The organism is Pseudomonas sp. TAE6080, from assembly GCF_018732265.1.
Lineage (GTDB): Bacteria > Pseudomonadota > Gammaproteobacteria > Pseudomonadales > Pseudomonadaceae > Aquipseudomonas > Aquipseudomonas brenneri.
Genome location: NZ_JAHIDY010000005.1, coordinates 57,152 through 114,822, shown reverse-complemented (window position 1 = coordinate 114,822; position 57,671 = coordinate 57,152). Strand labels below are relative to the sequence as shown.

The 57,671-nt window shown below is 60.3% G+C and carries 44 protein-coding genes and 1 pseudogene (2 of these 45 running past the window's edge); 12 read left to right on the top strand and 33 right to left on the bottom strand.

Annotation, left to right across the window (positions count from 1 at the left end; all coding sequences use genetic code 11):
- The 4 genes from KL786_RS06125 to KL786_RS06110 form a co-directional block, all read left to right on the top strand.
- Window positions 1-1,150, top strand: the 3' portion of a protein-coding gene (locus KL786_RS06125) for an alpha-1,4-glucan--maltose-1-phosphate maltosyltransferase (protein WP_215517013.1). It extends 824 nt beyond the left edge of the window; only the last 1,150 of its 1,974 coding nucleotides appear in the window; its start codon lies off the left edge, out of view; the stop codon is at window positions 1,148-1,150.
- Between the two features lie 105 nt (window positions 1,151-1,255).
- Window positions 1,256-4,564 carry a maltose alpha-D-glucosyltransferase gene (treS, locus tag KL786_RS06120; RefSeq protein WP_215517012.1) on the top strand — a complete coding sequence of 1,103 codons (3,309 nt, stop codon included), beginning with the start codon at window positions 1,256-1,258 and terminating at the stop codon, window positions 4,562-4,564.
- Between the two features lie 172 nt (window positions 4,565-4,736).
- Window positions 4,737-6,965: a 1,4-alpha-glucan branching protein GlgB gene (glgB, locus tag KL786_RS06115; protein WP_215517011.1), complete on the top strand. Its 2,229-nt coding sequence runs from the start codon at window positions 4,737-4,739 to the stop codon at window positions 6,963-6,965.
- 178 nt (window positions 6,966-7,143) lie between these two features.
- Window positions 7,144-11,322: a hypothetical protein gene (locus tag KL786_RS06110; RefSeq protein ID WP_215517010.1), complete on the top strand. Its 4,179-nt coding sequence runs from the start codon at window positions 7,144-7,146 to the stop codon at window positions 11,320-11,322.
- A gap of 131 nt (window positions 11,323-11,453) precedes the next feature.
- Here the strand turns inward: KL786_RS06110 and KL786_RS06105 are convergent, their stop codons facing one another.
- The 9 genes from KL786_RS06105 to KL786_RS06065 all read right to left on the bottom strand — a co-directional run bounded on the left by KL786_RS06105 (window position 11,454) and on the right by KL786_RS06065 (window position 25,609).
- Window positions 11,454-12,215, bottom strand: coding sequence for a PIG-L deacetylase family protein (locus KL786_RS06105; protein ID WP_215517060.1), 762 nt, complete (start codon window positions 12,213-12,215; stop codon window positions 11,454-11,456).
- Between the two features lie 183 nt (window positions 12,216-12,398).
- Window positions 12,399-14,534 carry a glycogen debranching protein GlgX gene (glgX, locus tag KL786_RS06100; RefSeq protein ID WP_215517009.1) on the bottom strand — a complete coding sequence of 712 codons (2,136 nt, stop codon included), beginning with the start codon at window positions 14,532-14,534 and terminating at the stop codon, window positions 12,399-12,401.
- Window positions 14,535-14,647: 113 nt separating this feature from the next.
- Entirely contained in the window at window positions 14,648-14,878 is a 231-nt protein-coding gene (locus tag KL786_RS06095; RefSeq protein WP_215517008.1) for a DUF2934 domain-containing protein, read from the bottom strand.
- Between the two features lie 23 nt (window positions 14,879-14,901).
- Complete coding sequence (locus KL786_RS06090; RefSeq protein ID WP_215517007.1) at window positions 14,902-17,655, bottom strand: malto-oligosyltrehalose synthase; 2,754 nt, start codon at window positions 17,653-17,655, stop codon at window positions 14,902-14,904.
- Window positions 17,652-19,736, bottom strand: a complete 2,085-nt coding sequence (gene malQ / locus KL786_RS06085; RefSeq protein ID WP_215517006.1) for a 4-alpha-glucanotransferase — start codon at window positions 19,734-19,736, stop codon at window positions 17,652-17,654. Before malQ ends, KL786_RS06090 begins: the two co-directional genes overlap by 4 nt.
- On the bottom strand, window positions 19,733-21,490 hold the full coding sequence (gene treZ / locus KL786_RS06080; protein WP_215517005.1) for a malto-oligosyltrehalose trehalohydrolase: 1,758 nt from the start codon (window positions 21,488-21,490) through the stop codon (window positions 19,733-19,735). Before treZ ends, malQ begins: the two co-directional genes overlap by 4 nt.
- 15 nt (window positions 21,491-21,505) lie before the next feature.
- Entirely contained in the window at window positions 21,506-23,065 is a 1,560-nt protein-coding gene (gene glgA, locus KL786_RS06075) for a glycogen synthase GlgA (protein ID WP_215517004.1), read from the bottom strand.
- A 550-nt stretch (window positions 23,066-23,615) separates the two neighbouring features.
- A complete protein-coding gene (locus tag KL786_RS06070; RefSeq protein WP_215517003.1) occupies window positions 23,616-24,569 on the bottom strand; it encodes a D-2-hydroxyacid dehydrogenase family protein in 954 nt (317 codons plus the stop codon).
- A gap of 26 nt (window positions 24,570-24,595) precedes the next feature.
- On the bottom strand, window positions 24,596-25,609 hold the full coding sequence (locus tag KL786_RS06065; RefSeq protein WP_215517002.1) for an alpha/beta fold hydrolase: 1,014 nt from the start codon (window positions 25,607-25,609) through the stop codon (window positions 24,596-24,598).
- A 151-nt stretch (window positions 25,610-25,760) separates the two neighbouring features.
- On the opposite strand from KL786_RS06065, the gene KL786_RS06060 reads away from it, so the two are divergent.
- Together KL786_RS06060 and KL786_RS06055 are read left to right on the top strand one after the other, a co-directional pair.
- Window positions 25,761-26,033: a CopG family ribbon-helix-helix protein gene (locus KL786_RS06060; protein ID WP_215517001.1), complete on the top strand. Its 273-nt coding sequence runs from the start codon at window positions 25,761-25,763 to the stop codon at window positions 26,031-26,033.
- Window positions 26,033-26,317, top strand: a complete 285-nt coding sequence (locus tag KL786_RS06055) for a type II toxin-antitoxin system RelE/ParE family toxin (protein ID WP_215517000.1) — start codon at window positions 26,033-26,035, stop codon at window positions 26,315-26,317. Before KL786_RS06060 ends, KL786_RS06055 begins: the two co-directional genes overlap by 1 nt.
- 18 nt (window positions 26,318-26,335) lie before the next feature.
- On the opposite strand, the gene KL786_RS06050 is transcribed toward KL786_RS06055, so the two are convergent.
- From KL786_RS06050 to arnC, 15 genes are all read right to left on the bottom strand, one after another.
- The gene (locus KL786_RS06050) at window positions 26,336-26,767 is read right to left on the bottom strand and encodes a YqaA family protein (RefSeq protein WP_215516999.1); all 432 of its coding nucleotides are present in this window, start codon (window positions 26,765-26,767) and stop codon (window positions 26,336-26,338) included.
- A gap of 3 nt (window positions 26,768-26,770) precedes the next feature.
- The gene (locus KL786_RS06045) at window positions 26,771-27,217 is read right to left on the bottom strand and encodes a DUF411 domain-containing protein (protein WP_032860347.1); all 447 of its coding nucleotides are present in this window, start codon (window positions 27,215-27,217) and stop codon (window positions 26,771-26,773) included.
- A 166-nt stretch (window positions 27,218-27,383) separates the two neighbouring features.
- Window positions 27,384-27,833, bottom strand: a complete 450-nt coding sequence (locus KL786_RS06040; protein WP_215516998.1) for an SRPBCC family protein — start codon at window positions 27,831-27,833, stop codon at window positions 27,384-27,386.
- 98 nt (window positions 27,834-27,931) lie between these two features.
- Window positions 27,932-29,083, bottom strand: a complete 1,152-nt coding sequence (locus KL786_RS06035; protein ID WP_032860344.1) for an acyl-CoA dehydrogenase family protein — start codon at window positions 29,081-29,083, stop codon at window positions 27,932-27,934.
- A gap of 3 nt (window positions 29,084-29,086) precedes the next feature.
- Window positions 29,087-30,190, bottom strand: a complete 1,104-nt coding sequence (locus tag KL786_RS06030; RefSeq protein WP_215516997.1) for an enoyl-CoA hydratase/isomerase family protein — start codon at window positions 30,188-30,190, stop codon at window positions 29,087-29,089.
- Window positions 30,191-30,348: 158 nt separating this feature from the next.
- On the bottom strand, window positions 30,349-31,053 hold the full coding sequence (locus tag KL786_RS06025) for an HPP family protein (RefSeq protein WP_090291132.1): 705 nt from the start codon (window positions 31,051-31,053) through the stop codon (window positions 30,349-30,351).
- A 168-nt stretch (window positions 31,054-31,221) separates the two neighbouring features.
- On the bottom strand, window positions 31,222-31,452 hold the full coding sequence (locus KL786_RS06020) for a type VI secretion system contractile sheath small subunit (protein WP_458729636.1): 231 nt from the start codon (window positions 31,450-31,452) through the stop codon (window positions 31,222-31,224).
- A gap of 139 nt (window positions 31,453-31,591) precedes the next feature.
- A complete protein-coding gene (locus tag KL786_RS06015) occupies window positions 31,592-33,190 on the bottom strand; it encodes an ArnT family glycosyltransferase (protein WP_215516996.1) in 1,599 nt (532 codons plus the stop codon).
- Between the two features lie 3 nt (window positions 33,191-33,193).
- On the bottom strand, window positions 33,194-34,567 hold the full coding sequence (locus tag KL786_RS06010) for a UDP-glucose dehydrogenase family protein (RefSeq protein WP_215516995.1): 1,374 nt from the start codon (window positions 34,565-34,567) through the stop codon (window positions 33,194-33,196).
- Window positions 34,564-34,977 (bottom strand): 4-amino-4-deoxy-L-arabinose-phosphoundecaprenol flippase subunit ArnF, encoded by a 414-nt coding sequence (gene arnF / locus KL786_RS06005; RefSeq protein WP_215516994.1) that lies wholly within the window; start codon window positions 34,975-34,977, stop codon window positions 34,564-34,566. Before arnF ends, KL786_RS06010 begins: the two co-directional genes overlap by 4 nt.
- Window positions 34,974-35,321 carry a 4-amino-4-deoxy-L-arabinose-phosphoundecaprenol flippase subunit ArnE gene (arnE, locus tag KL786_RS06000; RefSeq protein ID WP_215516993.1) on the bottom strand — a complete coding sequence of 116 codons (348 nt, stop codon included), beginning with the start codon at window positions 35,319-35,321 and terminating at the stop codon, window positions 34,974-34,976. Before arnE ends, arnF begins: the two co-directional genes overlap by 4 nt.
- Window positions 35,318-36,973, bottom strand: coding sequence for a lipid IV(A) 4-amino-4-deoxy-L-arabinosyltransferase (gene arnT, locus KL786_RS05995; protein WP_215516992.1), 1,656 nt, complete (start codon window positions 36,971-36,973; stop codon window positions 35,318-35,320). Before arnT ends, arnE begins: the two co-directional genes overlap by 4 nt.
- Window positions 36,970-37,857, bottom strand: a complete 888-nt coding sequence (arnD, locus tag KL786_RS05990; protein WP_458730131.1) for a 4-deoxy-4-formamido-L-arabinose-phosphoundecaprenol deformylase — start codon at window positions 37,855-37,857, stop codon at window positions 36,970-36,972. The genes arnT and arnD overlap by 4 nt, the downstream gene beginning before the upstream one ends.
- Window positions 37,854-39,857 carry a bifunctional UDP-4-amino-4-deoxy-L-arabinose formyltransferase/UDP-glucuronic acid oxidase ArnA gene (arnA, locus tag KL786_RS05985; protein ID WP_215516990.1) on the bottom strand — a complete coding sequence of 668 codons (2,004 nt, stop codon included), beginning with the start codon at window positions 39,855-39,857 and terminating at the stop codon, window positions 37,854-37,856. Before arnA ends, arnD begins: the two co-directional genes overlap by 4 nt.
- Window positions 39,854-40,888 carry an undecaprenyl-phosphate 4-deoxy-4-formamido-L-arabinose transferase gene (gene arnC, locus KL786_RS05980; RefSeq protein WP_215516989.1) on the bottom strand — a complete coding sequence of 345 codons (1,035 nt, stop codon included), beginning with the start codon at window positions 40,886-40,888 and terminating at the stop codon, window positions 39,854-39,856. The genes arnA and arnC overlap by 4 nt, the downstream gene beginning before the upstream one ends.
- 536 nt (window positions 40,889-41,424) lie before the next feature.
- Between arnC and KL786_RS05975 the strand changes: the two genes are divergently transcribed.
- Window positions 41,425-42,339: a site-specific integrase gene (locus tag KL786_RS05975; protein WP_215516988.1), complete on the top strand. Its 915-nt coding sequence runs from the start codon at window positions 41,425-41,427 to the stop codon at window positions 42,337-42,339.
- Between the two features lie 9 nt (window positions 42,340-42,348).
- Here the strand turns inward: KL786_RS05975 and KL786_RS05970 are convergent, their stop codons facing one another.
- Both KL786_RS05970 and KL786_RS05965 read right to left on the bottom strand, forming a co-directional pair.
- The gene (locus KL786_RS05970; RefSeq protein ID WP_215516987.1) at window positions 42,349-42,603 is read right to left on the bottom strand and encodes a DUF2790 domain-containing protein; all 255 of its coding nucleotides are present in this window, start codon (window positions 42,601-42,603) and stop codon (window positions 42,349-42,351) included.
- A 214-nt stretch (window positions 42,604-42,817) separates the two neighbouring features.
- On the bottom strand, window positions 42,818-43,303 hold the full coding sequence (locus KL786_RS05965) for a DUF4019 domain-containing protein (RefSeq protein ID WP_215516986.1): 486 nt from the start codon (window positions 43,301-43,303) through the stop codon (window positions 42,818-42,820).
- 482 nt (window positions 43,304-43,785) lie between these two features.
- Here KL786_RS05965 and KL786_RS05960 point away from each other — a divergent pair, with 482 nt between their 5' ends.
- Window positions 43,786-44,913 (top strand): site-specific integrase, encoded by a 1,128-nt coding sequence (locus KL786_RS05960; protein ID WP_073663301.1) that lies wholly within the window; start codon window positions 43,786-43,788, stop codon window positions 44,911-44,913.
- A 277-nt stretch (window positions 44,914-45,190) separates the two neighbouring features.
- Complete coding sequence (locus KL786_RS05955; RefSeq protein WP_028688854.1) at window positions 45,191-46,483, top strand: tyrosine-type recombinase/integrase; 1,293 nt, start codon at window positions 45,191-45,193, stop codon at window positions 46,481-46,483.
- A 778-nt stretch (window positions 46,484-47,261) separates the two neighbouring features.
- On the opposite strand, the gene KL786_RS05950 is transcribed toward KL786_RS05955, so the two are convergent.
- Complete coding sequence (locus KL786_RS05950; protein WP_023629719.1) at window positions 47,262-48,608, bottom strand: MFS transporter; 1,347 nt, start codon at window positions 48,606-48,608, stop codon at window positions 47,262-47,264.
- A 73-nt stretch (window positions 48,609-48,681) separates the two neighbouring features.
- A complete protein-coding gene (gene salA / locus KL786_RS05945) occupies window positions 48,682-49,983 on the bottom strand; it encodes a salicylate 1-monooxygenase (protein WP_028688853.1) in 1,302 nt (433 codons plus the stop codon).
- A 115-nt stretch (window positions 49,984-50,098) separates the two neighbouring features.
- Here salA and KL786_RS05940 point away from each other — a divergent pair, with 115 nt between their 5' ends.
- Entirely contained in the window at window positions 50,099-51,001 is a 903-nt protein-coding gene (locus KL786_RS05940) for a LysR family transcriptional regulator (protein WP_023629248.1), read from the top strand.
- Window positions 51,002-51,074: 73 nt separating this feature from the next.
- Here KL786_RS05940 and KL786_RS05935 read toward each other — a convergent pair whose 3' ends face one another.
- Both KL786_RS05935 and KL786_RS05930 read right to left on the bottom strand, forming a co-directional pair.
- Entirely contained in the window at window positions 51,075-51,302 is a 228-nt protein-coding gene (locus tag KL786_RS05935) for a DUF2790 domain-containing protein (protein WP_023629249.1), read from the bottom strand.
- A gap of 156 nt (window positions 51,303-51,458) precedes the next feature.
- Window positions 51,459-52,394 (bottom strand): LysR family transcriptional regulator, encoded by a 936-nt coding sequence (locus tag KL786_RS05930; protein ID WP_023629250.1) that lies wholly within the window; start codon window positions 52,392-52,394, stop codon window positions 51,459-51,461.
- Between the two features lie 147 nt (window positions 52,395-52,541).
- Here KL786_RS05930 and KL786_RS05925 point away from each other — a divergent pair, with 147 nt between their 5' ends.
- Window positions 52,542-53,603: an HlyD family secretion protein gene (locus KL786_RS05925; protein ID WP_023663266.1), complete on the top strand. Its 1,062-nt coding sequence runs from the start codon at window positions 52,542-52,544 to the stop codon at window positions 53,601-53,603.
- Window positions 53,593-54,669 carry a DUF2955 domain-containing protein gene (locus KL786_RS05920; protein ID WP_078451698.1) on the top strand — a complete coding sequence of 359 codons (1,077 nt, stop codon included), beginning with the start codon at window positions 53,593-53,595 and terminating at the stop codon, window positions 54,667-54,669. Before KL786_RS05925 ends, KL786_RS05920 begins: the two co-directional genes overlap by 11 nt.
- A gap of 222 nt (window positions 54,670-54,891) precedes the next feature.
- Here the strand turns inward: KL786_RS05920 and KL786_RS05915 are convergent, their stop codons facing one another.
- From KL786_RS05915 to KL786_RS05905, 3 genes and pseudogenes are all read right to left on the bottom strand, one after another.
- The gene (locus tag KL786_RS05915; RefSeq protein WP_023630205.1) at window positions 54,892-56,343 is read right to left on the bottom strand and encodes an aldehyde dehydrogenase; all 1,452 of its coding nucleotides are present in this window, start codon (window positions 56,341-56,343) and stop codon (window positions 54,892-54,894) included.
- A gap of 368 nt (window positions 56,344-56,711) precedes the next feature.
- Window positions 56,712-57,104, bottom strand: a pseudogene (locus KL786_RS30060) (methyl-accepting chemotaxis protein); the annotation flags it as partial.
- Window positions 57,105-57,643: 539 nt separating this feature from the next.
- Window positions 57,644-57,671: the 3' end of an ABC transporter ATP-binding protein gene (locus KL786_RS05905; protein WP_024075421.1), read on the bottom strand. 689 nt of this gene lie beyond the right edge of the window; 28 of the gene's 717 nt are visible here — the last part of the coding sequence; the start codon falls outside the window, past its right edge; the stop codon is at window positions 57,644-57,646.

The window sequence follows — 57,671 nt, the reverse complement described above, 5'->3', positions numbered from 1 at the left end:
CATCGGCAGCGAGGAGGGCGGTCACGACGCAATCCATTCGCAGTTGGGCACCCGCGAAGACTTCCGCCGCCTGGTGGCCGCCGCCGCCGAGTACGGCCTGGAGATTGCCCTGGACTTTGCCATCCAGTGCTCCCAGGACCATCCGTGGCTCAAGCAACACCCCGGCTGGTTCAACTGGCGCCCGGACGGCACGATCAAATACGCGGAGAACCCGCCGAAGAAATACCAGGATATCGTCAACGTCGACTTCTATGCCGCCGATGCGATCCCCAGCCTGTGGCTGGAGTTGCGCGACATTGTGCTGGGTTGGGTCGAGGAGGGCGTGAAGACGTTTCGCGTCGACAACCCGCACACCAAGCCGCTGCCGTTCTGGCAATGGTTGATCAGCGATGTACGCGCACAACACCCGGACGTGATCTTCCTCGCCGAGGCCTTCACCACGCCGGCCATGATGGCACGCCTGGGCAAGGTCGGTTACTCCCAGAGCTACACCTATTTCACCTGGCGCAACACCAAGGCCGAATTAAGCGAGTACTTCACCCAGTTGAACCAATCGCCCTGGCGTGAATGCTACCGGCCGAACTTTTTCGTCAATACACCGGACATCAACCCCGGTTTCCTGCATGAGTCCGGCCGCGCCGGCTTTCTCATCCGCGCTGCGCTGGCCACCATGGGCTCGGGCCTGTGGGGCATGTATTCGGGCTTTGAACTGTGCGAGAGCGCGCCGGTACCGGGCAAGGAAGAGTACCTGGACTCGGAAAAGTACGAGATTCGCCCCCGAGACTTCAGCGCACCCGGCAACATCATTGCCGAGATCGCCCAACTCAACCGTATCCGGCGGCAGAACCCGGCGCTGCAGACGCACCTGGGCTTGAGGCTCTACAACGCCTTTAACGACAACATCCTGTATTTCGGCAAACGCAGCGAGGACGCCAGCAACTTCATCCTGATTGCCGTCAGTCTCGACCCGTTCAACGCCCAGGAGGCTCATTTCGAGTTGCCGCTGTGGGAAATGGGCTTGGCGGACGATGCCCAGGCCCAGGGCGAAGACCTGATGAGTGGCCATCGCTGGACCTGGTACGGCAAGACTCAATGGATGCGCATCGAGCCGCAAATGCCGTTTGGCATCTGGCGCATCACCCAGTCTTGAATGGGATGCAGATCAAATGTGGGAGCGGGCTTGCTCCCACACAGGCCCGATCTCACATAGACCGAGTCCCGTCGTAAGTTTTTTTGAATTCTCCAGGAGTTTCCAATGGCGAAGAAAACCAAGGCAGCCACCTTCATCAAAGACCCGCTCTGGTACAAGGACGCGGTGATTTATCAGGTTCACGTCAAATCCTATTTCGACGCCAACAACGACGGTATCGGTGACTTCCCCGGGCTGATCGCCAAACTCGACTACATCGCCGACCTGGGCGTGAACACTATCTGGCTGCTGCCGTTCTATCCCTCGCCACGTCGGGACGACGGCTATGACATCGCTGAATACCGTGGTGTACACAGCGACTACGGGACCATGGCCGACGCCAAGCGCTTTATCGCCGAGGCGCACAAGCGCGGCCTGCGGGTGATCACTGAGCTTGTGATCAACCACACCTCCGACCAGCATCCGTGGTTCCAGCGCGCACGCAAGGCCAAGCCTGGCTCCAGCGCCCGGGATTTCTACGTGTGGTCCGACGACGATCAGAAATACGATGGCACGCGCATCATTTTTCTCGACACCGAAAAGTCCAACTGGACCTGGGACCCGGTGGCCGGCCAATACTTCTGGCACCGCTTCTACTCCCACCAGCCGGACCTCAACTTCGACAACCCGCAAGTCATGAAGGCGGTGCTGTCAGTGATGCGCTACTGGCTGGACATGGGCATCGACGGCCTGCGCCTGGATGCCATCCCTTACCTGATCGAGCGCGACGGCACCAACAACGAAAACCTCCCCGAAACCCATGAGGTGCTCAAGCAGATCCGCGCCGAGATCGACGCCAATTACCCGGACCGCATGCTGCTGGCCGAAGCCAACCAGTGGCCGGAAGACACCCAACTGTACTTTGGCGACCAAAAGGGCGACGACGCTGACGAATGCCATATGGCCTTCCACTTCCCACTGATGCCGCGCATGTACATGGCCCTGGCCCAGGAAGATCGCTTCCCGATCACCGATATCCTGCGCCAGACCCCGGAAATCCCGGCCAATTGCCAATGGGCAATCTTCCTGCGCAACCACGATGAGCTGACCCTGGAAATGGTCACCGACAAAGAGCGCGACTACCTGTGGAACTACTACGCCGCGGACCGCCGTGCGCGTATCAACCTGGGGATTCGCCGGCGCTTGGCGCCGCTGATGGAACGCGACCGCCGGCGCATCGAGTTGCTCAACAGCCTGTTGCTGTCCATGCCTGGCACACCGACCCTGTATTACGGTGATGAAATCGGGATGGGCGACAATATCTACCTGGGTGACCGTGACGGCGTGCGTACGCCGATGCAATGGTCCATCGACCGCAACGGCGGTTTTTCCCGCGCCGACCCAGCCAGCCTGGTGTTGCCGCCGATCATGGACCCGCTTTACGGTTATCAGTCGGTCAACGTCGAAACCCAGGCCCAGGACCCGCATTCATTGCTGCACTGGACCCGACGCATGCTGGCAATCCGCAAACAGTCCAAGGCGTTCGGGCGCGGCAGCCTGAAAATGCTTTCACCGAGCAATCGCCGAATCCTCGCCTACACCCGCGAATACACTGGCGCCGACGGCAAGCACGAAATCATCCTGTGCGTGGCCAACGTCTCGCGCACGGCCCAGGCGGCGGAGTTGGACCTGTCGGCCTTCGCGGGGATGGTTCCAGTGGAGATGCTCGGCGGCAACGCATTCCCGCCCATTGGCCAGCTGAATTTCCTGCTGACCCTGGCCCCTTATGGCTTCTACTGGTTCGTCCTCGCAGCAGAAAACCAGATGCCCAGTTGGCATGTGGAGCCGGCCCAGAGTCTGCCGGACTTCACCACCCTGGTCCTGAAAAAACGCCTCGAAGAATTGCTCGAAGTGCCATGCCGCACCATCCTGGAGCAAACCTCGTTGCCCACCTGGCTGCCCAAGCGGCGCTGGTTCGCCAATAAGGAGTCAACCATCGAGCACGTGCATATCGCCTATGGCGTGCGCTTTGGCGATGCCCAGCATCCGGTGCTGCTCAGTGAGATAGAAGTGACCAGCGCTGGGCAGACCAGTCGTTATCAATTGCCATTCGGCCTGTTGGGTGAAGACCAGTTCACCAGCGCCTTGCCGCAACAACTGGCCCTGGCGCGGGTGCGACGGGTGCGGCAGGTGGGCTTGATCACCGATGCCTTCAGCCTCGATAGCTATATCCGCGCGGTCATCGAGGGCCTGCGCGCGCAGACCGTGCTCAGCAGCAGCGATGGCGAGATTCGTTTCGAGTCGACCCCACACTTGGCCAACTTGCCGGTGGGCGACGAGTTGCAAGTGCGCTACCTGGCCGCCGAGCAATCCAACAGTTCAGTGGTGGTCGGCGAAAGCCTGGTGCTGAAGTTGATTCGCAAAGTCAGCGCCGGGGTTCACCCGGAACTGGAAATGGGCGCCTACCTGACCGCCGCTGGCTACGCTCATATCTCGCCGCTGCTGGGCTCGGTGATCCGCCGCGATAACGAGGGCCAGGCCAGCCTGCTGATGATCGCCCAGGGTTACCTGAGTAACCAGGGCGATGCCTGGGGCTGGACCCAGAACAACCTGGAACGGGCCATTCGTGATGAACTGGCCGAAGCCATTTCCGAGCAGGAGCAGCACTACAACGCCCTCGGCGAACTGGCGGATTTCGCCGGGTTGCTCGGGCAACGGCTGGGGGAGATGCACAACGTCCTGGCCGCGCCTACGGCCAATCCGGACTTCCAGCCACAAGTGACGTCGATCAAGGACAGCCAGGGCTGGGCCAAACAGGTGGGCGCGCAGATCGAGCGCGCCTTGCAGTTGCTCAAACAGCACCAAAGCCAATTGAACCCCGCCGACCAGGCGTTGGTCACTCAACTGCTGGCGCAGAAAAAGGCGATTGCCAGCCATGTGCAGAATCTGGCGAAAGCTACGGTGGGCGGCTTGCGCATTCGGGTCCATGGTGATTTGCACCTGGGCCAGGTGCTGGTGGTCAAGGGCGATGCCTATCTGATCGACTTCGAAGGCGAGCCCGCGCGGCCCCTGCACGAACGGCGAGGTAAGCACAGCCCGTACAAGGACGTCAGCGGCGTACTGCGTTCATTCGACTATGCCGCCGCCATGGCCCTGAATGTGCAAGGGCAAGGCCTGGACCACTCGGCCGATGCCGAGGCTGCCCGCCAGCGCGTGGCTGATCGTTACCTGAGCGAAGCACGGCAGGCATTTATCCAAGCGTATCAACAGGCTACGTCTACACTGGCGCATGACTGGCAGGATGCCAACGGCGCGCAGGCGGCACTGGCTTTGTTTAGCCTGGAGAAGGCTGCGTATGAAGTGGCCTACGAGGCGCAGAACCGCCCCGCGTGGCTGGCGGTGCCATTGCGCGGATTGCATGGGTTGTTGGACTGAGGATGTAGCACGTACCTCACAATGAAAGCAGAACGAATGTAGGAGTTGTCGAGCTTCAGCGAAGCTACGATGGCGGTGTGTCATCCAGCATTGATGTTGGCTGACACGACGCCATCGCTGGCAAGCCAGCTCCTACATTTGATCTCCGGTGTCACAAGCAGTGGGAGAAATCATGAGCTTTACACACAAAGAACCGCTGCAATCGAAATTTGCTGTCATGCCTTCGCCCAAGGATATCGAAGCTCTGGTGCGGGCCGAACACCCGGATCCCTTTGCGATCCTCGGGCCTCATGAGGACGAGGCGGGCGGTCAGGTGATCCGCGCGTTTTTGCCCGAAGCCTTGAGCGTGCAAGTGCTGGCCCGTGACAGCGGTGATGTGCTGGGTGGCCTGGACTCCACGCCAATCCCGGGGCTGTTTGTCGGGCATTTCGCCACGCGCCAGGGCTACCTGCTGAAGATCCAGTGGGCCGGCGGCGAACAGATCACCGAAGACCCCTATAGCTTCGGCCAGTTGCTCGGGGAAATGGACCTGTACCTGTTCGCCGAAGGCAATCACCGTGACCTGAGCAACTGCCTGGGCGCCCAGGTGACGAGCGTCGACGGCATCCAGGGCGTGCGCTTTGCGGTATGGGCGCCGAATGCGCGGCGGGTCTCGGTGGTGGGCGACTTCAATATCTGGGACGGGCGCCGCCACCCCATGCGCCTGCGTCACCCGGCCGGGGTCTGGGAGATCTTTATCCCGCGCCTGCAACCGGGGGCCGCCTACAAATACGAAATCCTCGGCGCTGCCGGCATCCTGCCACTCAAGGCCGACCCCATGGCCCTGGCCACACAGTTGCCGCCCGATACCGCCTCGAAAGTCGCCGCACCGTTGCAAGTGGACTGGTCGGATGAGGCCTGGATGCAAGCCCGTGGCGCACGGCAGGCGGCCAGTGCGCCGCTGTCGATCTATGAACTGCACGTCGGCTCCTGGCAATGCGAGCTCGACGAGTTGGGCGAAGTGTCGCGCCAATACGGCTGGCGCGAGCTGGGCGAACGGCTGATTCCCTATGTGCAGCAACTGGGGTTTACCCATATCGAACTGATGCCGATCATGGAGCATCCCTTCGGTGGTTCCTGGGGCTACCAGCCGCTGTCGCAATTCGCGCCCAGTGCGCGTTTCGGTTCACCGGATGAGTTTGGCGCCTTCGTCAACGCCTGCCACCAGGCGGATATCGGCATCATTCTCGACTGGGTCCCAGCACATTTCCCCACCGACACCCATGGCCTGGCGCAGTTCGATGGCACCGCGCTGTACGAATACGGCAACCCGCTGGAAGGTTTTCACCAGGATTGGGACACGCTGATCTACAACCTGGGGCGCACCGAAGTCCACGGTTTCATGCTGGCGTCGGCGTTGCACTGGCTCAAGCATTTCCATATTGATGGCCTGCGCGTGGATGCTGTGGCCTCGATGTTGTATCGCGACTATTCACGCAAGGCCGGTGAGTGGGTACCCAACCGCCACGGTGGGCGCGAGAACCTTGAAGCCATCGAGTTCCTGCGCCACTTGAATGATGTGGTTGCACTGGAGGCTCCCGGCGCCCTGGTGATCGCCGAGGAATCCACGGCCTGGCCGGGCGTCAGCCAGCCGACCCAGCAGGGCGGCCTGGGCTTCAACTACAAGTGGAACATGGGCTGGATGCACGATTCGCTGCATTACATCCAGCAAGACCCGGTGTACCGCGCTCATCATCACAATGAACTGAGTTTCGGCCTGGTGTATGCCTGGTCCGAACGTTTTGTGCTGCCGATCTCCCATGATGAAGTGGTGCATGGCAAACACTCGTTGATCGACAAAATGCCCGGCGATCGCTGGCAGAAATTCGCCAACCTGCGGGCCTACCTGAGCTTCATGTGGATGCATCCGGGCAAAAAGTTGCTGTTCATGGGCTGTGAGTTCGGCCAATGGCGCGAATGGAACCACGACCAGCAACTGGACTGGTACCTGCTGCAATATCCGGAACACCGGGGCGTGCAGAAACTGGTGGGCGACCTCAACCGCCTGTACCGCGAAGAACCGGCACTGCATGAGCAGGACGCTGCACCGCAAGGTTTCCAGTGGTTGATTGGCGACGATGCAATCAACAGCGTCTATGCCTGGCTGCGCTGGAGCAAGGACGGCAAGGCGGTACTGGTAGTGGCCAACTTCACTCCGGTGCCCCGTGAGGCGTACAAAGTGGGCGTACCCTTTGCCGGCAGTTGGAAAGAGGTGATCAACAGTGATGCCGACACCTATTCCGGTTCCAACTACGGTAATGGCGGCGCAGCCTTTACCCTGGAAGAACCGCAGCATGGGCAGCCGGTGTCTCTGGCGCTGAATCTGCCGCCGCTCGGGGTGCTGATTTTGCGCCAGGAGTAAAACTGTAGAAGCCGTCAAGCCAGCGCCTACACGCTGGCTTGACGAACGCTGTTACCAATCCCTCTGGAACATTTTCTTACGTGTGATCCACACAAGACTGTCAGCGATCAGGCGCAGCATTTGGGTTTTCCTCGTTTCGTCGCTGAACTTGTGTATCACTGCCAGAGACGAAAACACCATGACGCTTGTCCATTTGAATACGCGACACGCAGCTCTTTCCCCTCTTGTAGCGCCCCCAGTTGATGCACCTCCCACAATCCAGGGCAAATCCAGCCTGAGGCGGGTGGAAACTGCGGCGCAATCCGTCAGTTCGCAACAAGCCGAGGTGCGGGGAAAGCTGGGGGATCTGGACGAAATGCTCAGGGTGTTGCGCGAACCTAATGCCTTGACGCCTCCCGGCGCTGTCGTGAACAAAAGTTTGTTTCTCAATAAAGACTCACCGCTGATACCGCCGAACGGCTCAACCCAGCCGGGTACGAACCGGCTGGGTAATATGCTCACATTTTATGGCATCGTGCCATCCGCCCCCAACACACCTGCGCAACAGCAAGCGGCGATCAACGCGGTAGAAGATGCCCGTAGTGAAGTAGCCCTGGGCCTGGATAATGCCTCCAGCGATGTGGATAGCTTGTTGCAAAAGAGCAATGACCCAGCCATCTCTGCATGGGTCGCCGCGCAGGAGACCAAGCATAAGAAACCCTTGCTCAGCCTGTTAACCGAAGGGCTTTCCCCGCAGACCCTTGAAAAAGCCCAGAACACACCGGCGGCGGTGCTGGAACTGATACTCAAATCGCCCAAAGCCAATGAACTGATTCAACAACTGTTGAGAACCCTGGGCGGAGCCGAATTCCCGTTGGATGGCATCATTACGCCTGGGGTCAAGGTCAAATTGTTGCTCAAGGCCCTGACCCTGAGCCTGGACCCGTTGCAAGGGCGCAAACCTGGGCATATTGCCGGCTTTGACCCGGCGTCGAGTGAGCATTGGAACCAAGGCTACCCGGCCATCAAGTCCGAGTTCAGGCAGCACCTGGTTGGTTCAAGGCAGTTGTCCAACGACCAGGCGTATCTGGCGGCCTATATCCTGCAGCCCCAGTTCCCGGCCGACTTTGCCGTCCGTGATGTACCGCCAGACCTGCGTTACCAGGGATCGGCGGTGTGGGTGAACTTCAAGCACGGTGTCAGACTGGCCGAAGCGATTGAGCGAGGCTCTGCGCAGCGCATGAGCTTTCAGGCGCTGGTTGACCTGCCAGGCAAGTTCAGCGGGCAAGCGACCACAGACGAACAGTGGGCGCTTATTGCGTCAACCCGTATCCCGGCGACGTTGGATTGGGCGGTGGCGCAAGGATTGCTCCCACAAAAACAGGATTACTCGCAGGAGGAGATCAATTTTGCAGTAACCGCACTTGATGCGCACGTCGAGACGGTGGTGTCGGCAACCCAGCAATTAGCAACCGATGTACCACTGCGCAAGGATTTTTTCGAGCGCATGCAGAAGGGCACTTCACGCACTGAAGTGCTGAGCCTGTTCAGCCCGCTTTTCCTTCTGTACAGGCATCTCAATGGCGAGAAAATCACACCGGCCGAGATCAGCTATCAATACCCTGTCTATGATGAGGCCACGTTCAAAAAGACGTTCGACCAGTACCTGACGGATACAAAAACAGCCTACGGGAAGCTGATCACCGGCCATTTGTCCCAACTCCCGCTAAAAGACCGCAGAGCCATCGAGCAGGGTGATGTCACGGTATATGCACTCAGGACAAGATCCAACTCCGCCAAGGAGACCGATGACGAGAAAAAGGCAGCCGTCACACGTCCAGCGTTTATTCTCAAGGCGGTGCATGAGGGTGAGACAAACTACTACGAAATGAATCCGGTCAAGGGTATTGCCCGGCGCCGTGACGACTTGAAACCGATTCTGGAGTCCTATAACCCAGCCGATAAAAGCTATGGCAAAGACTTCATTTCGATTGAGCACTCCGATGACGGTGTACCTTCCGAAGAATTGGTTGTCCGCGACACTCGCGCAGATAGCAGGGCAGAGTTCAAGAAAAGGTGGACGGCCTATAAATCAGGCAAAGGTCCCAGACCTCCCAATTTCTCTATCGTTGTCCCACAACAGCTCGCTCACTTTTCGGCATCTGCCACCGCCTCTAAAAGCGCCGTGCCACACACCATCACTTCCGAACGCTCTGCGGCCATTGCAAAGACCGCTACTGATGACCTGTTCTATGTCGATACAGACAGATTGAAAGAATGGGCCGAGTCCGACCCTGAGCGAGAAAGTGCAGCACAGAAAAACGATGAGGCGTTCTGGGACCGTGTCAAAGGTACTGCGCAGATGGTCATTCCGTTCTGGAGTGGCATTGAAAGCCTCGTCAAGGGGGATACCAAACAGGGTATTTTGGATCTCGTTGGCGATGGGCTGTCTACGTTTACCGGCCCTGTGGGAAAATTCGCTGCAGGCTCGGTGCGCTTGTTTTCTACCGCAGGCAAGATCGGAGTGCGCGCACTGCTGCCTAAGTTTGGCTCGCTGGTAAAGAAATTTGCGGTTTCTACGGTTCGCAATCTCAACCCCCTTGATCCCGTGATGCCTGCACTGAGTAGCAGTGGGAACAGGCTGCTGAAGTTCGGGGGCGCGCACCTGCAAAATGTTCAGGCTGGCATTGCCCAGTTCAAAAAAAACGCCGTGCTTAAATTGCCCGGACGAGGGCGTTACGACATATCCCCAAAAATCCCCCTGACCCCCAGGCCTGTTGCCCAGGGACAGACCCTGCGAGTGCCCGAAGGTATTTCCAGTGACCAGACACGCGTGTTGAACCGGCGCAAGCATAGCGATGTGGTGGTCGGCGATGATGTCTACCGCTACAACCCGGACAAACCCGAAAGCCTGGTCAAACTAGGCGGATCTGAGGATACAGGGCCGTTTGAAGGGTTTGTGCTGACCTGTGGCGCCGGGGGGCGCCGCCACAAGCGCGACCTCAACGACCTGTGTTACACCAAGCAGATCGATCCTGGCGGCACGCCGGTGTTCCAGGACGCTCAGGCCCTGGAGCATCGCCGCCTGATTCCGGGGGCAGGGCAGGCGAAAGGTCCGCGCACGGTCATTCACGAGCATCGTCGTTACCGCGTCAATGAAGCGGGCAATCAAGAACTGCTGCCGATGGCGAGCACACAACCTGTGACCTACAAGGACCGTACCACTGGCGCCGTGCTCAATGAGCCGGATTTTGGTTATGACGATTTTGGTGTGCCTCGGACGATCAACCAGGAAACGCTCGTGATCAAAATGGATGCGATCAGCGATTTGAGCAATGACCAGCGTGTTATCAGGGGTTTTAAGATCAGCCACAACAATCGGCAATACGTGGTGGTCGAGGCTGATACCGGCGTTCATTACTATGCCGAACTGAACGGCAACGGCCAGCTCGATTTTCACCGCATGACCCGTAGTGATCCGCTGGACGTTCAATTCATCAAGCAGTACGACCAATACAAGGATGTCTATGGCTTTGTGGCGCAAGGTCTTCCAGACAATCAGTTGGTGGTACTGCCTAGCCTTGACAGCCTGGTCAAGAAGATCGTTGCTGATGAGCCCATGTCGCCTGCGGAAATGGACCATCTTGCCAACGTATTGAAGGGGCTTTCCCCCGAGAAACAGCGCGAAGTCCTGATGGGGGTGTATGCGACTGGGAATAATCCCGGGCATGTGGTGGTCGCGGCAAAACCGGTGCGGCTCGCGCCGATCAAGAAACAGGCTGACTTTGCCCAACTACCGGCTGAACAGCAGAACCGTTTATATGCTGAGGGGGGCAGGAAAGCGGTTGACGAGCAGTTCCAGGCGACGGGCATCAGATCTGCCAATCAACAGGTCCTAGGTCTTGCGGGGGAGGTCACGCGCAGCCAGACTGCGTCGGAAATGGTGGGTTGGCTTTATACGCGCACGGGCGCGTCCAACTATTCCGAAACGGTCCTGAAGACCGGGGCCGGCAACTGTGACCAAATGGCCAAGGTGGCTGTTGATACGATCAATACCAGTGGTGGCCATGCGCGGATCGCACAGGTCAAGGGCCATACGTTCGCGGTCATCGGCGGGCCTCCAGGCCAGCCTCGGAGCAAAGGCTTCGTCGGGCCGGAGTGGGATGAGGCATGGGTCGTCGACCCTTGGGCCGGTATCACCTGCCGAGCGGTGGATTATCCGGCCCAGTTCAAGGCGCGGATGCAGGAGTGGAGTCTGTCGGGCCGGCGCATCATGATCGGCGATGGTGGGACACCGCCACAGTCGGTATGGAGCGACCCCATGGAGCCACACTGGATCAATGCCACCGTCTACGGCGAGGCCCAAGTGTTCCAATAATCAGTCGGCGGCCATCCTGGCGCCCAGGTACAGCAGGGGACATCGCTGCATCAGATCCGCTGCTGTGCTTGTACCTCGTTAGCAACAGCCGCAAAGGGCTGCCACTGTCAGAACTCACAGGTATGAACCCGTTACAGGAACACAATCTCGTACGGCTCCCGCATCCGCTCCAGCAGCACCGCAGGCATCATCGGCGCCAGGCCGATCAGCGGATCGCCGAGCAACTGGGTGGCGTAGGCATGGGCCGCGTGGCGTTTGCGCGCCACGCTCCAGGTGTCGAGGCGTACCTTGCGCGCGCACTGCCAGGGCATCCGGCCGGCGTCGCGGGCGGGCCAGTGCCAGGCCCAGATCGGCAACTCCAGCAGGCGCGCCCCTGTTAGCGCACAGGCGATGGCAGTGGCGCGGCCAACGGCATCGTGGTCGTCATTGCCATCATTGCGCCAGGTGGTAAACACGGCATCGCCGGGTTGCAGGTAACGCGCGATAAATTGGCTCAAGAGCTGTTCGCGGCCCGCCAGGGCATTGTCACAAAAGCCACCGCGAATCCACTTCAGGCTGTGCAAGGGCAAGCCGAGGCGGCGCAGGGCCTCGACACTTTCCTGGGGGCGAAACACGCTCAGGCGCTGGGCTGACCACTGGTTGGAACCCGGATGGCTGGCACTGCCGTCGGTAACGGAGATCAACTTCAAGGGATAATCCAGGGTACTGAGCAGTTGCAGCAAGCCGCCGCAGGCCAACACTTCGTCACCTGGATGAGGGGCGACCACCACCACCCGCGAGCCGGGAGGTACCAGTAGGGAAGGGCTAATGGTGGGGATTTGCGCCAATTGCGGCGCACTGTTCCAGATCTGCGCCGACGTGCGGCGACCGTCGTTTAAAGTGGCGGGTTTGATCAATGTCACGTCCTTGTCCTGATGATGCAGGTCGTATCCCGTTGACGGGTCGACTCTCCTTTTTGTCGCACTGGCGCAAGGCTCGTGCGGCACGCTGGCGTTCCGAATCCTGGATTGCCAAGCATGAGTATTGTTCATAGCCCGGGATTCGTCGCGCCGTCTGCGGGCAAAATCGTATTTTTTTCAGGGGGCCTGCTGCAGCTCGAACAACAGCAGCGAGCGCCCGGTCACTGCATATTCGTGATCAAACTCGAAACGCTCCTGGCCGTGTACCGCTGGCTGGTTGGTGTCGACCATGCAGGTCCAGAAGCCACCATCCGGCACCTGGGGCAAGCGAAAACTCACCAGGTCATGGTGCGCATTCACTACCAGCAACAGGGTAGCATCGGCTCCTGGCCGGCGAATTCCGGTTTCCTGAGCTCGGCCATCCATCAGCATCCCCAGGCAACGGCCCTGGCTGTCTTGCCACTGTTCAATGGTCATTTCGTTGCCATCGGGGGCCAGCCATGTCACGTCCTTGACCCCGATGTCTTCGTTGTAGTCGCCCACCAGGAAGCGCCCGCGACGCAGGATCGGGTAGGCCAGGCGCAGTTTGATCAGGCGCTTGACGAAGGTGAGCAGGGACTTGCCATCTTCATCCAGGTCCCAATTGACCCAGCCGATTTCGCTGTCCTGGCAGTAGGCATTGTTGTTGCCGTGCTGGGTGCGGGCGAACTCGTCACCGGCCACCAGCATCGGCGTGCCCTGGGCCAGCAGCAGGGTGGCGAAGAAATTACGCATCTGGCGCAGGCGCAACGCGTTGATCTCGGGATCGTCGGTGGGGCCTTCGACACCATGGTTCCATGACAGGTTGTTGTTGCTGCCGTCCTGATTGTTTTCGTCGTTGGCTTCGTTGTGCTTGTCGTTGTAGGACACCAGGTCGTGCAGCGTGAAGCCATCGTGGGCGGTAATGAAGTTCACCGAGCTGTAGGGGCGGCGCCCGCGCTGGTTGAACATCTCGCCAGAGGCGGTCATACGCCCGGCAAAATCGGCCAGTTGGCCGTCATCGCCTTTCCAGAAGGCGCGCACGGTGTCGCGAAAACGGTCATTCCATTCCACCCAGCCGGGCGGGAAGTTGCCCACCTGATAACCGCCGGGGCCCACATCCCAGGGCTCGGCGATCATTTTCACCTGGCGCAGCACCGGGTCCTGGCGGCAGGCCACAAGGAAACTGTGACGCTCGTCGAAACCATCGTGATAACGCCCCAGAATCGTCGCCAGGTCAAAGCGAAAACCGTCGACATGCATCTCCGTGGCCCAGTAACGCAGGGAGTCCGTGACCATTTGCAGCACACAAGGATGGCTCAGGTCCAGGGTGTTGCCGGTGCCGGAGTCGTTGATATAGAAGCGCTTGTCGTCGGGCATCAAGCGGTAGTACGAGGCATTGTCGATGCCACGCATGGACAGGGTCGGGCCTTGCTCGTTGCCTTCGGCGGTGTGGTTGTAGACCACATCGAGGATCACCTCCAGCCCGGCTTCGTGCAGGTGCGCGACCATTTCCTTGAACTCGGCGATCTTGCCGCTGGCCAGGTAGCGTGGATCCGGGGCAAAGAAAGCGATGCTGTTGTAGCCCCAATAGTTAGTCATGCCTTTGTGCAACAGGTGCTGGTCATTGACGAAAGCATGGACCGGCAGCAACTCCACCGACGACACGCCCAGTTGGCGAATGTGCTTGAGCACATCGTCGACCATCAACCCGGCGCAGGTACCGCGTACGATCTCTGGGACAGAGGGGTGGCGCATGCTGATGCCGCGCAGATGGGTCTCGTAGATGATGGTGCGATCCCAGGGCGTACGCACTGGTTGGTCGTTGCCCCAGGTATGGGCCGGGTCGATGACCTTGCATTTGGGCACGAAGGGCGCACTGTCGCGCTCATCAAAACTCAGGTCGGCATCCGGGTGGCCGATGGTGTAGCCAAACAACGCTTCGGACCATTTGAGTTCGCCGACCAACTGCTTGGCATAGGGGTCGATCAGCAATTTATGGGGGTTGAAACGATGGCCGTTGCCAGGGTCGTACGCACCGTACACGCGGTAGCCATAGATCAGCCCCGGGTGGGCGTCGGGCAAGTAGCCGTGGAAGGTCTCGTCGGTGTATTCCGGCAGTTCGATCCGCTCCAGCTCGACTTCGCCGGTATCGTCGAACAGACACAGCTCGACCTTGGTGGCATTGGCCGAGAACAGCGCGAAGTTGACCCCCAGACCGTCCCAGGTCGCGCCGAGGGGGAAGGGCAGACCTTCACGAATCCGCGACGGCTCGGTAATGGGTGTCTTGCTCATAGCGTTGCTCCTGCAAGGTTTTTTCAGGCCGAATGGGGCCGTGCTGACATCGGCTCAGGTAAACAGTTGAGCTTTTTGTAGACGCCGGCTGGCCGGCGTCTACAGGAGAGTGCTCAGCCGGCTGGCTTGCGCGGGGCTCGTGGCTTTTTGGCGACGGCGGGTTTTTCTGCGACCGGTTTTGGCTTGGCCTTGGTAGCTGCCTTGGGCTTGCTGGGGGTCAACGCTTCGGCTTCGGCCAATTTGCGGGCCATTTCCCAATGGCGCGCTTCCTGGCCTTCGGGCTTACCTTCGGACTCCCAGATCTGATACGCAAATTCACGAACGCGTTTGTCTTCGGTGCTCATCGCAATGCTCCTCACAGAAAATTTCAGCTTTCTTGATCGTCAGAATGGATAAAGACATTCACCGGGACATCCCCCAGGGCAGCGCTGACCATTAGCTCCTTGTTGGGTGTGACTGCGCCTGTCTGCAAAAGTCCCTTCCAGTTTTGCAGCGTGGCGTCGAACGGTAATGTGACCCGGGTATCGCCCCAAACTTGCGCATCCACCCGGGGTTTGGCGCTGCTTTCAAGCAGGGCGTGGGCCCAGCGTGGCACCACCACCAACAGCCACTGGCCCTGATACTCACGACTGAAGGCAACAACCCGTTGGGCATGTCGGCCCAACACCTCCAGCGGTTCATAGCGGCCCCTGGCAAACAGCAGCGGGTGGGCCTTGCGCAGGTTCAACACCTGGGCAATCAGCGCCTGCTTCAAGTGCCCATCACGCCAGCGCTCAAGCAAGGCCTGTGGCTCTGCCGCAAGTGCCCGTTGGCGGACGCTGAAATCCACTGCCTGCCGGTTGTCCGGGTCCACCAGGCTCAAGTCCCAGAATTCATCGCCCTGGTACAGGTCCGGCACGCCTGGCACGGTGATACGCAGCAAGGATTGCGCCAGCCCGTTCAAGGCGCCGGCGGGGGCGATGGCCTCGGCTGCGGCGTGGATCGCCGTACGCAAGGCTAAACCGGACGGTTCGAGCAACAAACGGGAGAGGAAGGCTTCGACACCCTGCTCATAGATCTCGTTGGGTGCGCTCCAACTGCTGTGCAGTTTGGCTTCACGCAGGGCTTTTTGCTGCCACTGCCAGAGGCGCTGTTGATAGCCACGGGGGGCCTGAAGATCCAGGTCCAGGGGCCAACTGCCCAGCAGCACCTGATAGAGGATCAGTTCATCGCCTGCCGAAGGAACAGCCGGATCATCGCGCAAGAGCAACGCCAGCCTACGCCACTGTTGCACCTGCTCGGCATACCACGGCGCACACTCACTAAGCACCGCCAGCCGCGCGCGGCTGTCTTCGCCGCGTTTGTGGTCGTGGGTGGCGGTGGCCAGCAAGTTGTCGGGAGAGGTTGCCAGGCGCTGGCGGTTGGCGGCATGGAAGTCGGCCAGGGGCGCGCTGAACTGTTCGGTATTGAAGCCCACATCGTTGCGCGAGAGCAGTACCGCCGAGCGATAGAGGGCGGTGTCTTCCACGGCCTTGGCGGCCGCCGGCGAGGTCAGTTGCTGGAAACGCACACAGGCATGCTTGAGGATCTTGCGCGGCTGCCCCACAGGGCGATCACGCCAGGGTTGGCCGCCGAGCCACTGTTGCAGGTAGTCGAGTACCGGCCAGTCGGCTTCGCTCAAGGTCACGCGGGCGCCGGCCAGGGCTTGCTGGAACACGGCCTCGTCTGTGGCGCTACGGCCGCAGGCGCTGATATAGGTGCGGTAGACCGGGAAGTGCACGACCAGTGCCTGCAAGGCGCGACGGATCGCGCCCAGGGTCAGGTCACGGCTCATCACGTCCGCACGGGCCACTTGCAGCAGGGCCTGGGCCACGCTTTCAAAATCCCCGGCCAGGGAGCCGTTGAGGATTTGCTGGCGGGCCAGCCAGGCTTCTTCGATAAAGGCCGAGGGCCGTTCGCTGACCCCGCTCCAGAGTTGGCTCAACGCCTCGAAGCCCTGGGGATCATGCTGCAGCAGCGACACCTGGTTCATGAATTCATAGCCGGTGGTGCCGTCTACCCGCCAGTCTGCGGGTAGGGTTTCGCCGGCGCCGAGGATCTTTTCGACAAAGATCGGCAAATGCCGGCCTGGCGACAATGCATCCACGCGCCGGCGCAACTTGCGGCAGTAGCCACGCGGGTCGGCCAGGCCATCGATGTGGTCGATGCGCAGGCCATCCACCAGGCCCTCGCTGATCAGCTGGAAAATCTTGTGGTGAGTGGCCTCGAAGACCGTAGCCCGCTCCACCCGCAGGCCACCCAGCTCGTTGACGTCGAAAAAACGTCGCCAATTGATGTCATCTGCCGCCGTGCGCCAACTGGCCAGGCGATAGGCTTGCTGTTCCAGTAATTGATGCAGGCGCGAAAAACCTTCGGGCTGGCGCGCATCAAACCCGCCCAGGGCGTGTTCGATGGCCGCCAGGATCAGTGGGTCGCAAGCCTGCTGCATCAGTTCTTGTTTCAGGCTGGCCGCCAAGGGCCAGGCATCGGCCTGATAGGCCAGGGCACTGAAGCGATCGGCCAGGTCTTTGAGGGCAGGATGGGCGCGCAGGATATCGCCGTAGTCGCTGGGGCAGATCGGGAAGCGGTGTTCGTAGTGCTCGACAAAAAAACGGCCTTGGGCCTGGTCAAAACGCAGGGGCAGGGTGCCGTTTTGCAGGGCCTCGCCGTAGTCGCTGCCGAGGAAGGGCATCAACAATTGGCCCTTGAGCAGCGGGTCCGGGGAGTGCCACTGGATATCAAAGAATTCGCTGTAGGGGCTCAGGCGCCCCCATTCCAGCAGGTCCAGCCACCAGGGGTTGTCGCTGCCGCCGACGGCCATATGGTTGGACACGATATCGAGAATCAGGCCCATGTCGTGGGCACGCAGGGTCGCCACCAGGCGGCGCAGCGCCGGTTCGCCACCCAGTTGCGGGTTGACGGTGGTCGGGTCGACCACGTCGTAGCCATGCATGGAACCGGCGCGGGCCTTGAGCAGGGGCGAGGCATACAGGTGGCTGATGCCCAGGCTGGCGAAATACGGCACCAGCGGCACTGCATCATCCAGGGTAAAACCCTGGTGAAACTGCAGGCGCTGGGTGGCCCGTAACGCGATGCTGTTCACTGGTCACGTTCCAGGGCTTGATTGCGCGCCACCGCCAGCAGCTCCAGGCGCCGGGCTGCGTTGTCGTCATCGAGCAGGCCGGCGGCATCCCCCGGCAGGCGCCGCCGCCAATTGGGATGGGTATCGAGGGTGCCGGGCAGGTTGGCTTGCTCTAGGATGCCCAGGGCATCCTCCAGGGGCAGCAACACCAGCGGCGCACGGGTGTGGCCGAGGTAGCGCACGCTGGCATCGAGCATCTGGTCGGTTTCGTTGCGCAGTTCATCGCGAAAGTTCTGCGGGTCCTGGGCCAGGGCCTGGCGCAGTGCCTGGCGTTCACGCTGACGGTGTTCACTCCAGTGCTCTAGCGTCGGTGTGTCGATCAGCCCCAGTTGCACATTCCAGTCGATATCGCGACTGTGCCACCAACCGTTAAGCGTCGGCAGGTCGTGAGTGCTGGTGGTGGCCAGGGCGTTATCCGGCCAGTCGAGGATCGGTGTAAATCGCCCGCCATGGTCCTGTTCGAACAACAGCACACGCATGCCGAGCATCGCGCGGGCGCTGAGTTTTTCCCGCAGGCCCTCGGGTACTGTGCCCAAGTCTTCGCCCAGTACAATCGCCTGGTGCCGGCTGGATTCCAGGGCCAATAGCCGCAGCAGGTCATCCACCGGGTAATACAGGTACGCACCGTCTTTGGGCGAAGCGTTCCGGGGAATCACCCACAGCCGTTGCAGGCCCATCACATGATCGATACGCAGGCCGCCGGCATGGGCGAAATTGGCCCGCAGCATTTCGATAAACGCCCGAAAGCCATTGCGCTTGAGACCCTCGGGGGAGAACGCGGAGATGCCCCAGCCCTGGCCGGCACGGTTGAGGATATCCGGTGGCGCGCCCACGGTGAGGTCGGCCAGCAGTTCATCCTGGCGACTCCAGGCCTGGCTGCCGGCGCCATCGGCGCCCACGGCCAGGTCGGCAATCAGGCCGATACCCATGCCACTGCCACGCGCAGCGTGTTGCGCGCGCGCAAGGCAACGGGCAATCAGCCATTGGCTGAAGGCGTAGAAGCCAATGGCATCGCCTTGCTCGACAGCAAATTGTGCCAGCGCGGCACTGCCAGGATCACGCCAGTCCTCGGGCCACTGGCGCCAGTCAAGGCTTTCACCATTGGCGGCGCGCTCGGCTTGCACGGCTTCGAAGCGGCAATGGTTTTCCAAGGCCTCGCCACCGGCCTGGCGGAAACTCAGGAAGTCAGCCTGCTGCGGGTGTTCGCCCTGCCGAAAATCTTCATACAGGGCACGCAGCAGGCGCTGCTTGGCCTTGGCGGCGGCCGGCCAGTCGATCAGGCTTTGTTGCTCAAGCGCTTGCAGCTCATCGGCCAGTCCGCTGGATTCGATGGCACTGAGCGACGCCCGTTCACCGAGGATGCAACCGGGGGAGGCATACAGGCTATTGAGGAACAGGCGACTGGACGGTGAATAGGGGCTATAGCGCTCGGTATCGGCACTGAACATCGCGTGCAACGGGCTGATTGCCAGGGCGTCGACACCTCGTTCTGCGGCAGCGCGGGCCAATTGCTCCAGGGCCTGGGTGTCGCCAAACCCGCCATCGCCGCTGCGGCGCAAGGCATACAACTGGACACTCAGGCCCCAGGCACGGGCGGGTTGGCTGTCCACCGCCTCGGCGACGCTGAAACACTGATGGGGGGCAACGGCCAGGGTGAAGGACTGGTCGGCGATCTGCACCCGGTGGTAGCCCACGGGCAGGGCGCCGGGCAGGACGGCCTCGGTATCCAGCTCAAGATTGAGGCTGCTGCCGTCCTCCAGATGAGCCTGGCACGGCGTGCCGGGGGCGAAGTAAGCAGCCAGGTCCAGGCCGGCGCCTACGTCCACGGTCAACAGCGGCGCCAGGTGCCTGTCTTGCTGCTCGCGCTCCAGGGCTTGCAGGCTGGAGGCGATGGCGGCGTCGGTGTCGGCGGGGTGGCCTAGGCCTTGGAGCACGGCGCGCAACGCGTCGGCACTGACATGCTGCGGGCGGCCGTTGGCGTCGATCCAATCGACCGCCAGGCCCGCACGGCTGGCGAGTATTTCCAGTTGCGCTTCGCTCAAGAGTGCTCTCCAACAGAGGATGAGGTGTCACCCGGCGCCAGGCTGACGCGGGCAGAGAAGGGTGTGAGTAACGCCGGGTCGTTGCTGGTACTGAACAGCTCGCTGATGCCTGCCGGATGCAGCAGGACGGTCGGACCCAGGTTGAGGTCGATCTGTAATACGCAGCCATTGCCCAAGCGCCAGCGCGCAGACACTGCGCCCTGGCCCAGGACTTGCGCACCAAGGGCGATGCTGCCGGGCAAGTGGGGCACGATGCGCTGCTGGCGCAGGCCCAGCAATTGGCGATACAACGCAACAGGCGCCTGGCTAAACAGTGGTATGGAGCGGCGAAAGGTCTGCACTGCGTTGGGGTCGGGAATCCGCGCGCGGCGCTCGGGATCGCTGAAGGCGGTGAAGTCGGCAAATTCATTGCGCCGGCCTTCGCGCACGGCCTCGGCCAATTCGCCGTGATGGTCGGTAAAAAACAGGAAGGGTTGTTCGGCATTGACTTCATCGCCCATGAACAGCAGCGGGATCATCGGCGACATCAACAATAGGGTGGTCGCTGCCTGCAACGCCTGGGGCGAACACAGTTGGTGCAGGCGCTCTCCCAGGGCGCGGTTGCCGATCTGGTCGTGATTCTGCAAAAACAGCACAAAGGCACTGGGCGACAAATGCCCGCTGGGCTCGCCACGCTGGATGCCGTGGCGGGTAGTGTCGCCTTGGTAGACAAACCCTTCGCCCAGGCAGCGGGCCAATTTGGCCGTGGGATCGTCGGCGAAATCGGCGTAGTAGGCGTCGGTCTCGCCGGTCAACAGCACATGCAGGGCGTTATGCCCATCATCGTTCCATTGCGCATCGAAGCCTTGCTGCAACAGGCGGGCCTGGTTGAATTCGTTTTCCAGCACCAACCATACGTGGCGGCCTGGATCTACTTGCTCACGTACCCGTTGGGCTAGCTCCTTCAGGAACGCCGGGTCGTTGATGGCATGCACCGCATCCAGGCGCAGGCCGTCGAAACGGTATTCGACAAGCCACATCAGGGCGTTGTCGATAAAAAAGTCGCGCACTTGGCGGCGGCGAAAATCGATCCCGGCGCCCCAGGGGGTGTGGCGGTCTTCGCGAAAAAAGCCTTTGGCATAGCGGCCCAGGTAATTGCCGTCGGGGCCGAAGTGGTTGTAGACCACATCAAGGATCACCGCGAGGCCATGCCCATGGGCACTGTCGATCAAGTGCTTCAACTGATCGGGAGTGCCCAGGGATGCTTGCGGCGCATAGGGCAAGACTCCGTCGTAGCCCCAGTTGCGTTCACCGGGGCATTGGGCCAGGGGCATCAGCTCAATGGCGGTGACGCCCAGCTCTGCCAGGCGCGGCAGGTGCTGCTCCACAGCGGCATAACCACCGAGTATGCCCACATGCAGCTCGTAGATCACCGCTTCATGCCAGGGCCGACCTTGCCAGGAGCCGTGACGCCAGGGGTAGGCCAAGGGATCGACCACCACACTGTCGCCGTGCACGTCCCCGTGCTGCAGGCGTGACGCCGGGTCGGGCACATCCTGCTCGCCATCAATGGTGTAGTGATAGCGGGTGCCGGCCCCGCAGCGCACATGTGCGACAAACCAGCCCTCTGCCTGGGGCTGCATGGGTACTGACTGAGCATTGTGCAGCTCAACGCTGGCATGAGACGCATCAGGCGCCCACAGGGCGAAGCGGGTGTGTTGCGCATCCTGCAGGATCGCGCCGTGGGGCCATGTTGCCAGAGTCCGTAACGGCATCTATCCCGACCTCTTTTAGGCTTTCCCCGACTTGCCCAACGCTTTCGCTACCAGTTGTTCATACAGCTCGGCATAGGGTTCTACCGCCTGGCACCAGTTGAATGGCGCAGCCATGGCCCTGCAGCGCATCGCATTGAGCAGGCCGGGGAAGGCAAACACCTTGAAGGCGCGGGCGAGGGCGGCTTCGTAGCTTTGCACGGTGGATTCATCGAACAGGAAACCGGTCACGCCATCTTCAATGGTGTCAGCCAGGCCACCGGTATTACGCGCCACCGGCAGCGAGCCGAAGCGCTGGGCGTACATCTGGCTCAGGCCGCACGGCTCATAGCGCGAGGGCATTAACAGAAAGTCGCTGCCAGCAAACATGCGGCGGGCGTCGGTTTCGTTAAAACCGATGCGCACGCCGATGCGGCCTGGGAAACGCAGGGCCAGGGCGCGCATGGCCTGTTCTTCCTCCGGTTCGCCACGGCCGATGATCGCAATCTGCCCGCCGTTTTCCACGATAAACGCGGCGACGGCCTCGGTCAGGTCCAGACCTTTTTGGTACACCAGGCGTGACACCACGGCAAACAGCGGGCCGGTGGACGCCTCCAGGCCGAACAACGTGCGGACGTGGCCGGCATTGATGGCCTTGCCTTGCCAGTCACCGATATTGAATGGGTGATCCAGGTGCGGGTCAGTGGAGGACTCCCAGCTTTCATCAATACCATTGGGGATGCCACTGAGCAGGCCTTGCTGGGTCTTGCTGGCGAGGAACCCATCCAGGCCGCAGCCGAATTCGGGCGTGGTGATTTCCCGGGCGTAGGTGGCGCTGACTGTAGTGATATGGCTGGAATAGGCCATACCGGCCTTGAGGAACGACATCTTGCCGTAGAACTCCATGCCTTCCTGTTGCAAGGCATGCTCGGGAATCCCCAGTTCCGGGCACGAGGCCAGGCTGACGACACCCTGGTAGGCCAGGTTATGGATGGTAAACAGCGTGGGGGTGCGTGAACCACGCCAGTGCATGTATGCCGGGGCCAGGCCAGCAGGCCAGTCATGGGCGTGCACCAGGTCCGGGCACCAGTGGATTTGCGCGAGGTTGGCGGCAATGTCGGCGGCCGCCAGGCCCAGGCGGGCAAACCGGATATGGTTGTCGGGCCAGTCGCGACCATTGTTGGCGCCATAGGGTGTGCCTTCGCGCTCGTACAGCTCGGGGCAGATCAACACATAGATGACCAGGCCGTCCTTGAGGTCCATGCGCCCGATCTTGCAGGGCGGCAGCGCCGCATGACCACCGAGCTCGCCGATGATATGGATCGGGTTGTCGCTGTCCAGCACCTGGCGGTAGCCCGGAATCAGCACCCGTACATCGTGCAGGTGCGCCATGGCACGGGGCAGGGCCGCGGACACGTCCCCCAGGCCACCGGTTTTCACCAGATCGGCCAGTTCCGAGGTCACAAACAGGACTTTCTTGCGATTGGGGTTTGGAGACGAGACCGGCCGCACCGTGCCGGGAAGGTCAACCATGCTGGTTGGCCCATCGACCGACTGACTAAAACGCTGTCCCTGAACTCCCGAGGCGGCACTGATCATAATTCTCTCCCATGTGTTGGTCAGCTGAGAGCCAGGCGCCCTCAGCGAAAGTCAACCGCGTCCTGCGGTCACGCGCACTAGCACTGCACAGACTGGCAAGGCTTATGCCAATTGCACCGAACTGATAAATAGATTGGATGGGCGGACGTCCGGCGGGAGCCGGTAGCGTGCGTCCTACCTTAAACCTGACCTGCGGCAGAGTTGGAAAGTTTCGATTTATTGCGGGGGCTTTTGTTCTGATCGTGACCCATCGGTCATCAGTCTAGGACAGACCCCAGAGCCTGCACGGGTTGTCGGAAGGTTTTGTAGGACAATATTTTTTGTAACGTCACCACCCTGTGGCCGGCTTACCGGAGATGAGGTCCTTGGCATCGGCACATGACTCAAGGTCGCTATCGCCGGCAAGCCGACTCCTACAGGGGAATTGCCTCTTGATGGGGCATTGGGTTTGGGTTGCTCGATAGTAGTGCGAGCGGCTACTTAAAGTGATTTATCAGGATGATATATCCATATAAATCAATTAATTAGGAGATATTTATTAGGTTTGACATTAAGTAAGACTGCGCAAACTCTGCCCCGCCGCCCACGCCTGGATATCCTCAATCATCTGCCCGTAGAACTGCCTATAGTTCTGCTCGCTGACATAGCCCACATGGGGCGTAGCCAGAACATTGGGCAAATGGCGAAATGGATGATCTACAGGTAATGGCTCCTGTCCAAACACATCCAGCGCGGCGCCCGCCAAGCGCCCATGGCTGAGCGCGTCGATCAACGCCGCCTCATCGACGATCGGCCCGCGTGCGGTATTGACCAGCCGCGCAGTGGGTTTCATCCAGCCCAGGGCCTGGGCATCCACCAGGCCACGGCTGCGCTCACTGAGCACCAGGTGAATCGACAGCACATCGGCCTGTTCGAACAATTCACGCTTGCTGACCCTGGTCACGCCGGATGCTGCGGCACGCTCGGCAGTGAGGTTCTCGCTCCAGGCAATCACCCGCATGCCGAACACCTGGCCAAACTGCGCCACCCGCTGACCAATGCTGCCCAGCCCGAGGATGCCCAGGGTCTTGCCATGCAGATCGCCGCCCAACCCTTGCTGCCACTGGCCGGCACGCAAGGAGGACGCCTCGGCCAGTAAGTTGCGGGTGGACGCCATGACCAAGGCCCAGGTCAGCTCCGGCGCCGCGTGTTTGTAGCTGTCGGTGCCACAGACCTGAATGCCCAGGGCCCTGGCAGCAGCAAGGTCGATGGCGGCATTGCGCATCCCACCGGTGACCAGCAGCTTGAGGCTCGGCAGTCCTTGCAGCAGCGCCTGGTCGAAGACCGTGCGTTCGCGCATCACGCAAATCACCTCAAAGCCCTGCAAGCGTTCGACCATCGTGGCGGTGTCGGCAGGATAGTCGTGCAAAAAATGCACCTGGCCGATAGCCTCCAGGGTGGACCAATCCACCGCGCCCCGCGCCACGTCTTGCCAATCATCAATGACTGCGATCTGTACCGACATACACCCATGCCTCGCGTTTAGTGGGATTAGAACGTCTTCAACCCTTGCAACAGCGCCTGGTGAAAGCGCGCGGGCTCTTCCATTTGCGGCGCATGCCCCAGGCCCGGGAACTCCACAAGAGTCGAGCGGGGGATGAGCTTGGCTACCTGTTTGCCCAGTTCGTTGTAGTGGCCGATCCTGGCCTTGACCTCGGGTGGTGCGCTATCGCTGCCAATGGCGGTGATATCAGACGTGCCAATCAGCAGCAAGGTCGGCACCTGCAAGTCCTTGAACTCGTAGTACACCGGCTGGGTGAAGATCATGTCGTAAATCAACGCCGAGTTCCACGCCACCTGTTTATGGCCGGGCCCTTTGTTCAGTCCGACGAGCATCTCCACCCAGCGTTCGTACTCGGGCTTCCAGCGCCCGACGTAGTAGGTCTTGCGCTCGTACTCGCGTACGCCTTCGGCGCTCAGTTGCAACTCGCGTGCATACCATTGATCGACCGTGCGATAGGGCACACCCAGGGCTTTCCAGTCTTCCAGGCCGATAGGATTGACCAGTGCCAGTTGTTCGGTTTGTGTGGGGTAGAGCAGGGCATAGCGGGTAGCCAGCATGCCGCCAGTGGAGTGGCCGAGAAGGGTGGCCTTCTGGATCCCGAGCTTTTGCAGGAGCTGATGGGTGTTGATTGCCAACTGCTGGAAGCTGTACTGATAGTGCTCAGGCTTGGTGGAGGTACAGAAACCGATCTGGTCCGGGGCGATCACTCGGTAGCCGGCCTCGCTCAAGGCCTTGATCGACGCCTCCCAGGTCGCGCCGCAGAAGTTCTTGCCATGCATCAGCACTACGCTGCGACCATTGGCGGGAGCTTTGGCCGGCACGTCCATATAGCCCATTTGCACTGATTGGCCCTGGGACTGGAAATCGAAATGTTCGACCGGATAGGGGTATTGGAAACCTTGCAACTGCGAGCCATAGCTTGGGTCTTGCGTGGCTGCCACGGCAGGAAGAGCGCAAGTGGCCAGCAGACCGGTAAGAAGAAACGAACGTGTCAGCGCCATGGGAAAGCTCCAGGGACGATGCATCCCGGATGCTGTGGCGGGTGGATTAAGCGGGGATTAACCGGTTACAGCAACCTGACAGTACGCTTGACGGTGTAGAATTATTTACTACGATTAACTTTGAATCGATTAACTATCAGGAGCCTCCATCATGGCAACCCCAGGGAAAACCCGATCTGTCACGGCCCACGTCCCTGAGCAACTAGCCCAAAAAGTCGATTTGATGGCAGAGCGCCTGGAGCGCTCCAAAAACTGGATCGTCAAACAGGCCCTGTCCGCTTGGATCGAGCAGGAAGAAGAACGTAGCCGCCTGACACGCGAAGCCTTGGCTGATGTTGACGCTGGACGCGTCATTGACCACCAAGCGGTTCAGGCTTGGGCAGATAGCCTCAGCACCGACGCCCCGTTGCCGGTACCGCGCTAATGGAATTGATGTGGACAAGCAAGGCGCTTTCCGACATTAGCCGGCTTTATGAGTTTCTGGCAGCAGTGAATCAACCCGCCGCCGCACGTACAGTGCAACAACTCACTGGTGCACCCACTACGCTGTTGGTCAACCCGCGCATCGGCGAACGCCTGGAAGAGTTCGAGCCAAGGGAAGTGCGCCGAATTCAGATCGGCCATTATGAGATGCGTTACGAAATAGTGGATTCCACTCTCTATTTACTGCGCCTGTGGCACACCCGCGAGGATCGTCAGCCTATTTAAAGCACTTGCAACTGGCTGTTACATCCAATGCAGCGTGAGCATCGCCACCACAGCATAACGGGCCGCCTTGGCAATGCTGACGATCAACACAAAACGCCACAGCGGTTCTTTCATCACACCGGCCACCAGGGTCAGCGGGTCGCCGATGATCGGCACCCAACTGAGCAGCAGTGACCAATGCCCCCAGCGTCGATAATGGCCGCGGGACTTTTCCAGCTGCGTTGCACTGACCGGGAACCAGCGCCGGTCCTTGAACAGATCGACCGAGCGTCCCAGCAGCCAGTTGACCAACGAACCCAACACGTTGCCCAGTGTCGCAATGCCGAGCAGCAGCCACAGTGAGTAGCTGCCATTGAGCAGCAGCGCGACCAGCACCGCTTCCGATTGCAGCGGCAACAGCGTGGCCGCGCCAAAGGCGCTGAAAAACAGCCCTGCATACCCTGCAAACATTGATCAGTGGGCCGGGTAGTCGGCTACCACCACATCTTTGCCTTCGCGGGTCAGGCCAATCACTTGATACGCGTCGCTCATGCCGTCCATCTCCATGCCCGGAGAGCCCATGGGCATGCCCGGTGCCGCGATACCCAACAGATCGCTGCGCTTGCGCAGGGCCAACACCTGCTCGGCGGGCACATGGCCTTCGACGAATTTGCCGTCGATCACGGCGGTATGGCAGGACGCCAGGCGCGGAGCCACGCCCAGGCGTTGCTTGACCGCGCTCATGTCGGTTTCAACATGGTCGTTGACCTTGAAGCCATTGGTTTCCAGATGGCTGATCCATTTCTTGCAGCAGCCGCAATTGGCATCGCGGTGCACGTCAATCGGGATCAGTTCGGCCGCCTGGGCCAGGGTGGTCATGAACAGGGCGGACAGCAAAGTCAGGCGCAGGGTGGTTTTCATAGACAGGTCCCATCGGTTACGGAGTGCGCAAAGAGGGTGCATTCTCCGCGCTTTTACGCGCCAGGTGAGGTGGTTATGTTTCGAAATTATACGAGCATGCGACAACCACGGAATTTAGTGTCCGCTGCTGTCAGCAAACTGAGAGAGAGATGACAAAATTGTCAGCTCAGGACGACTCCAGGCGCTGCTTGAGTTGGTCCATGGCCTGGTTCGACAGCTCTACCATGCGCGTTTTCAGCGTGGTGAGCTGTAATTCGGTTTCATAGCTGAGCACACGCTTGAACAGGGTGCCGCTGCCATGGGGCTGAAGCAGGTAGTGAATGCAGCCATCGACGGCCAGGGAAGTGAAAACCGTCTTGAACTCCCGGGGCGGCACGGCAATCTGCACGCGGTAGCTCATGGGTACGCGCACCCCAAGCAGGTCGATCATCTCGGTGAAGCGCTGGCCGGCCGGCAGTGAACCGCTGGTGCCGGTGTCCGCGCTCAAGGATGTGGGGTGCCATTCGTGCCAGCGATCCGGCTGGGTCACGTAGTCGTAGACGGCTTCAATGGGGGCTTGGATATAGCGTTCCTGGCTGATTCGTTCGACACGAACCGGGTGTTCAACTGCATTCATGACACACCTCCTGTGTGGCTAGGAACTGTCAGAATAGTCGCACTCCCGCACAACGCACGGGAGTCACCAGGCTTTTTTCGACGCTTTTTCAGCAGCCGCTATAGCTGATAGTTCTTCAGCTCCCGGGCAATCACCATGCGCTGGATCTCGCTGGTCCCCTCATAGATCTGGGTGATCCGTGCATCGCGGTAGTAACGCTCCACCGGGTAGTCCTCCAGGTAACCGTAGCCACCATGGATCTGCATCGCCGATGAACAGACCTTCTCGGCCATTTCCGACGCAAACAGCTTGGCCTGGGAGGCTTCGGACAGGCACGGTTTGCCAGCACTGCGCAAACGCGCGGCATGCAGGATCAGCAGGCGCGCGGCATTGAGCCGGGTCTGCATGTCTGCCAGCAGGTTGGCCACGCTCTGGTGTTCGATGATGGCCTTGTCAAACTGCACCCGATCACGGGCGTAGGCCAACGCCGCTTCAAAGGCCGCCCGAGCGATCCCCAGGGCCTGGGCGGCAATGCCAATGCGCCCACCCTCCAGGTTGGACAGGGCGATAGCCAGGCCCTTGCCGCGCTCGCCCAGCAGATTGGCCTCGGGCACGGTGCATTGGCTGAGGGTCACGGCGCAGGTGTCCGAGGCGCGGATGCCCATCTTGTGTTCGGTACGGTCCACGGTAAAGCCTGGGGTGTCGGTGGGCACCAGGAACGCAGAGATTCCTTTCTTGCCCAAGTCCGGGTCGGTCACGGCAAACACTATCGCCAGTTTGGCGCGCTTGCCGTTGCTGACAAACTGTTTGGCGCCGTTGATCACCCACTGGCCATCGCGCAGTTCGGCGCGGGTGCGCAGATTGTGAGCTTCGGAGCCGGCCTGGGGTTCAGTCAGGCAGAAGCAGCCGATGGCCTGGCCACTGGCGAGTTCGGCCAGCCAGGTCTCTTTCTGCGCGGGTGTGCCGTAGTTGAGGATCGGACCGCAACCCACTGAATTATGGATACTCATCAGTGCGCCGACCGCACCGTCACCCGCAGAAATTTCCTCGACAGCCAGCGCGTACGCTACGTAGTCCACATAGGTACCGCCCCATTCTTCCGGCACCACCATGCCCAGTAGGCCCAATTCGCCCATTTTGGCCACGAGGCCATCATCGATCCAGCCGGCTTTTTCCCAGGCCTGTGCATGGGGAGCGATTTCGCCACGGGCAAAGTCGCGTGCCATGTCGCGAATCATTACTTGTTCTTCTGTAAATTCAATATCTTGCATGGCTTAGTTCCCGTGCTTCACGAAGTCTTGAAAGAAGCTGTCGACATGGTTCTGATCCAATGTCGCTAACGTTGGCGGGTTCCAGCGCGGGGATTTGTCCTTGTCGATCAGCAGCGCACGCACCCCTTCGATCAGGTCGCCACGGGCGAACCACTGGCGGTCCAGGTGCAACTCCAGGGCAAAGCAGTTTTCCAGTGCCAGGTGCCGCCCGCGTCGCAACATCTGCAGGGTGACGGCCATGGCCAATGGGGAACGGGTCTGCATCAGTTGCGCCGTACTCACGGCCCACTCATGGCTGTCGGCGACCGTCACTTGCAGCAGTTGCTCGACAATGCTTGGCACGTCCGGCAGGGCAAAGAAGTGGTCGATGGCCGGGCGTAGGGCCGCTAACGGTGCATCCGGCAATTGTTGTACCGCGAGCTTGGCCAGCAGGCCTTGCAGGTCCTTGAGTGGCGAATCGTGCCATTGCAGGTGGTCGAGCTTCTGGTCCAGCTCCGCCAGCCTGGCGCTGTCCAGGTACCAGTCGGCGAGCCCGCAATACAGGGCGTCGGCGGCGCGGATCTGCACCCCGGTCACGCCCAGGTAAATCCCCAGTTCGCCAGGAATGCGCGGTAGGAAGTAGCTGCCGCCCACATCAGGGAAGTAACCGATGGCCACTTCCGGCATAGCCAAGCGACTGCGTTCGGTCACCACCCGCAGGTCGGCACCCTGGACCAGGCCCATGCCACCGCCCAGGACAAAGCCGTCCATCAGCGCGAGGACCGGCTTGCGGTAGTGATGAATGGCCAGGTCGAGGGCGTACTCTTCAACGAAGAAGTCTTCATGCAGCGTGTCGCCGCTCTTGAAGCTGTCGTACAGCGAGCGGATATCGCCCCCCGCGCAGAAGGCCTTTTCACCGGCGCCGCGCAAGACCACGGCGTGCACTTGGGCATCATCGGCCCAGGCGCGCAAATGCGTAGAGAGGCTGCGGACCATGTCCAGGGTGATGGCATTGAGACCGGCGGGGCGGTTGAGGGTCAGGTGGCCGATGTGGTTGCGTACTTCGGCCAGGACACTGTTCTGGGGGGACTCGGTGCTTGTCGCCTGGGACTGAGCCTGAGCAGTCATCTGTAACTCCCTGCTTTTATTGTTCTTTATCAAAATGTTCGCGGGCGAACCATCTCCGGATCGTACCAGTGCAAATTTGCCCAGTACAAGCCGGAATCCTGCAGGTCATCTTTGCATTTATGCAGGGAGTATTCGATAAAAAACCAGGGTAGGCGCGTCTAGACCCGGCTGGCCAGGACCTGGCCAATGCTGCGGCGGCGGGCATGGTCTTCGGCAATATGGATCAGTTCTTCCAATTCGCTGGGGGTAACGTCGAAAAACTGCTCCATTTGTGCCAATGCCTGTTCCAGGTCTGCAGCGGTGATTTTTGCGTCCACCTGCGGCGACAGTAATGGCACCACGACTGGGGTTTCAGTGGGGCCCTTGGGGTAGCGGGTACGGGTCAGGTTGTTGTAGGCCAAGGCCGAGAGCAGTAAGGTGCCGGCTCCCAGCATCACTGGGCCGACTTCCTGCCAGCCCAGGGCGATGGTGGCCGGGTCCGCCAGGACCAGGGTCATGGCCAGACCTCCCGAAGGCGGGTGCAGGCAACGCAGCCAGCACATCAGGATCAAGGCCATACCCGCCGCGAGACAGGCGCTGCCCAGGGTCCGGCCCAAGACGCGGGCCACCAGCAAAGCCACCACACAGGCGCACAGGTAGCTGCCGATGATCGACCACGGCTGGGCGAGGGCACCCGATGACACCGCAAACAACAACACGGCGGAGGCCCCCAACGGGCCCAGCAGGTGCATGGCCACTTCCAGGCCATACACCTGGGCACACAGCCATACGGTAAACAGGGTGCCCAGGGCCATGCCGATGGCGGCACGGCTCCATTCGGCGGGGCGGGTATTGATGGCAGCGGGGAACCAGCGAGCGAGCATTGCGGGGCAGTCCAATCGGAAAAGGGAGAGGGCAAAAAAAGGGCTTGGCGGTTGCCCGCAAAGCCCTTCGAAAGTTCCAACATTTGGGGGAGGAACCGGCGCAGTGTGCCGATCAAACACTATTGCCGCCAATGCATATTAATGCAGGTTAAGTGCAGTAATTTTGCATCAAAACCGCTCACGTCCTGGGCTGATGTTGCCCAATACCCGCTCATGATTCTCGGCATTGATCAGCGACTTCTGCACGCTTTCTTGCAGTTGTGGGTTGCTGGCCAATGGCCCTTTGAGCGCGACAAGGGCATCGCGCAATTCCATCAGCCGATCGAGAGGGAACACCGGGATATAGCCGACGTGTACAGGCTCGATAGCAGGGACAACAGGCAATTGCTCATCAGGCACGGCAGCGATCCTCGGAGGCGGGCGGTAACTATGTAATGCAAATGTGAGGCGAGTTTACCGTTGGGGTCATAGGGTCGGTAAGGGAGCCGGTACCGGCATTTACGGATACAAACGTAGGAGCTTTCTTGATAGTTCGTGCTCAAGACCCAGCCCCGTTCAGGTGCAGGAGCACATAGGTGTTTTTATCGAACTGCCCGGTCAGTACCGGTGCCAATGCGCGCCAGCGTGGCGCGTCGAGACGGGTGAAGTCTGCCTTGTCCATCACCAGCCATGCCGGTCCCTGGATCAAGGACAGGTCGGCAGGTGCCTGGGTGAACAGCGGAACCCGGTCACATTCAACGTTGACCATGAACTTGATGGCCTTGGCGTCTTTACCCAGGCCATGCAACACCAACGGCGCTGGCTGTTGCCTGATCAGTGCATGAGCCTCACGGCTAAATGTACGAGTGTCATACAGGCTGCGCTCCAGGGGCTCGACCACCAGGATATAGCTGCCCCACACCGCCAGCACCGCGCCAAACGCTGGGCCTATGGGGTGCAAGCGCCACCTGGCAAGCATTCCGATGATAAAGACCTGCAAGCCGATCAACAGGCCCAGCACGCCCTGGAAATGCTCCAACTGCGCCCCGAAACGATGGCGCGCCACCAGCAGCGCGCCGATCAACAAGCCCGGGGTCACCGTCCATAATCCCAGCATCAGGCCCCGCAGCCCCTTGAACAGATGCCCATCGGGCCTATGGAACGGGTACGCGGCGATGATCGCCACCATGGGCATCATCGGCAACACATAGCGGGCTTTCTTTGCCTCGGGGATCGACAGCCCCAGCATCACGATCAAACCTGCGGCGATGCACGCCAGCAACAACGGCCACCCGCCATCGCCAGCGCGTCGGCCATTGAGCAGCACCGCCAGCAGCGCGAGCAATGCCAACGGGTACGCCAAGGCGTAGTTGCCCACGGAACTGGTGAAGTAATACCACACGCTGCTGGAGCCTTCGCGGCCGTCCATACGCCCGAGGAACTGCATGCGGATCACGTCTTGCAGGAAGGTTTCGCCACCACTGAGCTTGGCCAGCAACAGCAGCAGGCCGACGCATGCTGCCAGCAATGCCAGGGCCAGCAGGCCGACACTGAACAACGCGCGCCACTGGCGGTTGAGCAGGTAATAGCTGCACAACACGCCAGTAGGGATCACCAGGCCGATGGGCCCGCGAATCGCAAAGCCGAGCAATAACAGGAGCAATACCCAGGGCAGGCGCCGGGGGCTGGAGAAATGATCGTGGGCATAGCCCAGATAGAACACCGCGAGAGTCACCGCCGCCAGCATCTGGTCCAGGGATACCGAGCGGGTTTCGCTGATAAACGTGCTGCTGAGCAACAGCAGCGCGATGCTCAGCAGCGCCCAGCGCCGGGAGTAGGGCGCGGTCAGGCGATAGACCAGGGCGACGATGGCCGCCGAAGCGATGGCTGTCGGCAGCCAGGCACTGAAGCGGGTGACCCGCCCCAGAGGCAGCGACAACAGCCACGTCAACAGGGTCGAGGTGGACAGGTAATCGGCATACGGCTGGCCATAGGTGGTGGGGAAAAAGCCCGGCCCGTGGCGCAGCATTTCCTGGGCGAACAGCACAAAGCGCGAGTCGAAGCCGATAATCGCCTGATCCCAATTACCCGCGATAAACAGCAGCAGCGCCAGCAGACCGATGCCCCAGGACTGGCGGCGCAGGAGCCTCTTGTCCACGCCTCAGGCCTCCAGCAACCGTGGCAGCCACTGTTGCTGGGGGATCGGCAAGTCACAGGACTGTCCACGGCCCATCGGGAAGTAATGGAAGCCCTTGCGCGCCAGGCGCTCGGCGTCATACAGGTTGCGTCCGTCAAAAATCACCGGCGCCTTGAGGCGTGCGTGCAGCAGGTCGAAATCCGGCGCTTTGAATTGCTGCCACTCGGTGCAGACGATCAAGGCATCGGCGCCGCCCAGGGTCGATTCAGGGGTGCCCATCAGCATCAAGCGCGGATCATCACCATACAGCTTCTGGGTTTCCTGCATGGCTTCGGGGTCGAAGGCCCGCACATTGGCCCCGGCGGCCCACAGCGATTCCATCAGCACCCGGCTGGGCGCATCACGCATGTCGTCGGTATTGGGCTTGAACGCCAGGCCCCACAAAGCGAAGGTCTTGCCGCGCAGTTCGCCTTTGTAGAACGCGCGGATCCGTTCGAACAGTTTGCTTTTCTGCCGCTGGTTGATGGCCTCCACCGCTTCGAGCAGGTCACTGGAGCAGTTGACTTGCCGAGCGCTATGGATCAAGGCACGCATGTCCTTGGGGAAGCACGAGCCACCGTAGCCGCAGCCCGGGTAGATAAAGTGGTAGCCAATCCGCGAGTCAGCACCAATGCCCAGGCGCACCGACTCGATATCGGCGCCCAGGTGTTCGGCCAGTTCGGCGATTTGGTTGATAAAGCTGATCTTGGTCGCCAGCATGCAGTTGGCCGCGTACTTGGTCAGTTCGGCGCTGCGCACATCCATAAAAATGATGCGGTCGTGGTTGCGGTTGAAGGGCGCGTACAGGTCACGCATGACCTCGCGCACTTCTTCGCGCTCGCAGCCGATGATGATCCGGTCGGGGCGCCGGCAGTCGGCCACGGCAGAGCCTTCCTTGAGGAATTCCGGGTTGGAGACAATATCGAACACCAGTTTGCGCCCGGCCAGGGCCTTGTCGATATGGGCGCGCAGGGTGTCGCCGGTGCCGACCGGTACGGTGGACTTCTCCACCAGGATCACCGGCTCGACACGATGCCGGGCCACCGCATCGCCCACCGACAGCACGTATTTCAAGTCTGCCGAGCCGTCCTCGTCCGAGGGCGTACCGACCGCGATAAACAGCACTTCACCGTGCTCGACCGCGAGCTTTTCCTGGGTGGTAAAGGTCAGCCGGCCGTTTTCCAGGTTTTCCCGGACCAGGCTGGTAAGCCCCGGTTCGAAAATGCTCACATGGCCCTGTTGCAACAGTTGCACCTTGCTTTCATCAACGTCCATGCAGATCACATCGTGACCGATCTCGGCCAATACGGTGGCCTGTACCAGGCCAACGTAACCACTACCAAATACGCTGATTTTCATGGGGTATTCCTGGGGCTTGTGTTGCCGATACGACGGGAGTTGATGGTCAGGACGCCGAGGATGACCAGGGCCACCCCCAAGGTCCGTGACAGGGAAAAGGGTTCGTTGAAGCCCGGCAGGCTGGCCGCCAACAGGTACACCAGGACGTAGCTGATACTCAGCAACGAATAGGCGCGGCCCAGTGGCAGATGCTGCAGCGCGCCGAGCCAGCAGAGCATTGACAGCGCGTAGGCGAGAATCGCCAGGGCCACCACGCCCAGCGCCAGCGGATCCACCGAGGCACTGGCCAGGGCGGTGAGCCAGTCGGCAGGTAATGGCAGGCGCGTCATGCTCCAGCGCATCCCCAACTGGGCCGTGCTGACCAGCGCCACGCTGGATAACGCCAGGGTGAAACCACGCAGTCGGCTCATATCTGGCCACCCAGCAGCAGCACACCGGCTATCACCAGGGCCACACCGATCCAGTGGCGACGGTCCACCGGTTCATGGAATACAAAGCGCGCTACCAGGGTGATCAACACAAAGTTAAGACTGAGCATCGGGTAGGCAATTCCCACCTCCAGGCGCTGCAGCACCAGCAGCCATACGAGCAGACCGAAACCCAGGCACAGCAGGGCCAGCCACAGCCAGGGCGAGCGCAGTTTCAGGCCCCAGCCCGCAGGTTGGTCACGCCAACCTTCGACGGCATACTTTTGCGCGATCTGGCCCATGCAGGTCAGCAGGCACGCAGCCAGGAGCAGCAGCAGGGTGATCAAGGCGCCACCTGTGGGAACACCAGGATCACCATGTTGCCTTGCTCGTAGCGTTTGCCATCTTGGGGCAGCAACTCGACTTCACGCACTTCACGCTCGCCCTTGACGCGCATCACCACGCCCACCGAGCCCTGTTTGCGGGCCTCGGTCATCCATTGCTGGACTTGCGTGGTGTCGACCCTGCGATTGGCGGCGTCAGCGTAGGCCAGGCCATATTTGACTTCGCCCAGGGTGTCGTACAGCGTCACGTCCGGGCGCTTGAGCCGCCACGCCAGGGACGAGGCGGCGCCCAGGTCGTTACTCAGCAAACGTTGGGTGCCTGCCAACTCTTCAACGTGATCGATAATGAGTTGGTCCGGGGTCTTGTTATAAACCACCGAGTGCGGCAACGCCGCCGGCACCAGGGCCACCAGCAACCAACTGCCCAGGGCAGGCGCCGCCCACAGGCGCAACGGGCGTGCCACTTGCAGCAGGTTGGCGATGATCCAGCCCAGCAGCACGATAAACACCAGCACCAGGCTCAGCAGTTCCTGCTGGTGGGCAAAAATCGGCTTCTTCAACTGGAAATACACGATTGCCAGCAACCCCAGCACCCCGAGAATCAGGTTGAGCCCGCCATTGACTTGCAACACCCGGCCACGGGCCTGGGCCAGTTTGTCCGCCAGGGTATTGCCCATCAGCAATGCCAAAGGCAGCAGGCACGGCAGGATATAAGCTGGCAGCTTGCCCTTGCTCAGGCTGAAAAACGCCAGGGGCATCAGCAGCCACAACAACAGGAAGCCGGTCTTGTGCGTACGTTTTTCCTGCCACGCCTGTTTCAGGGTCGAGGGCAACAGCGCCAGCCACGGCAGGCTGAACGCGGCCAGCAACGGCAAGTAGTACCACCAGGCTTCTTCGTGCTGGGCATCTTCACCGGCAAACCGCTGGATGTGTTCGTGCCAGAAAAAGAAGTTCCAGTAGTCGGGTTCCTGGGCATGCACCATCAGCGCCCAGGGCAGGCTGACCACAATTGCCACCAGCACCGCGACCAGGCCATAAGTCAGCAACTCACGAAAGCGTTTTTGCCAGACCATGTAGGGCAGGGCGATCAACACCGGCAGCAGCCACGCCAGGAATCCCTTGGTCATGAAGCCCATGGCGCAGGCCAGGCCCAGCAATGCCCAGGCGCCCAGGCGGGCGCGCCGGCTGTGGCTGTCGATACACAGCCATAACGCCACGCCGCTGAGGTTGACCCAGAAGCTGAACTGCGGGTCGAGGTTGGCGTAGCCACCCGACATCGCCACACTGACAAAACTCATGTACAGCACAGCGCTGACCAGGCTCTTGCGTGGATCGTTCCACAGGCGCCGGGCCATGAAGTACACCAAAAGGATGCTCAGGCCCGTGGCCAGCGCCGAGGCCACACGCACGCCAAACAGGTTCTGGCCGAACACGGCCTGGCCCAGGGCAATCATCCAATAACCGGCCGCTGGTTTTTCGAAATAACGCAGGCCCATGAAGTGCGGGGACGCCCATTTGCCGGTCAGCAGCATTTCCTGGCTGATCTGCGCGTAGCGGCTTTCATCCGGGATCCACAGGCCATGGGTGGCCATCGGCAACAGGTAGCACAGGCCGAAGACCAACAGGAGCAGGGGCAGCGCCCAACGTCGGATCATGCCTTTTGTACTCCCAGCCAGCCTTCGCGGCCATTGAGTACGCCGCGTGTCAAATGCGCCAGAGGCAGGCTCGCCGGGTCGGCCGGCAACAGATTGCCCAGGGGCTGGAATTGGATGCCGCGCTGCCCGGCCTGGGCCAGCAACTGGCGAAATTCATTGGCCATCAGAATCCCTTCTACTTCTGCGTGGATCGTATAGACGTTGAGTGTCGATTCGGTGAACCGATCAAGAATGAATGCGTTGAAGTCCTTGGCTGTCACCTGTGGCCCGACCACTTCGTCGAAGGTCGGCAAGTCCACCGGGACCTGTGGCGTACCGGCACGGCCATCGGCAAGGATCGGGCGGAACAGGCCGGTGCCGCGACAATCGCTGTTGTAGCGCAAGCCAAAGCCTTGCTTGGCCTGCACCACACGCTCGTCGGCACGCCAGCCAGCGGCGGCGGAACAGTCCACGGGCTCGCCAAGGATTTCGCTCAGGGTGTCGAGCCCACGGCGCATCTGTTCCACCAGTTGCGCATCGCTCCAGCGGCCGGCATTGGCCTGCCAGCCATGATGATCCCAGGCGTGCAGGCCCACTTCGTGACCGGCAGCCCTGGCCTGGCGCATCAGGTGCCCCAGGTCGCGGCCAATCGGCTTGCCCGGCCAGGCGGTGCCGGCCAGCAGGATGTCCCAGCCATACAGGCCGGCGGCGTTGGAGCGCAGCATTTTCCACAGGAACTGCGGACGGATCAGGCGCCATAAGTGGCGCCCCATATTGTCCGGCCCGACACTGAAGAAGAACGTCGCCTTGATCCCCGCCTCATCCAATAACTCCAGCAACCGTGGCACTCCATCGCGGGTGCCCCGGTAGGTGTCGACGTCGATGCGCAGACCTGCCTTCATTATTTGCCTGCTTCGCTGGACTGGGCGATTTCGAGCATCGCTTCACGCAGGAAGAAGTCCAGGGTGTTGCCGATGGTCTCGCTCATTTCCACGCTCGGCTCCCAGTTCAGCAGGCGCTTGGCGTTGGCAATGCTCGGCTTGCGGTGCGCCACGTCCTGGTAGCCAGCGCCGTAGAACGCTTTGCTTTCCACTTCGCGAAAGCCTGCAAACGGCGGGAAGTTGCCGCGTAGCGGGTGAGCCTCGAACTGGCGCAGCAGCTCTTCGCCCAACTGACGGATGCTGGCTTCGTTGTCCGGGTTGCCGATGTTGATGATCTGGCCGTTACACACGTCGTTATCGTTGTCGATAATCCGCGCCAGGGCTTCGATACCGTCGGCAATGTCGGTGAAGCAGCGTTTCTGCTCGCCGCCGTCAAACAGGCGGATAGGCGTGCCTTCCACCAGGTTGAGGATCAACTGAGTAATCGCACGGGAGCTGCCGATACGTGCCGAGTCCAGGCGGTCCAAGCGCGGGCCCATCCAGTTGAACGGGCGGAACAGGGTGAAATTCAGGCCCTTGGCACCGTAGGCCCAGATCACCCGGTCCAGCAGTTGCTTGGACACCGAATAAATCCAGCGCTGCTTGTTGATCGGGCCGACCACCAGGTTGGAAGTGTCTTCGTCGAAGTTCTGGTCCTGGCACATGCCATAGACTTCGGAAGTCGAAGGGAAAATCACGCGCTTGTTGTACTTGACGCAGTAGCGCACCAACTTGAGGTTTTCTTCGAAATCCAGCTCGAACACGCGCAACGGGTTACGGGTGTATTCAATCGGCGTGGCGATGGCCACCAGCGGCAAGACCACGTCGCATTTCTTGATGTGGTACTCGATCCACTCGGAGTGAATGCTGATGTCACCTTCCACATAATGGAAGTTGGGGTGGCTGCGCAGGCGGTCGATGGCGTCGGAGCCAATATCCAGGCCATAGACTTCGTAGCGATCATCACGCAGCAGGCGCTCGGACAAGTGGTTACCGATAAAGCCGTTGACGCCCAGGATCAGCACCCGGGTGCGGCGCGGTTTGCCACCCGACTCGGCGCCGCGCAGGATCGAGCCATCCACCAGGCCCAACTCGTCGGCCAGGGCCGGGCCGGTCAGGTACAGGCCATTGTCGTTGCGCTGGCCGAAGTTGATGACCAGGGAATCCTCACCGCAGGCAATGCGCAGCGGGTTGACGCTGATCACCCGGCCCGGCGCCTGGCCTTCGTTGCCCTTGACCACTTCGGCTTGCCACACGATCAGCTTGTGCTCGCCCACTGCACAGAAAGCGCCTGGGTACGGCTGGGTAACCGCGCGTACCAGGTTGAACAGTTGCTCTGCGGGCTTTTGCCAGACGAGCTTGCCGTCAGCCGGTGTGCGGCGGCCAAAGCAGGTGGCCTGGCTTTCGTCCTGGGCGGTTTCGCTCAATTTGCCCTGGGCCAGTTGCGGCAATGCATCGCGCAACAGTTGAGTCGCCGCTTCACGCAGCTTGGTGTGGAGTGTCAGGCCGGTGTCGCTGCGCTCAATCATGACTGTTTGCTGGGCGAGGATCGCGCCGGCATCGGCACGCTTGACCATACGGTGCAGGGTCACGCCGGTTTCGGTTTCACCGTTGACCAACACCCAGTTGGCCGGGGCACGACCACGGTATTTAGGCAGCAGCGAACCGTGCAGGTTGAACGCGCCCTGGCGCGCGATAGCCAACAGCGCCTCGCCCAGCAGGTTGCGGTAGTAGAAGGAGAAGATGAAGTCCGGGTTCAGCTTGGCGACACGCTCGACCCACAGCGGGTGGTTGGCGTCTTCTGGCGCGTGTACCGGGATGCCGTGGCGTGCGCACAGTTGAGCGACCGAGCCGTAGAAGGTGTTCTCCTTCGGATCATCAGCATGGGTAAACACGGCAGCAATTTCGTAACCCGCATTGAGCAGGGCTTCAATGCCCGCACAGCCAATGTCGTGGTAAGCGAAGACAACAGCTTTTGAACTCATGACGAAACCTGACTGGAAGAGGAAGTGGAAGACGGGGAGGAGGGCAGGCCATCGACGATGACCACCGGTGCAGGTGCTGCCGGTTCGTTGCGCAGCACCTTTTCAATAAAGAAACGTGGGCGGGCGCGCACATCGCTGTACATGCGTCCCAGGTATTCACCCAACAGGCCCATGCCGATGAACTGGCCGCCGGTAAACACAAACAACACGGCAAACAGCACGAACAGGCCGTCACCGGCCCAATCGGCACCGAAGGCCAGGCGCATGACGATCAGGGCAAACGCAAACAGCATGCCCAGGGCCGCCAGGCTGAAGCCGACGATGGACAGCAGGCGCAAGGGCGTGGTGGTCATGCAGGTCAACAGGTCGAACATCAGGCTGATCAGGCGCATGGCGCTGTATTTGGATTCGCCATGTTCGCGCTCGGCGTGGTGTACCAGGATCTCCGTGGTATGACGCGCAAAGCCGTTGGCCAGGATCGGGATAAAAGTGCTGCGTTCACGGCAGGCGAGCATGGCGTCGACAATGGTGCGCCGGTAAGCGCGCAGCATGCAGCCATAGTCAGTCATGGCCACGCCGGTGGAGCGCTGCACCGCCAGGTTGATCAGGCGCGAAGGCCAGCGACGAAAGGCCGAGTCCTGGCGATTGTTACGCACCGTGGCAACCACATCGTAGCCCAGGGCCGCTTGCTCGACCAGGCGCGGAATTTCTTCCGGCGGGTTTTGCAGATCGGCGTCGAGGGTAATCACCACCTCGCCCCGGCATTGCTCAAAGCCCGCCATGATTGCCGCGTGCTGACCGTAGTTGCGGTTAAGGATCACCGCGACCACGTGGCTGCCGGGCTCGCTTGCCGCGTCTTCCAGCAGTTGCGCGGAACTGTCGCGGCTGCCGTCGTCCACCAGGATGATTTCGTACTCATAGGCCAGCTGCTCGCACGCAGCACGGGTGCGCCGTAGCAACTCGGGCAGGCTCTGTTCTTCGTTGTAGACCGGGATAACGATCGACACGCAATGAATAGGGTAGGGTTTCAAAGATTCATGACCTCGGGTTAGAGCAACTTTGCGCGTAGAGATGACAACAAACAGCAGATGAAAGTGCGGGCACTTCAATAAAAAACAGCCGGTGGCAAAGCCATCCTCAGTAAAGCTCATGACCGCCAAAGGTAAAGCATTATCAACGGGTTAGTCAGCAAAACGCGGCATACCCTCAAGTATTAGGACCAAGGTTAAGCGCAAATTTGTCCAGCGAATATGAAAGGCGGATGAAAAACTCGTTTATTTGTTGGGCAGACAGCTAGTGTTCAGCTAGACAATTAAGAAGACAGACAAACGATAACTGTTTGCGCTGTAATCCTTATCCGTAAGTGTTTTAGTGCGCGATCACTGCGAATTAATCGGGTTTTCAATCCGCATTTTGCAATGCTGCAAGGCGGCAGGCGCCTGCGCAGGATGAGCCTTGGTTTGGTATGCAGCGCCGACCTGCGTTAGACTCGACGCTCGCCAAACCACTAAATATCGATACTAAACATAGGCTTAGTATCAATATTTAATCTCAAGGCTGATCTATTTTGACTGAGATTTCCCGCAACCCGCTGACCCTTTATCTCTCACGCCTGGCGCCTTCCAGCCAATTGACCATGCGCTACGTGCTGCAAGATGCCGCCGACCGCCTGGGTTTCGAAGAGATCAATCTGGAAGATATCGACTGGCATCTGCTGCAGCCCGAACACGTGATGGCACTGGTCGCCGTGTTGCGCGAAGACGGGTACGCGCCCAACACTTCATCGCTGTACGTCAACGCCGTGCGCGGGGTGATGAACGAAGCCTGGCGCATTAGCCTGATCAGCCAGGAACACTTGCTGAAAATGCGTTCGGTCAAGGCCAGCGCCGGTACGCGTTTGAGCCAGGGGCGCAACCTGCGTCGCACCTTGATCCGCGAGCTGATGGACGTCTGCGCCGCTGATCCCCGGCCGCAGGGCCTACGGGATGCGGCAGTGATCGGGATCCTCTATGGCTCAGGAATGCGCAAGTCGGAGTCGGTCAACCTCGACCTGGCCCAGGTGAGTTTTCAAGAGCGCAGTCTGCGGGTGATCGGCAAGGGCAATAAAGAGTTGGTCAAGTACGCACCGGCCTGGGCGTTTGCCAAGTTGCAGGCGTGGCTGGAGTTTCGCCGTGAGCACTTAAAGGAAGGAGAGCAGGACGATAGCTTCCTGTTCAACCGCATTCGTCGCGGCAGCCATATCACCCGCGAACGTATTACCAAACATGCGATTTACTACATCGCCCGCCAGCGTGGCGAACAGGTGGGAGTAAAGATTATGCCCCACGATTTCCGGCGGTCGTTTATCACCCGGGTAATCGAGGAACATGACCTGTCGATCGCCCAGAAACTGGCGCACCACACCAATATCCAGACCACCGCCAGCTACGATGTGCGTGATGACAACGAGCGGCGGAGGGCGATTGATCGGTTTGACCTGTGACTTTTCAAATCAGCCTTGCAGGCATGCATCACTCAGGCGCATGTAGTCCAACCCATGGCGCACGCCCTGGCTGTCGAGGTAGACCATATGGCTTTTGACCGGACCACACTCGGTAGAAGGGTCGGTGCTGATCTGCACAACCTTCGCGATATCCAGGTTCTGGGAGTAGTCGTAGGCCTGGACTGCCGGACTTGAGGCGCTTTCTCCCTGAGCCAGGGCCAAAGTGCTGAACACGCTTAATAAGGCAACAATCAGGTAACGCATGACAACCTCCAACGCCACGACGGTGGCGACTGACTATGGTTGTTATGTTACGAGGCCTGTGGCCAGAGGCTGAAAGCATGCGTGACGATAGCGTGAATCAGCTAAATCGATAGGGAGAGGGTGGCTGCGATTTACTGGCGACTCGGCAATACTTAATATAACTAAACTAAACAATCATTTAGTTTAGTTATATTCTTTGGTAATAAATGAAGGGCTAGGGCGCCTTCTTGTCATCACCAAAAGTAACGCTTTTATGCACGAAATATCCGACGACTCCCCAGCGTTCGTCATCATCACGCAAAATCACTTTCTCCTTGACGGAGGTCGTGGCAAACGTCGAGGCAAACTCGATGACAGCATAGTGTCCCGCAGGGGCGTCAGGCATCTGATCGGTAAAACCAAAGCCCAGGGGTTCTCGCTTGTTGAATGAGCCCAATCCAATACGCAAGGCCTTGAGCCCATTGACCCAGACAGGCTCGGGGATTTTCGCCTGGAACGTCGGACTGACCACGGACCAGCTCATGTCAGCTTTACCAGCATCAAGCAAAACCAGAAACGCCAAGGCCGCATCGAATATCTGTTGCTGCTGTTGCTGTGTACCAGGGTCGGACGCCGTGACCTTGGGTGTGCCCTTGTTGAAACTGACATCGCAACCACTGAGCAACGCGGCGCTGAGCAACACGATGGCAAATAGCTTCATGCAAAACCTCCTGGGGCACGACATCCGTGGAATGAGTAAAGATGAGCCTTGGAAGAGCTGCCATTGGCCTGGGGGAAAATACGAGGGGGATGGTCCGTGATTTTCCAGGGGGTACGCCTGGTGTAGGGATATATGATGCTACGCATAATGTATATTATGTTAAATATGATATTATCCTATAAGGTCCTATGCGCTGCTGTGGTTGTGACGCCTGATGAAAAAGTAGAAAATGACTGATTAAAAAAAATACCAAGATATCAGTGAGATGCAGCATTCTCCGCTGTCAAGGTTTCCCTTGCCCCCCCTCGTTAACGGTTAAAAAAGGAGAATCCTGATGAGGCTTTTGCCTGTTTAAAAAGCCTAAAAAGAAGACTAAATACTGTGCTATTTTTCAAGAGTACTCGTGACTTCCTTTTAGACCAATGGGATCGTCAATGTCAAAAGTCATAGACCCTCGGCCTGTCCTTGCTGGTCCCGAAAGTATGTCTCTCGATCTCGGGCTGTACTACGCTCGCTACCCCTGCATCGAAGCCTTCCTCAGTAGTCTCTCCGCTAATCTTGATGTAGAAACGGACTTAAAATGCGCTATCCGCTTTCTTGCATATCATAGTCACCCGCTTGGAACCTTTAATAATTACCGAACATTCGTTGAACGTTTGCTCCTATGGAGCTGGATTGTCGCCGAAAAAACTGTACTGACACTAGATAAAGAGACGTTTACGAATTTTATTACTTTTTGCAAGATGCCACCTTCAAATTGGGTTGGATTTTCTACAACCGCTAGATTCGCTCAAGTCGATGGTAATTCGGTTTTCAATGAATCATGGCGGCCTTTCAATATTCGAGCATCTAAAGATGTAGGGGCGCGCAGCCCTAAAGTGGAAACCTTGCGTTTCATTCGTAGCGTTTGTAGTTCATTTTATGGTTTTCTCTGCGAGGAAGATGTGATAGCGATAAATCCAGCTATATCATCACGAACTTTCTATGGAAGAGGAATGCGCGCTACTTACCCTGTGGAACGATATTTAACTTCCGAGCAATTAGGTCAGGTTCTGCAAGCGCTAGAATTTCATGCGCTGGGTGATCCTGCTGGTGAGCGTGCTCTTTTTATAATAGCAGCAACGACTCTTATGTGTTTGCATGCTGCAGACCTTGCAAATGCTGATAACTACTGCCCATGCATGAATTGCTTTGTTCTAGACGATGCCAGATGGTGGTTGATACTAGAGGCGCCAGGTCGGCTGCTAAGGAAAGTTGAAGTCACTCCAGAGTTCCTGCCCTACTTGAGACGCTATCGAAAAAGCCGAGGACTACCCCCGTTCCCAGAGCAGAACGAAGAAATCCCTATCTTGGAGGCTAGTCACGGGCGCCCCGGTCTTTCCGTGCGACAAATACGAAGCATTGTTAAAGAAGCGCTTATGAAAGCTCATGCAAGCATTACTTCTACAGACAAAGGCGGTGAGCACTGGAATATCCTGCTTGGTGGCAGTATGCGTTTTTTGAAAGAAAGCGGCGCAAAGATTCGTGCGCAAAGCTTCCGCCCTGCCGAGTTGCAGAAATATCTAGGCATTTTCAGCTTGGCTTATACCTATGGAAGGTATTATGGTTGATAGAGCGTTCCCCGCTAGCTTAAATTCCTGGCCTATAAGCTTCTCTGGCGGGACGCCCGGCAGACTCATTTCTCCCATTTAAAAATCCGACTCCAATCGTAACTGCATGTTATTAAACGTATTATTTGTAAGGATCATGGGGTTACAGATTTTAAGAAGGACAGCGAGGATTGATCGGAGAAATCTAAGCAATATCCGATAATCACCAGACCCGGATATTGCTCTATACTACGCTGAAAGACCGATATAGACGCATTCGCCCAGGTTGAACCACTTCATGTCGCAGCATCCCCAGCCGCTTTTCGAGACCTTTGATCGCTTCCACGAACTCAACTTTCTTCACCTCAATGGCGAGCTTCCAGCGGTTCGGGACTTCCTCCATGGTTGTGCCGATGAGCTCCAGGCCGTCGAGGGCTATCGCGCCGTTCGGGGATTTCTGAAGTCCTACGCCGGCAACGAAGCCACGTTCAACTCCTATCGAACCCACGTCGAGCGGCTGCTGCTCTGGTCCCTACTGGTGGCTGTCAAGCCCCTTGTTGAACTGCGTCGCCGGGACGCCGAGGCCTTCATGGAGTTCTGCCTCAACCCGCCCGCCGACTGGATAGGTCCGGTCGTAAAGTCCCGCTTCCTGCGCGTGGGTGGTCGCAAGAAGCTCGACACGGACACCTACATCGTCAATTTGCAATGGCGACCTTTCAGTCACACTGTGGCCAAGCGCGAACGCAAGATTGCCGAAGAGGCCGTTGCCGCCCTTCCCTCCCGTCCCTACCGCTTGTCCCAGGGATCGGTGGCTCAGGTATTCGCAGTCTGCGGCAGCTTCTTCCAACACGCGATTGATGAGGGTCTCACCGAGGTGAACCCCTTCCGGGCGGTAAAACAGAAATCCATCTACAAGCAACGCAACACCTTGGATGTGGCGTCACGTTCCCTGACTCCGCTGCAGTGGAGCTACGTGATCGAGACTGCCGAGCAGATGGCCGCGACCGACCCGACACACGAACGCACTCTGTTCATCGTTGCGACTCTGTTCTCCATGTACCTGCGAGTCTCCGATCTGGTCGGGCGTGACAACTGGACGCCTACCATGGGCGACATCCGCCGCGATAGCATGGGCAACTGGTGGTTTCATGTGGTGGGCAAAGGCAACAAGGCCGCCAAGATCAGCATCCGCGACGAATACATCCAGAACTACCTGATACGCTATCGCCAGCATTTACAGCTCTCCCCCCAGCCATCTGCCCACGAGAAAACACCGTTGATCAGTTCCCTGAAGGGGCGTGGTGGGCTATCTGATCGACATATTCGCCTGCTGCTCCAAGGGCTATTTGATCGCGCTATGGGGCGTATGGCTGAGGAAGGCTGGAGCGATGACGAAATAGACCAGTTGCGTTCAGCTTCACTGCATTGGTTACGCCACACCTCCGCAACCTTTGATGCACCATATCGAGAGATGAAGGACCTCCAGGCTGACCTTCGTCACAATAGTCTCAGCACTACCCAAAATACGTACTACAACTCGCTGGACGAACAACGGGCACACTCGGTGAAAAGCCTTCCAATCAGACGTTAGACGCCCATTAAACACACACTTGTTTAGCCATCGCGCATAGCTTGAGAACGAGAAAATTTTCCTTGGCTCAGGTGATGGGTGAGTTATGCAACCAGCGCATGCTCGACCTCGACTCGCGGACATGCCATCTGCTTGCTGGCGCGTTTCTGCGCCAGCAAGAAATCAGGAGGTCGCGCTTCCGTCGTCATTGAAAAAGTCATCACGGGAGATGCGTCCGAAATCGCTGAGGTCTTGGTCTTACTGGTCTTCAGCGACCGTCTCGAAGATCGTCGATCATTGCAGCCTTCGTGCTGTACTTGGCTCCGAGATGTACCAGCCTCTCGATGTTCGCGGCAGTGAAGAACTGGTGGCCGGCAGCGATGACTCTCTGTGCTTTGATAATCCCGTGCAGGACTTCACCCACCCATTTCGCAGGCTGCGATCTTCAGGCGTTGGGGTTCGACAAGGCCCGGTCTCATCGTACGGGGCGTCCTGATTATGATCCGGCTAATCTGCTCAAGATCTGTCAGTACGGCTACGTGCAGCGCAACCGTCACGTTCATTGAAAAGTATGGATGTGATGACCGGCGCCTCAGCACCTGCTAACCATCGAGTTGGCAGCCGCTTCGAGTCTCAAGGCTTTCTCATGATCCAACGCCTAGCCTAGGATCCGACTACGCACAGCGGATCGGCATCTATAGCAGCCGAGACCATGGTGGTTCCATATGCCGGTTGCGAGCGGTCAACCAGAGCACCACACCCGACATGGGTGCGGTGCTCAGTTCCTGATAGCAGTGGATCAGCCGGCAGTCGATTCCAGAGGTTTCTCCATCAGCGTGCAGACCTGACCCGGCCGGTGCCAGAGAAAACCCATAATGGCGGCGGCGCCCACCAGCCCCGGCAGCGCGAACGCCAGAAAGCTCGCCTGCAACGGCAGTTGCGCGGCGTGCAAAGCTCCGCCCAGCAACGGGCCGATGATGGCGCCAATACGGCCAATTCCCATCGCCCAGCCCAGACCAGTGGAGCGGATATGCGCGGGGTAAAATTGCACGGCGCAGGCATTGGCGAGGATCTGCGTACCGATAGTGCAGGCCCCGGCCACGCCGATCAGCAGGTAGAGCACCGGCAGCGGTGACTTCAGCGCCAATAGACTCAGCGACAGCGCACCGGTGGCGAAGAACGCCAGGAGTACCCGACCCAGGCCTATGCGATCTCCCAGCCAGCCGCCGCCGATTGCCCCGAAGATGGCGCCGAAGTTCAGCACCAGCAGGAACGCCAGGCTGGAGTTGAGGCCGTAGCCGGCAGCGTTCATAAGCTTCGGCAGCCAGGAACTCAGGGCGTAGACCATCAGCAGGCAGCAGAAGAAGGCCACCCAGAGCATCAGCGTTTTCAGTGCGCGACCATCCTGGAACAACTGGGAGATGGCCACCTTGCCCGCCTGCCCCTTTGCCAGATTGAGCCGGTCGTGCATTTTGGGCACGTAGTCGGGCTCTGCCCTGGCCAGCAGCTCTTTGGCGCGTTCGACCTCCCCCTGGCGCAGCAGGAAGTTCAACGACTCCGGCAGCTGGCGCACCAGCAACGGCAGCACCAGCAGCGGTACAACCGCCACGAAGAACACCGATTGCCAGCCCCAGCTGGGCATCAACGCCATGCCCAGACCCGCAGAGAGCATGCCCCCCACCGAGTAACCGCTGAACATGATCGCCACCAGGGTGCTGCGGATTTTCTTCGGCGCGTACTCGTTCATCAGCGCCACCACATTGGGCATCACCCCACCGATACCAAGCCCGGCGAAAAAGCGGCAAATGGCAAACTCCTCGGGAGTGCGCGCGAATCCGTTGATCACGGTAAAACCGCTGAACAGGACCACACAGGTCATGATGGTCTTGCGGCGCCCGATCCGGTCCGACAGTGGGCCGAAGAACAGTGCACCGAGCATCATGCCCACCAATGCGCAGCTGCCTAGCAGACCGGCCTGCAGCGCAGAGAGGTTCCAGGCTTGCATCAGCGACGGCAGCACCACGCCGTAGATAACCAGATCATAGCCATCGAAGATAATGATCAGCGCGCACCAGAACAGCACGCGCCCGTGAAAGGTATTGAAGCGGGCCCCGTCAAGCAGGGCGGAAACGTCGATATCACGCATGGCATAGCTCTTCTTGTCATTGTTATAGAGCCGGAACCGGCATCGAGGCCGATTCCGGTAGAACGACGCGCAACTAGGCGCAGTGGCTCAGGGCTGTCCAACCTAGTCGAGCGCGGGCATCTCGCACGTCAGCGTCGAGGTCGTGGTTCCACAACCAGTCGAAGCGGCTAGCCAAGGTAGCTCCCAGCGCCTGTTTGTCATCACCCACTGCCGGGTCACGCAGTTCGTAAAGTTCACCGGCTTCCCAGGAGGTACGCTGCACGCGGCAGGCACGCGGGCGGCGCAAGGCGTCGTAGGCAGCCAGCAACTCATCGAGGTTGCCGCGACTCACCTGAACATCTCCCAGCAGGCGGGCGAGGAAGTAGGCGTCCTCGAGCCCCTGCCCTGCCCCGGCGCCCTGGTGCGGCAGCATCGCGTGGGCGGCATCGCCGATCAGCGCCACACGGCCGTGGACATAACCAGGTAGCTCGGCGAGGTCGTGCAGAGCCCAGTAGGTTGGCGAGGGAATGCACTCCAGCAGGATTCGCGCAGCATCGCCCCAGCCGACGAAGGCGTCGAGCATCTCACGCTGGCTGGCCTGACGAACCCAGGGCGAATTCTCGGGCCAGGTGGGCGCGGGCTGACTGCGGTCAGATACGAAGGCCACCACGTTGATGATGCGCCCCCGCTTAACCGGAAAGGTAAGGATGTGGCCATCCAGGCCCAGGTACATCTGCGGCACGTCCACCAAGTGCTCGTCAACGCCAGCGGCACGGTAGGCCTCGCGCAGGTGCAGGCTATCGATCATGCCACGGTAGGCGCAGGTACCACTGAAGCGCGGCACGGCGGGCGGGGCCCCGATACCCTCGAGGACATGGCCACGAATAGCCGATTTGATGCCATCGGCGGCGATCAGCAAGTCACCGCGATATTCACTACCGTCGGTAAAGCGCACACAGGCCTCATCGCCGTGCTGCTCCACGCCCACGGCGCGCTTATTGAATCGGGCAATGCCCTCCGGCAGTCGGCTGGCGAGCACGTCGAGGAAATCCGCCCGGTGCACCGAAGACTGCCCCACGCCAGGAGCCACGCTCGCGCCAATGTAACCGGCGTCGACGCTGCGGCGCCATTCGAACCACACGTCCTGCCAGGGCTCGGGGGTGCGATCGGCAACCTGGGCGTAAGGCTCTGCAATGCCGAGACCGGCAATGGCTCGCACCGCGTTAGCACCGAAGGAAACGCCCGCTCCCACCTCACCGAAGGCCGGTGCGGATTCGAAGAGCTGGACGTCGAGATGGGAATGGCGGCACAGATCCAGTGCCAGGGCGACGCCGGAAATACCGCCGCCGATGATGCCGATACGCAGGGCAGGCTTGGTGATCATGTTTGTACCCATGATGTTGTTGTTGGAGTGAAGTCATCATGGGCGCACGAGAAATATTGATAAATACCGCAGCCTGCATACAAACTATTTCAAACCTGAATATTCCTACCAACCTATGAGGCAGACCATGGACCTGCGCGACCTGGATCTGAACCTGCTAGTGGTGTTCAACCAGTTGCTGATCGACCGCCGCGTCTCCACCGCCGCGGAAAGCCTGGGTCTGACCCAGCCCACCGTGAGCAACGCCCTCAGGCGCCTGCGTACAGCCCTGCAGGACGACCTGTTCGTGCGTACCTATCAGGGTATGGAGCCTACCCCCTACGCCCAGCAACTTGCTGAGCCAGTGTCGCTGGCCATCCATACCCTGCGCGAGGCGCTGAGTCGCCAAGACAGTTTCGACCCGCTAACCAGCGAACGCACCTTCACCATCGCGATGACCGATATCGGTGAAATCTACTTCACCCCGCGCCTGATGGATGCCCTCTCCCGCCTGGCACCAGGCTGCCGCATCAGTACCGTGCGCAACACCTCCGTATCCCTGATCGAGGCGCTGCAGAGCGGCACCGTCGACCTCGCCGTAGGCCTGCTGCCACACCTGCAGGCAGGCTTCTTCACTCGCCGTCTGTTCCATCATCGTTACGTATGCATGTGTCGCAAGGACCACCCCGTCACCAGCGAGCCGCTCACGCTGGAGCGCTTCTGCGCTCACGGTCATGTGCGGGTCATCGCCGCCACCACCGGCCACGGCGAAGTGGACGCACACATGGCGCGTCTGGGGATAGAGCGGGACATCCGTCTCGAAGTGCCGCACTTCGTCGCTGTGGGCCATATTCTCCAGCGCACCGATCTGCTGGCCACGGTACCCGAGCGCTTTGCCGAGTGCTGCGTCCAGCCCTTCGGTTTGGTGGCCCTGCCCCACCCCGTGCAGCTACCGGAAATCGATATCAACCTGTTCTGGCACGCCAAGTATCACCGAGACTCCGCCAACCGCTGGCTCAGGCAACTGATGTTCGAGCTATTTGCGGACTGACGGCGCCCGAAGTGCCTGACAGCCCATTGCCTGCCATGAGGGATCGGGCTGACTGCCGAGTCCTGCGACGGACTCAATACACGCAGCTCTCGCCCTGGCGCAGATACACCAGGGTATGGATCTCGCCGTGTGAATCCTCATAGACCATGGTCGCCTCGCCCACCTCACAGCCCTGAGGCATCTCGATCGAAATGACCCTGGCGACATCCATGGCCTGGCCATAATGGTATGGCTGCGCATCGTCGGCGACTGCCCACTGAGCGACAAGTGTCACGCCGATCATCCAGTATCTTGCTTTCATGCTGCACCTCGTAATGACTCGATGAGCATCAGCTTAAGGAGTGGTTCCGGCAAGAAACAGCGAACTCCAGGCAAGGTAGTTTTGCCTTTAGCGTAATAATCGAAGAGCGCTAAGCGACAGGGCATCAACCCTGGCCACACCGGTTTGCTCCCAGGGTCACGCCCAATAGGTGGGGTTTTCCACCAGGGTTCGATTACCGCGGAATACCAGGGGTAATTGCTCCTTGAGGAACTCCACCCAGGTTCTCACCTTGGCATCGAGAAAGCGCCGCGACGGGTACAGCGCATAGATACCCCGCTCGTGCAGGCGATGTTCGGCCAGCAGGCGTACCAGTCGGCCCTGTGCGAAGGCCTTGGCCGCTATCAGGTCCGGCAGTACGCAAATACCCATACCCTCTCCTGCCGCCTGGGCCATCGCCTCGGCGACGTTGACCTGAAATGTTTCTCCCAGACGGATCGCCCGCTCGACGCCGTTGTCGGTAAAGGTCCAGCTGTCGCCAAAAACCGGGTCGAGCAGGCGCAGGCAGCGATGCTGGCTCAGCTCGTCGAGAGTCATCGGAATACCGTGCTGCCCCAGGTAGCTCGGCGCCGCACAGACCACGCTGTAGGTAGTGCCGAGCAGTTGAGCGACCAGTTCGGAGTCGGGCAACTCCCGGGCCAGAGTAATGACCACATCCTGCCCCTCCTCGAGCAGGTCAGGGTGGCGCTGGGAGAGCGTCAGCTCAAGGTTCACTTCCGGGTAGAGCTCGCTATAGCGGGCGGCCAAGGGTGCAAGTAGATGGGTGCCCAAACCGGTGATCGCGTGCACCCGCAGGCGCCCCCTGGGCATCAGGTAGGCACCACCGGCCTCGGCGCCAGCGTCTTCCAGCTCGCTGAGAATATGCCGACAGCGCTCCAGGTAACGGCTGCCTACCTCGGTCAGCCCCAGCCGGCGGGTGGTACGTTGCAGTAGGCGTGCCTGCAGATGACTTTCGAGTTCGGACACCTGCCGCGACACCTGCGCGGTGGACAAGCCCAGCGTCTGTGCAGCAGCCGTGAAGGTGCCCGCGTCCACCACGCGAGTAAACACCCGCATTGCCTGAAAAACATCCATCTGACTGTTACCTATTTAGTAAGTGTTCTTTGCATAAGACGGCTATTTTTGCATGAAAGCATGGGAAATATACTGCCGCCTTCGCGGGCCGGCCCGGACTTTCCAGCGTGCGCCCGTCCCCCGACGCTTTGCTTAACCGAGGTATTCATGACTCCCGATCAACGATTTGCCCGCTGGGTTCAAATCGCTATCTCGGCCCTAGCCTGTTGCTTCATCTACTTCCTAACCGCCGACCTGAGCATGCCGTTGACACCACAGGCGCAGTTGACCCGACCGGTACTGAAGGTCGCGCCGCGGGTCGCAGGCCAGGTCAGTGAGCTGGCGGTGAGCAATAACCAGTACGTACAACCTGGCCAGTTACTGTTTCGCCTCGATCCGCAGCCATTCGAGCTGGAGGTGCAGCGGGCCGAGTTGGCGCTCGAACAGGCACACCAGGACAACACTGAACTCGATGCCCTGCTGGCCGCCGCCCGTGCCGAGGTCAGCGCGGCCCAAGCCAAGTCGAACGAGTCGGGCGCTCAGGCCCTACGCCTGTCGCGCCTGCTCGAACGCCAGCATGTCTCGCGCCAGGCCTACGATGCGGCCGAAGCGCAGCATCTGATGGCCCAGGCCCAACTGCGTACGGCGCAGGCCAGAGTCCGTGAACTGCAGGCCCGTCGCGGCGGCGCCGACGGTGCCAATCTACGGCTACGCCAAGCCCGCAATGCACTGCTCCGGGCGCACCTGCAGCGGGACTACAGCGAGGTTCGCGCCGAACGTGGCGGCGTGCTCAGCAACCTGCAGCTCACCCCCGGCACCTTCGTCGCGGCAGGAACGCCGGTGGCCGCTCTGGTCGAGGACCGCCTGGACATCATCGCCGACTTCCGCGAGAAGTCCCTGCGCTACATCGGCGTCGACACCCCAGCCGTGGTCGTATTCGACGCCCGTCCAGGCGAGCTGTTCAGCGCCCGGGTCAGTCATTTCGACGCCGGAGTCCGGGAAGGCCAGATCGATGCCAACGGCGAGCTGGCAACGCCCGCGCAATCCGAGCGCTGGGTTCGCGACGCGCAACGACAACGCGTGCACCTGGCACTCGATGAAGAGCTGCCGTTCCTGCTGCCCACCGGGGCTAAGGCCACGGTTCAGCTGAAGCCCTTCGACAACCCGCTGGTGAACCTCGCCGCTACGCTGCAGATCCGCCTGATCAGTTGGTTGCACTATGTCTACTGAACCCTCCGCGGCGGCACACACACTTGCCGAAAGGGCCACAGCGCCCCGTTTGTCACTGGGCAAGAACGACCTGCGCCAGTGTCTGCGCATCGCCACTGGCGGCAGTCTGGCCTTTGTCCTGTGCAAGCTGTTCGACCTGCAGTACGGTGCCTTCTTCTGCGTCTATCCGATGCTACTGCTCGGCCTGGTGCCGCGCCTGACTGCCCACCTGATGCGCCAGTTCTTCACCCAGGGACTGGTCGTCAGCCTGGAGGTCGCGTTGCTCTACGGTCTGTTCGGCGGCCGACCGCTGCTGATGATTCCGCTGGTGTTCTTGCTGTTTCTCTACCGTTTCGCGCTGATGGCCAGCGGCCCGAACTTCCTGTTCGGCGCCCTCGGCGCAGTATTTCTGTCGATCCAGCTGAACTTCGCCAGCTACCCGCACACCGACGTCATCGCCATGCTTGGGAGCAATGGCCTGGCCATCGTGCTGGCCGCAGCGATCGCCGTGCTGATGTTCTACCTGTTTCCCGACTGCGAGCCGCGCCCCGCACGCACGCCGCCGCCCAAAGACCGCGCCAGTCGGCGCCACGAGGCACTGCTCGGGGCAACGGTGGCGACGCTGTCGTTCAGCGTATTCCAGTGCCTGGATCTGCAGGACTCGCTGTCGGCTCAGGTCGCCAGCATCCTGCTGTTGTTTCCCATGCACTGGAACGGCTCACGCTTCGCCGGCCGTACCCGTGCGCATGGCACCCTGCTCGGCTGCGTGATTGCCCTGCTGATCATGCTGCTGCTCTATGATCACCACGACCTACTGCCGCTGGTCGCCCTGCTGCTATGGATCGCCGCCATGGTCTGCGCGCGCTGGCACATGCTGGAAAAGGGGGTGCCCGGCGTCGGCTTCGGCGCTTTGACCACCCTGGCCATCCTGTTCGGCCAGTCGCTTACGCCCAGCCACGACATCATATTTGCGACCCTCTACCGGCTGAGTTCGGTGTGTGTCTCGGTGCTGTTGACCCTGTTCGTCGTGTTCATGGTGCACCGCTTGCTCAACCGCTTTGTCACTACTCGCCACAGCAGCCATTGAAGCCAACAGCTGCGGCCACGGCGATTGTCAGATCAGCGCGCGTTTTTCCTGCTCGTACACAAAGCCGGCGACCGCGCACCGCTACAATTTGTTATCACGCGTGCAACACTTTCGCGGCAAGACGCGCTTGGCCGTGGATCCGAGCGTTTTACGATCATCTGGGAGAAATGATGCGAACGCGCGTGAACCGGCGAATCCACTTGCTCCGCCGGCCCCGAAACATCAGAAGGGATAAGGCTGATCAGATGGCTCAACAGTGACCCACTTGATTTCTGTGAACTCGTCAATCACAGCGCTTCCATCGAAACGGCCGTATCCACTCTGCTTCATACCACCATAGGGGGCCTGCGCTTCGTTTTGTACGGTGGCGCCGTTGATGTGGACACAACCTGCATCCAACCGACTTGCCAGCTCAAGCGCTTTGGAGACATTGGCGCTGAAAATTGCAGATGAGAGGCCATAAGCCGTGTCATTGGCCACTTCCAACGCCTCCTCTGCCCCGTCGACACGAACGATCGTGGTAATAGGACCAAAGGTTTCCTCGTCGTAGATTTCCATGTCCTTGGTCACGCGGTCGACTAGCGTGGGCTGCATCAAGGCACTGTCGGCGATACCGCCCGCGGCGATGACAGCCCCTTTGCCGAGCGCATCTTCGATCAGATGGTTGATCCGCTTTACCGAGCCCTGGGCGATGACCGGTCCGACTACGCAGGTCGGAGATGCGGTGGGGTCGCCAAGCTCCAGTTTGCCGATTCGCTCGGAAAACTTACTCACGAATTCGTCGGCAACACGCTGATCGACCACGAAACGCTCGGTCGACATGCAGATTTGCCCTTGATACAGGAACGAGCCGAATACTGCGGCATTCACTGCGCCGTCGATATCGGCATCCTCCAGCACTACGAAAGGAGCCTTGCCACCCAACTCCAACAAACAGCGCTTGAGATGGGACGCACAGGTTTCGGCGATCATGCGGCCGACCTTGGTGGAGCCCGTGAAGTTGACCCGGCGCACGGTATCGTGGGCCACCAACGCTTCGGTGACAGCCGATGCGTCTTCGGGCGCGGTAATCAGGAAATTGAGCACACCCGCCGGCAGGCCTGCCTCAATGAAGGCATCGGCCACAAGGGCATGAGTGCGAGGACTGTTTTCCGAGCCTTTGAAGATCACGGTATTGCCGCACGCCAGCGGATACGCGATAGCGCGAGCCCCCAGGATCACCGGCCCATTCCACGGCACAATGCTCAGCACGGTGCCCACCGGCTGGCGAAGCGTCAACGAGAAAGCGCCAAGCTTATCGGTTGGAATCGTCTCACCCTTGATTTGAGTAGTGAGCGCTGCAGCCTCGCGCAGCAGATTCGCCGATGCACCTACGTTGAACTGCGCCCAGAGCTGCGATGCGCCAATTTCCTCAGCCATGATCCGGCAGAATTCCGACATCTTGGCCTCGAGGACATCCGCTGCTGCGAGCAGGAGACGACGCCGCTCGGTCGGTCCGGTCTTGGACCATTTGCGGAATGCTCGCTCGGATGAGGCCGCGAGCCGTTTTGCGTCTTCCAGGGTGCAGGCAGCCGCAGTGCTGACCAGTTTGGCGGACACAGGGTCAAGCCGTTGGATCGTCTTGCCTCCGGTAGCGTCCAGCTTGATATTGTCGATTACCAGTTGTGCACTCATTTCTAGACCTTTTAGACAGTAGGAAAATTGTGTGACGCGACCGCATTCAGTCGGCAGCTCCGGGCATACGCAGAATGGGACTGCGCTGCGCAGCTGCGTCAGTGATTGCGCGACTACGCGTAGCCGGATCTGCTACCCGGCTATTGAAGATGGGCGTTGTGCCCACCCTGCGAGCCAACTCCAGGCGAGAAGGCATCACGTCCACGGCAATGGCGGAGTCATGCGGCCAGGGCCGCTTTCCAGCCTAAACGGCTGTAGGCCAAGTTCAGGTCTTGCTGCAGATCGTGATTCCACAGCCAGTCGAATCGGCTGACGAAGACTGCGTCACAACGATGGGGTCGCAAGGTGCCCACTTCAGCGATAGCCCGCTAACCCAGCAGCTCGACCATGTCCTGGGTCAAGGTGCGCTGCTCATTCAGGCGCCGAACGATGCGCTCGACCGTCTCCAGCCGCACCGCGGCGCCGGCACGCATCTCTGCCATGGCGCCCAGGGCCGCGGCGGACTTCTCCAGGCCGGTGCTGGTGGACTGGCCGATGTGTTCGACTCCCGTCCGCGCCTCCTGCGCCGACTTCTGCAGGCTGCCGGCGATCTGCTGGATCTCGCCGCTGGACTCGTTGGCGCGCTGGGCCAGGTGACGCACTTCGTCGGCGACTACGGCGAAGCCGCGGCCATGCTCACCGGCGCGGGCCGCCTCGATGGCCGCGTTGAGCGCCAGCAGGTTGGTCTGCTTGGCGATGTCCTGGATGCTGCCGACGATGGCGCCGATGCGCATCGACTGTTGCGACAGTTCGTCGAATACCTGATCGATGGTGCCCATGTAGCCGGCCAGCTCGCGGATCGCCGCCTCGCAGGCCTGGATGCTGGCGGCGCTGAACTGCACCTTTTCTCCGCCCGCGCGCGCCAGTTCAGTGGCGAAGAGCATGTCCTGCTCGGTGCGCAGGATGCTCTCGAGCAACTTCGCCAGGGGTGCGCGTAGCGGCAGGCCAGGGTCGGAAGGCGGCTCGGGAGCAGGCGCCGCCAGCAGCACCGGCGGTTCAGGCTCAGGCGCCGGTGGCGGCGCTGGCGCTGGCGCTGGTGGCGGCAACTCGACCAGGATCGGCGGCAACCTGTGGTAGAGCAGGCCGGCCAGGGCGACGCCGGCCAGCGCCAGGGCCGCCAGTGGGCCGTGCAGGCCGCTGTCCAACAGCAGCAGGCCGGCTGCGGCCAGCGCCGCCGTCGCTTGCAGCAACGCCGCCAGCGGCTTCTGCCAGTTTCGGGCAGGGGCGTCGGTCTTCTCGTTCATCGTCAGTCTCCCCGGCGTCACAGGCCAATATGTTCCTGGAGGATC

Bases quoted from the DNA above. Each gene is read 5' to 3' on its own strand.
- treS (WP_215517012.1), top strand. From the start codon at position 1,256: ATGGCGAAGAAAACCAAGGCAGCCACCTTCATCAAAGACCCGCTCTGG.
- glgB (WP_215517011.1), top strand. From the start codon at position 4,737: ATGAGCTTTACACACAAAGAACCGCTGCAATCGAAATTTGCTGTCATG.
- KL786_RS06110 (WP_215517010.1), top strand. From the start codon at position 7,144: ATGACGCTTGTCCATTTGAATACGCGACACGCAGCTCTTTCCCCTCTT.
- glgX (WP_215517009.1), bottom strand. From the start codon at position 14,534: ATGAGCAAGACACCCATTACCGAGCCGTCGCGGATTCGTGAAGGTCTG.
- KL786_RS06095 (WP_215517008.1), bottom strand. From the start codon at position 14,878: ATGAGCACCGAAGACAAACGCGTTCGTGAATTTGCGTATCAGATCTGG.
- treZ (WP_215517005.1), bottom strand. From the start codon at position 21,490: ATGCCGTTACGGACTCTGGCAACATGGCCCCACGGCGCGATCCTGCAG.
- glgA (WP_215517004.1), bottom strand. From the start codon at position 23,065: ATGATCAGTGCCGCCTCGGGAGTTCAGGGACAGCGTTTTAGTCAGTCG.
- KL786_RS06070 (WP_215517003.1), bottom strand. From the start codon at position 24,569: ATGTCGGTACAGATCGCAGTCATTGATGATTGGCAAGACGTGGCGCGG.
- KL786_RS06065 (WP_215517002.1), bottom strand. From the start codon at position 25,609: ATGGCGCTGACACGTTCGTTTCTTCTTACCGGTCTGCTGGCCACTTGC.
- KL786_RS06060 (WP_215517001.1), top strand. From the start codon at position 25,761: ATGGCAACCCCAGGGAAAACCCGATCTGTCACGGCCCACGTCCCTGAG.
- KL786_RS06055 (WP_215517000.1), top strand. From the start codon at position 26,033: ATGGAATTGATGTGGACAAGCAAGGCGCTTTCCGACATTAGCCGGCTT.
- KL786_RS06050 (WP_215516999.1), bottom strand. From the start codon at position 26,767: ATGTTTGCAGGGTATGCAGGGCTGTTTTTCAGCGCCTTTGGCGCGGCC.
- KL786_RS06045 (WP_032860347.1), bottom strand. From the start codon at position 27,217: ATGAAAACCACCCTGCGCCTGACTTTGCTGTCCGCCCTGTTCATGACC.
- KL786_RS06040 (WP_215516998.1), bottom strand. From the start codon at position 27,833: ATGAATGCAGTTGAACACCCGGTTCGTGTCGAACGAATCAGCCAGGAA.
- KL786_RS06035 (WP_032860344.1), bottom strand. From the start codon at position 29,083: ATGCAAGATATTGAATTTACAGAAGAACAAGTAATGATTCGCGACATG.
- KL786_RS06030 (WP_215516997.1), bottom strand. From the start codon at position 30,190: ATGACTGCTCAGGCTCAGTCCCAGGCGACAAGCACCGAGTCCCCCCAG.
- KL786_RS06025 (WP_090291132.1), bottom strand. From the start codon at position 31,053: ATGCTCGCTCGCTGGTTCCCCGCTGCCATCAATACCCGCCCCGCCGAA.
- KL786_RS06010 (WP_215516995.1), bottom strand. From the start codon at position 34,567: ATGAAAATCAGCGTATTTGGTAGTGGTTACGTTGGCCTGGTACAGGCC.
- arnF (WP_215516994.1), bottom strand. From the start codon at position 34,977: ATGAGCCGACTGCGTGGTTTCACCCTGGCGTTATCCAGCGTGGCGCTG.
- arnT (WP_215516992.1), bottom strand. From the start codon at position 36,973: ATGATCCGACGTTGGGCGCTGCCCCTGCTCCTGTTGGTCTTCGGCCTG.
- arnA (WP_215516990.1), bottom strand. From the start codon at position 39,857: ATGAGTTCAAAAGCTGTTGTCTTCGCTTACCACGACATTGGCTGTGCG.
- KL786_RS05970 (WP_215516987.1), bottom strand. From the start codon at position 42,603: ATGCGTTACCTGATTGTTGCCTTATTAAGCGTGTTCAGCACTTTGGCC.
- KL786_RS05965 (WP_215516986.1), bottom strand. From the start codon at position 43,303: ATGAAGCTATTTGCCATCGTGTTGCTCAGCGCCGCGTTGCTCAGTGGT.
- KL786_RS05960 (WP_073663301.1), top strand. From the start codon at position 43,786: ATGTCTCTCGATCTCGGGCTGTACTACGCTCGCTACCCCTGCATCGAA.
- KL786_RS05955 (WP_028688854.1), top strand. From the start codon at position 45,191: ATGTCGCAGCATCCCCAGCCGCTTTTCGAGACCTTTGATCGCTTCCAC.
- KL786_RS05950 (WP_023629719.1), bottom strand. From the start codon at position 48,608: ATGCGTGATATCGACGTTTCCGCCCTGCTTGACGGGGCCCGCTTCAAT.
- salA (WP_028688853.1), bottom strand. From the start codon at position 49,983: ATGGGTACAAACATGATCACCAAGCCTGCCCTGCGTATCGGCATCATC.
- KL786_RS05940 (WP_023629248.1), top strand. From the start codon at position 50,099: ATGGACCTGCGCGACCTGGATCTGAACCTGCTAGTGGTGTTCAACCAG.
- KL786_RS05935 (WP_023629249.1), bottom strand. From the start codon at position 51,302: ATGAAAGCAAGATACTGGATGATCGGCGTGACACTTGTCGCTCAGTGG.
- KL786_RS05930 (WP_023629250.1), bottom strand. From the start codon at position 52,394: ATGGATGTTTTTCAGGCAATGCGGGTGTTTACTCGCGTGGTGGACGCG.
- KL786_RS05925 (WP_023663266.1), top strand. From the start codon at position 52,542: ATGACTCCCGATCAACGATTTGCCCGCTGGGTTCAAATCGCTATCTCG.
- KL786_RS05920 (WP_078451698.1), top strand. From the start codon at position 53,593: ATGTCTACTGAACCCTCCGCGGCGGCACACACACTTGCCGAAAGGGCC.
- KL786_RS05915 (WP_023630205.1), bottom strand. From the start codon at position 56,343: ATGAGTGCACAACTGGTAATCGACAATATCAAGCTGGACGCTACCGGA.